The organism is Rhodococcus sp. NPDC059968 (assembly GCF_042738615.1).
In the GTDB taxonomy this organism is placed as follows: Bacteria; Actinomycetota; Actinomycetes; order Mycobacteriales; family Mycobacteriaceae; genus Rhodococcus_F.
Genome location: NZ_JBHWUE010000037.1, coordinates 56,427 through 97,401 on the forward strand (window position 1 = coordinate 56,427; position 40,975 = coordinate 97,401).

Genomic DNA, 40,975 nt, shown 5'->3' on the forward strand with positions numbered 1-40,975 from the left:
GACGGTGGTGCGCGAGCCGGTCGGCGTCTGCGCCTTCATCACCCCATGGAACTGGCCGCTCAACCAGATCGTCGCCAAGGTGGCGCCCGCCCTCGCAGCCGGATGCACGATGGTGCTCAAACCGTCGGAGATCGCGCCCCTCAACGCGATCATCTTCGCCGAGATCCTCGACGAAGCCGGGGTTCCCGCAGGCGTCTTCAACCTCGTCAACGGTGACGGCCTGACCGTGGGAACGGCACTGTCCGCGCACCCCGAAGTCGACATGGTCTCGTTCACCGGGTCGACGCGGGCCGGCGTCGAGGTCGCCAAGAACGCGGCACCGACGGTCAAGCGCGTCGCCCAGGAACTCGGCGGCAAGTCGGCGAACATCGTGCTCGACGACGCCGACTTCGACGACGTCATCACCCGCGACGTCACCGGCATGGTGGTGAACTCGGGCCAGTCCTGCAACGCCGGATCCCGCATCCTCATCCCCGCGGATCGCATGGACGAGGCTGTGGAGATCGCAAAGAAGGCCGCGGCCACCATCGTCGTCGGAGCGCCGGATGCGGAGGGCACGACCGTCGGTCCCGTGGTGTCGCAGGCACAGTTCGACAAGATCCAGGGACTCATCCAGAAGGGCATCGACGAGGGCGGCACGCTCGTTGTCGGTGGTACCGGCCGCCCGGACGGGCTGCAGGAGGGTTACTTCGTCAAGCCCACCGTCTTCGCCGACGTCACCAATGACATGACGATCGCGCAGGAGGAGATCTTCGGGCCGGTGATGATGTTCATCGGCTACGAAGACGAGGACGACGCGGTGCGCATCGCCAACGACACCCAATACGGGCTCGCCGGCATGGTGTCTTCCGGCAACCCCGAACGTGCACGCAAGGTCGCACGGCGGATGCGGACCGGAATGGTGCACCTCAACGGTGCCCCGCTGGCCGCCAATGCACCGTTCGGTGGATACAAGCAGTCCGGCAACGGCCGTGAATTCGGCAAGTTCGGTTTGGAGGACTTCCTCGAGGTGAAGGCCATCTTCGGGGACAACCAGAACTGACACACCCACGGGAGGTCGAGCACTCGTGCCCACGGGGCTCGGCCTCCCACACCGGTTGTGCTCTGTCGATTCGGAAAGGCTCCACGCTATGCAGATCGGGCTTATCGGGCTGGGAAAGATGGGCTTCAACATGCGCGAACGGCTCCGCCGTTCGGGCACCGAAGTCCTCGGTTACGACCCACACGTCAACAGCTCCGACGTGTCGTCCATCGACGCGCTCGTCGAAGCACTCCCCTCACCGCGCATCGTCTGGGTGATGGTGCCGGCGGGTGTGCCGACGCAGGAGACGATCACGCACCTGTCACGGGCGCTTTCTCCGGGCGACCTCGTCATCGAAGGAGGCAACTCCCGCTTCAGCGACGACATCCACCACGCGAAAGCCCTCGACGCGCGAGGGGTCGGGTACCTCGACTGCGGTGTGTCCGGCGGAATCTGGGGTCTCGAGAACGGCTACGCATTGATGGTGGGCGGATCCGAGGAGCACGTCGACAGGGCGATGCCGCTCTTCGACGCCCTCCGCCCCGAAGGCCCGCGCAGTGAAGGCTTCGTACACGCGGGACCCGTTGGAGCAGGACATTATTCAAAGATGGTGCACAACGGGATCGAGTACGGCCTGATGCAGGCGTACGCGGAGGGCTTCGAGCTGCTCGAGGCCACGGAACTCGTCGAGAACGTCCCGGCAGTGATCGAAGCCTGGAGCCGTGGCACCGTGGTGCGATCATGGCTCCTCGACCTCCTCGTGCGCGCCCTCAAAGACGATCCCGAGCTGTCCGGGATCTCCGGCTGGACCCAAGACTCCGGAGAAGGCCGGTGGACCGTCGAAGAGGCCATCCGCAATGCCGTTCCGGTACCGGTCATCTCGGCTGCACTCTTCGCCCGGTTCGCCAGCAGGCAGGAAACCTCACCGTCGATGAAGGCGGTCTCCGCCCTGCGGAAACAATTCGGTGGACACTCCACGAGCAGCGAAGACGCTGCACTCGATCAGGTGAAGGTAGCGGCCCGATGACCGTGAGCCGCCGGGAGAAGCCGGACCGCAATCTCGCCCTCGAACTGGTCCGCGTGACGGAAGCAGCCGCGATGGCGGCCGGACGCTGGGTGGGACGGGGCGACAAGATCGGCGGCGACGGCGCCGCAGTCGACGCAATTCGGCAGCTCATCAATTCCGTGACCATGCGCGGAGTCGTCGTGATCGGCGAAGGCGAGAAAGACAACGCCCCCATGCTCTACAACGGCGAGTGCGTCGGCACCGGCGACGGTCCCGAGTGCGATGTCGCGGTCGACCCGGTGGACGGCACGACGATGATGTCCAAGGGAATGTCCAATGCCATCGCCGTGCTCGCGGTGTCCGAGCGCGGAACGATGTTCGATCCGTCTGCGGTGTTCTACATGGAGAAGATCGCGGTCGGTCCCGATGCCGCCGACGTCATCGACATCACCGCGCCGGTCCACGAGAACATCCGACGGGTGGCACGAGCGAAGAAGTCGTCGGTCTCGGACGTGACAGTGGCCGTACTCGACCGGCTCCGCCACGGCGACCTCATCAATACCGTGCGAGACGCCGGAGCCAGGGTCCAACTGCTGGCGGACGGCGATGTCGCCGGCACCATCGCAGCCGCGGATCCACGTTCGGCACCGGACATGCTGCTGGGGATCGGCGGCACACCCGAGGGCGTGATCGCAGCAGCGGCCCTGCGATGCATGGGAGGCGCGATCCAGGGCCGGCTCGCACCCACCAACGATGCCGAACGCCGGCGAGCGATCGACGCGGGCCACGACCTCGACCGGGTGCTTCATACCGAGGATCTCGTTTCCGGAGACAACGTGTTCTTCTGCGCGACGGGTGTCACCGACGGTGACCTGCTCCGCGGGGTGCGATACGCCGCCGGCGGAGCCTCCACCCAGTCGATCGTCATGCGATCCAAGTCCGGCACGGTCCGGATGATCGACGGACGACACAGTCTGAACAAACTCCGTGAGTACTCCGCGGTGAACTTCCACGGCTGACGACCCACTTCGTACACACACAGAAAAGCAGGAAACGCACATGACCGCAGAACTCAAGCTCGGGTACAAGGCGTCGGCGGAACAGTTCGGCCCACGTGAACTGGTCGAACTCTCAGTGCTCGCCGAAAGTCATGGACTCGACAGCGCCATGGTGAGCGACCACTTCCAGCCGTGGCGGCACAAGGGTGGCCACGCCCCGTTCTCCCTGGCGTGGATGACAGCAGTCGGTGAGCGCACCACAAGGATCCAGCTCGGCACCTCGGTTCTGACACCGACATTCCGGTACAACCCCGCCGTCATCGCGCAGGCATTCGCCACGATGGGACTGCTCTACCCCGGACGGGTGATGCTCGGGGTCGGCACCGGTGAAGCACTCAACGAAATCGCGACCGGGTTCGAAGGCGATTGGCCCGACTTCAAGGAACGCTTTGCCCGCCTGCGCGAATCCGTGCAACTCATGCGCGAACTATGGAAGGGCGGCCGGGTCGACTTCGAAGGTCAGTACTACCGCACCACCGGCGCCTCGATCTATGACGCACCCATAGAGGGCATTCCGGTGTACATCGCGGCAGGCGGTCCGGTCGTCGCCCGCTACGCCGGCCGTGCGGGTGACGGATTCATCTGCACCTCCGGTAAAGGCATGGAGCTCTACAACGACAAGTTGATGCCAGCCGTCGCCGAGGGTGCGCAGAAAGCCGAACGGAAGGTCGAGGACATCGATCGTCTGATCGAGATCAAGATTTCCTACGACACCGATCCCGCACAGGCACTGGAGAATACCCGATTCTGGGCGCCGCTGTCCCTGACACCCGAGCAGAAACATGACATCACCGACCCGATCGAGATGGAGGCCGCCGCGGATGCGCTCCCCATCGAGCAGGTCGCGAAGCGGTGGATCGTGGGCGCCGACCCGGACGAAGTGGTCGAGGCGATCAAGCCCTACATCGACGCAGGGCTGAACCACCTGGTTTTCCACGCTCCCGGTCACGATCAGAAGCGCTTCCTCGAGTTGTTCGAACGTGACCTGGCACCCCGGCTGCGGGGGCTCGGCTAACTCACCCCAGCCCGTCACCGCACCGTCCAGCCAGACACCGCGGTGACCGTCACCGCACCCGTCCAGCCATGGACAGTGCGATGACCGTCGGCGGCGCACCAGGTGTTCGGCCCTACAGAGTGGTTGGAATTTGCTTCCCAACCACTCACCCGGGCCGTACGTCGCCAAGGCCTGGTGCGCCGCTGTACGACTTTTTCACCGACACCCATACCTATGCGCCAGAGCCGATCCAGTCGCTCGACCAGCCTGAAGACCAGGGAGATCACGTGAAGAGAGTCGGCGTCATCGGCGGCGGGACAATGGGCGCAGGGATGGCGGAAGTAGTCGCACGAGCCGGTGATTCAGTGACCATCCTCGAACGCGACATCACCTCGGCCACGGCCGCAACGGACCGTATCCAGTCCTCCCTCGCCCGTGCCGTCAAGTCGGGACGACTCGACAACAACGCCTCGGCGGACATCTTCGCGAGAATCAACGTCACACTCGGTATCGAAGACTTCGCGGACCGCAACCTCGTGATCGAAGCCGCTCCCGAGATCGAAGCCGTGAAGCTCGACCTCTGCCGCACGCTCGACGACCGTCAGTCCATCGGCAATTCTGGCAACAAATACCTCCGCCATTCCGGTCATCCGGCTCGCAAACGCCACCCGAAACCCCGGGCGGGTGATCGGCGTCCACTTCTTCAACCCAGTGCCCGTCCTGCCGCTCGTCGAGATCGTCGTCAGTCTCACCACCGCAGAATACGTGGTCGACCACGTCACTACCTACGTACAAGAGCGGCTGGGGAAAAGGACCATCCGCGCGGGGGACCGGGCAGGTTTCGTCGTCAACGCCTTGCTGATTCCGTACCTGGTCAATGCGATCAGGATGCTCGAATCCGGATTCGCCAGCCGGGAAGATATCGACGAAGGCATGACCAGTGGCTGTGCCCATCCTCTCGGACCTCTGACACTGTGCGACAGAATCGTCCTCGATGTCGTCCTCGCGATCACCGAATCGCTGCACGCTGAATTCCGGGAGCAACAGCACAGCCCGCCGCCGTTGTTACAGCGCATGGTCGATGCCGGTCGTCTCGGTAAGAAGACGGGCCAGGGGTTCTACTCCTACCCATAGTCCAGACCGCCCGTCGAGAAATGGGCGGCCAGAATCAGTCCCGGCACCGGCAGCAATCGAGTGCCCATATTCCCCACCCCGCAATAGGAGACTTCTGCCCGTGTCGATCACAGACGACATCCACGTTCTCACGCAACCGGTTCACCCCGCCGACTGGACCGAACTGGACACCAAGGCCGTCGACACCATCCGGGTGCTCGCCGCGGACGCGGTGCAGAAGGTGGGTAACGGCCACCCCGGCACGGCCATGAGCCTCGCCCCCCTCGCCTACACCCTCTTCCAGCGCGTCATGCGGCACGATCCCACCGACGCCGACTGGATCGGTCGCGACCGGTTCGTCCTGTCCTGCGGGCACTCCAGTCTCACCCTCTACATCCAGTTGTACCTTGCCGGCTACGGGCTCGAACTCGAAGACCTTGAAGCGCTGCGCACCTGGGGCTCGAAGACCCCCGGCCACCCCGAGCACGGCCACACCCGCGGTGTCGAGATCACCACCGGGCCGCTCGGGCAGGGCCTCGCCTCCGCCGTCGGCATGGCCATGGCCGCCCGCCGCGAACGCGGCCTCTTCGACCCCGAGCCCGCGCTCGGCGACAGCCCGTTCGACCATCACATCTACGTGATCGCCTCCGACGGGGACATCGAGGAGGGCGTCACCTCCGAAGCCTCCTCCATCGCCGGCGTCCAGCAGCTCGGCAACCTGACGCTGATCTACGACGACAACGAGATCTCCATCGAGGACGACACCGCCATCGCGCTGTCCGAGGACACCGCCGCCCGCTACGAGGCGTACGGCTGGCATGTGCAGATCGTCGAGGGTGGCGAGAACGTCGTCGCCATCGAAGAGGCACTGAACAAGGCCCGCGAGGTCACCGACAAGCCGTCGCTGATCCTGCTCCGCACGATCATCGGCTTCCCCGCACCGACCAAGATGAACACGGGCGCGGCGCACGGCGCCGCCCTCGGTGCCGACGAGGTCGCGGCCGTGAAGAAGGCTCTCGGCTTCGATCCGGACCAGACGTTCGAGGTCGCCGACGAGGTCATCGCCCACACCCGCAAGGTCGGCGAGCGCGGCGCGCAAGCACACAAGGAATGGCAGGCCCAATACGACGAGTGGACGCAGCGCGCCCCGGAGGGTAAGAAGCTGCTCGACCGTCTGATCGGCCGCGACCTTCCCGCCGGCTGGGCCGACGTCCTCCCCACCTGGGAGCCGGATCCCAAGGGCGTCGCGACCCGCAAGGCGTCCGCCGCCGTCCTCAACGCCGTCGGACCGGTGCTCCCCGAACTGTGGGGCGGCTCCGCCGACCTCGCCGAGAGCAACAACACCACGATCAAGGGCGCCGACTCCTTCGGTCCCGAAACCATCTCCACCCGGATGTGGACGGCCCAGCCGTACGGCCGCACCCTGCACTTCGGGGTCCGCGAGCACGCCATGGGCTCGATCCTCAACGGCATTGCGCTGCACGGACCGACCCGCCCGTACGGCGGCACCTTCCTCGTCTTCAGCGACTACATGCGTCCCGCCGTGCGGCTCGCCGCGATCATGAAGACCCCAGTCACCTACGTGTGGACGCACGACTCCATCGGACTCGGCGAGGACGGGCCCACCCACCAGCCGATCGAGCACCTCGCCGCGCTGCGCGCGATCCCCGGCCTGTACGTCGTGCGGCCCGGTGACGCCAACGAGACCGCCCACGCCTGGCGCGCCGTCCTCGAGAAGGGCGCCGACGAGGCCACCCGCGCTCCCGCCGGCCTCGCCCTGACCCGCCAGGACCTGCCCGTCCTCGAGGGCACCAGCTACGAGGGTGTCTCCCGCGGCGGCTACGTCCTCGCCGACGCCTCCACCGGGGCACCGGAGGTCGTGCTCATCGGCACCGGATCCGAGCTGCAGCTCGCCGTCGCCGCCCGCGAGACCCTCGAGGCCGACGGCATCCCCACCCGGGTCGTGTCCATGCCCTGCGTCGAATGGTTCGACGCCCAGGACCAGGCCTACCGTGACAGCGTCCTCCCCCCGACGGTCAAGGCGCGGGTCTCCGTCGAGGCCGGCATCTCGATGCCCTGGTACCGCTTCGTCGGCGACGCAGGCGAAATCGTCTCCATCGAGCACTTCGGCGCGTCCGCCGACTACAAGACCCTGTTCCGCGAGTTCGGCTTCACCGCCGAAGCCGTCACCGCCGCCGCACAGCGCTCACTCGCACACGCCAAGCGCTCTCTGCACGCTCCGCCTCCGCCCACGAGCAGGTTCACCGCAGTTGCCAGAGCGAACTGACTACGCACACAATGCCTGGCCATACACGAACCGGCAATCCGTATGCCCGCGAACAATTGCGGCGGACTGGCACCTTCACGCACGGGTGCGATGGCCTCGGCGTAATAGCTCTCCGGCACCTCCCGCTCACTACGCTCGATCAGCTCGCAGAAATCCCACTTCCGCAGCAACTTGCCGTCACGGAACACCGGCTGCAGGATGTTCTCCTCCGGCGAGATCGACTCCCGCGGCACCGTCTGATACTCACCCTGCGACAGTCGCAACCCGAGACGGCCACGCTTGGACGCCTTCATCGCATCCCCGGTCGGCGCCTTCGCAATGCCCCGCCACTCACCATTGACACACACCGCCGACGCCTTCTGCCCGAAGTTCATCGTGTCCCGGTTGCAGTGCTGCAACAGCCCGCCACCCATCCCGAAGATCGCGTTCTCCGCCGACAAACCGCGGCGCTCGAGCTCGGCATACACAAGCTCGAGCAGCAGTTGCGCCGCTTTGGGGCCATTGTCGACGAGCGGCCGCCGGACGGTCGTCAGGCCGGCGGCTCGCGGGCGTCGAGGGCGAGCAGGTCGGATACCGCGACGACCGCCATCATCGGAACTCATTGGCTGGATGTGAGGGCCGCCGGACCCTGCGCCCGACGATTTCCGCGAGATCCGCTGTTGGTCGACCTGTCCGCCGTTCACGCGCGTGATCAGGACAGTGTGAATGCCTTGTACCCGGCCGCGACGTTTTCCTCCCAGTGGTCGAAGTAGGAAGGAAGGCCGCCAGAGTAGTTGAACATCTGGCTCGGCTTACCGGGAATGTTTGCCCCGTGATACCAAGACTTGGCCCGCGGAAAGAGCGACATGTGGAAGACTTCCTCCACGTGCGCCGTCCGTGATTGCTCTGCGTCCTCGCTGGTCTCGAACCGCTGGTATCCGCCGTCGCGAACGTGAGTCAGGAAGTCGACCACGATCTCTCCTTGCACCTCCGCGCAAGTGGGCCCGTTGCAGAATCCGGCAGGGCTCTGCGGGCCGTACACGAACATCAGGTTGGGGAATCCTGCAGTGGCGAGTCTGATGAAGGTATCGAGCCGCTCGGACCACTTGTGGCTCAGGAGTTGATCATTGGTGCCTCGGATATCGATCGACGTGATGCCACCGCGGTTCGCGTCGAAACCTGTGGCGAACACCAGGATGTCGAACTCGCGTGGACCGGACTTGGTATGGACACCCGTCGGGGTGATCCGCTCGATCGGATCCTTGTTGACGTCGAGGATGTCGACGTTTTCCTGGTTCACCACATCATAGAAGTTCTGCTCCAGCGAGGGTCGCTTCGTCCCGAACGGATGGGGCGGATCCTTCGGGGCAAGCTTCTCGGCCTTGACCGGATCGGTGACGCGCTGATGGACCTTGTTGCGCCAGAAGTCGTACATGGTGCGGTTCGCGTGTTCATCGAGCAAGACATCTTGATAGTTGGCGAGCCATAGCTCGAAACCGCCGGTAGCCCACATCTGTTCGTAGGTGTCAGCTCGCTCCTCGTCCGAGACTTCGAACACGCTCTTCTGGATGAAGTCCATATCGAATCCGGCAAACGACCTCCGGCGCTGGGCAAATCGCTCGGGAAGGTTTTCCTTCAGCTTCTCCTTGAGCTGGCCTGTCAACTGTTGCTGCCGCATCGGTAGCGCAAGGGTTGGGCGTCCGCTGGAAGATGGTGATCTGTTCGGCGTCTGCGGCGGCCTCTTGGGTGACCTGAACGCCGCTCGACCCGGTGCCGATGATCCCCACACGTTTGCCGGCCTCCCGGTTCTGGCTGCCCGATCGCTTCGTGAGAGTCGATGACCAAGACTGCGGTGGGCAAGATCGACAAAGCCGACATCAGACGACAACATCGGGAAAACACAGGTCGGCCCACCTCGGCAGACCCGGCGAGCACAGTCTCCGATGGTGGCGAGCGCAGCGTTGCAGTCATCCCCACCGGGTCCGGGACAGTGGGCGGGCTGTAGCAAAACGGGACACTGCCACAGATGTGAGCCAGGTTACATTGCAAGGGGGATCGCTCAGAAGATCCCCTGACCAGTTATGTAAGGTGGCTATGAGTATCGACAAGGCAGGCCGCGAGCCAGGGAACGAACGTGAACGATTCTGGACATCAGCGCCATCACGAGAGAGCCAGGAGTTGAGCACTCTCCGACCCGAGATCGAGGCGTCGTGGCGGCGGTGTGAAGTTATCGGCGTCTCGTCCGGCGATGGCGACCTTCCCTACACGCCGGACGTGGATCGCGACAGCCGGTTGAGGAGAGCCGCCGATCCCGTGATCGACAACCTCGTCCTGCACCTGCAGGACGCCCCCGCGACCATCCTGCTGGCCGATTCCGCCGCTCAGATCGTCGACCGCAGGGCGGGCGACGCAGGGTTGCGAGCGCGTTTGGACCGCGCCTACGTGGCACCCGGTTTCCGCTATGCCGAGGAGGACACCGGCACCAACGGGATCGGCACCGCGTTGGAGGAGCGACGACCGTTCCAAGTCAGCGGTGGTGAGCACTTCCGTGAGGCGCTGCAGAGCCTGGCGTGCGTCGGTGTCCCTATCATCCATCCGATCACCCGCACCGTGGAGGGGATCCTCGACATCACCTCCAACCTGTCGGACTCCAACGCGCTGATGGGCGCCTTGGCGCAATCAGCCGTTCGCGAGATTCAGTCGCGCCTCTACGCCGAGTCCTCCGATCGCGAGCAACTGCTTCTCCAGTCCTTCCTGCAGGCCTCTCGACGCGGCTCCTCTGCAGTGGTGTCCTTGAATCAGGATGTCATCATGACCACTCCGATGGCCGCGCAGATCATCGACACGTCCGACCAGGCGCTCTTGTGGGATTGGGCATGCCGAATGCTGGCCGGCCGCGACGAATACATCGGGGAAGTCAGGCTCGCCGACAACGTCACGGTTTCCGCAACTGCACGTAGAGTCGGAGACTCCCGAACGCCGGCGGGCATCGTCATCGAGATGCGGCAGCATCCCCGCGATACGAAGAAGTCGCCCGCCCGTCAATTGGCGTCGGCCTCCTCCGTCGAAAGACGCACGGAGACTGTCAAGATCCCCGGCCGCAGTTTGTCGACGAAACGACTGCAGACCGAACTCGAGCGGCTCGCCGCGATCGACGCACCTGTGCTCGTCACCGGAGAACCCGGCGCCGGCAAGTTCTTCGCCGCGAGCGCCCTCCACCGGATGCAGGATGCCGACGGCCATTTCACCGTGTTCGATGCTGGTACCGCCTCCGTCGACCCCGACGCGTGGATTGCCGGACTGGTCAATTGGAACAAGGTCGACGGAGCCCTCATCATCCGGCATCTCGATCTCCTGCCGGAACAACTGGTCTCCAACGTCTGCGCGATCCTCAGCGACGCCGTCGACAACCGCGCTCATATCATTGCCACCGCCGGCGAAGGGATCCGCCAAGGCCCCGCCGGACGACTGTGCGATCACTTCATGCGCCGCATCGAGATCGATCCACTGCGACATCGGTCCGAAGATATCGCCGACATCAGTGTCGCCCTACTACGTAAGCACGCCCCGGACCGCAACGGCCTGCGACTGCAACCCACTGCGTTGCAACTGCTGGTCGCGCGGGACTGGCCGGGAAATGTCAGAGAGCTCGAATCGGTTCTGGCGTCCTCGCTCCTGCGGTCGATGGGCTCCGACATCGGAGTGCAGCATCTGCCCGACGGATACCGCGACGGTGATCTACGCCGCCGAAATGCCTCGACCTCACTCGAATTGGCGGAGCGTGACGCGTTGCTCAGGGCACTCGTCGAGACCGACGGCAACAAACTACTGGCTGCGCAACGCCTGGGGGTAGCTCGCTCCACCCTCTACCGCAAAATGCGCGCCCTGGGAATCGACGGAAGCCGGTTCCTTCCGCAGTAGTGCCAGTCGATGACGCGACCGTGCCGATCGAGACAGAGCGTCAATCACCGGCTCGCGCCCAGGCCTCGAGCATGCGCCTGGCAATCGAGACTGCGCCGGGCAACAACACGTGCGCAGCCGCCGAGCTCGTCCAATCCCCGGCAGCGAGAGCCTCCCGTACCTCCGCGCGGGTGCACCAGAGAGCTTCGCCGATCTCGCCGTCCCTGAAGACGAGCTCGTCGCGAGGATCGGCGGTGGCATGGAATCCGAGCATGAGGGAGCGTGGGAAGGGCCAGGGCTGACTTCCGACGTAGACCACGTCGGAGACGACGAGACCGACCTCCTCCGCAACTTCCCGTGCCACGCAGCTTTCCAGAGACTCACCCGCCTCGACGAAGCCCGCCAGCGTCGAGAAGTTCCGTGCCGGCCAGTTCGCCTGACGCGCCAGCAGTACTCGGTCTGCCCCGTCGTGCACCAGACAAATGATCGCGGGATCGGTACGAGGATATTCCTCCCGGCCGCACGCCGTGCACACGCGCATCCAACCACCCGAGGTGATCGTTGTCGGCGCCCCATCCCGCGCGCAGAAATGGGCGTCGTCCTGCCACGTCAGCAATGCCAACGCTGTGACATACCGGTCGGCGTCAGCAGCATCGAGGAATGCTCCGTGTGAGCGCAGGTCACCGACCTCGACCTCGGTTCCCGCAGAGGAATTGTCAGCGAGGAACTCGTCCCGCACCGCCCACTCGTGAACCGTGCCACAGACGCCGAGCAGCACGGCGCGCGCGGGAGGCTCGGAGTAGAGGTCGGCGGCCGGTTCCAGCATCAGTTGTCTGTCGACAAGCCGGACCTGACCGCGACCGTTCACGCGAAGTATTCGGGCATCCGGCCACGCCTCCACCCACCCAGCCGCGTCGTCACGCACCGAGACGGGACGGCTCAGGGCACCACGTGACGGCGCATGCCCGGTGTGTTCGACACTCACCACTGGATCACAACTTTCGGAAACGAGCGACACTGTCGACCGGACCGTCGTTCGACGAACGACGGTCCGGTCGCGCCTATCGCGAGGCGAATTCGATCTGAACGGACGAATACGATTCGGCCATCACCGAAATGAATTCCTGGACGAGGCGCACATGATCGGGATGTGCCAGGTATGCGCGAAAGTCGGGAACGTCTTCGAAGGTCGCGGAGATTGCGTAGTCACCGCTGCCGGGCTTGAGGGCCAGATCCCTTCCGTAACGGTATTCCACGACCTCCGGAATCTTCTCCGAGACTGCGCTCAGAGCTTCATGAAAGGACTGAATGTGCTCGTCACTGATGTCTTGCTTCCATTTGAACGTCACAACGTGATTCAACATGGTGAGAATCCTCCCTGGATTCGTGATTCGAACGCGGCATGGTCGGAACCCGGATTGCGTTCCCGGTCAAATCAGTACAGAGATTGCTCCGACAACGCCACCGTCTGCGGAGCGTTCTCCACCATGGGGTAGTGCCCGGTTTTGCCCTGAACGGTCTTCAGGTTCCCGTTCTTCAAGGCCGCCAACGTGTCCCCGAGGTACTCGGCGGTGACGAACGGGTCGCTCTCACCCACGATCAGGGTGGTAGGCCCTTCGTAGATGCCCATCCGGTCGAGGAAGTCGGGACTGGTCCAGTTCTTCAGGTAGGACTCCCAGGTTGCCTGGTCCATCGTCGAGCGGTTGCGGTCGACGAGGTTCTTCAGATCTGTCTCGTCGATGTGTGGTGCCAGCGCGCCACGGATGGCTGCACCCGGGTCGGCCCAGGCCCCGACGAAGGAACCGTACGTCGCTTCGTCGAGAGGGGTACCTGCCGGGGAGACGGGCGTCAGTGCGACGACCGAGGTCACGCGTTCAGGTGCGAGGGTCGCCACCCGAAGCGCTGTGGTGCCCCCCATCGAATGTCCGAGAACGGAAAAGGTCGACCATCCGAGCTGATCGGCGGCGTCGAGGGCGACCGCGGCCATCCCGTCGATTCCGTCGGCCGGTGCTTCGGGACGGTTGACCCCGTATCCCGGAAAGTCGAGGTACGCGTAGGTGAAGCGGGACTGATCCGTCCGGGCGCGGGCGGTGAGCCATACGCTGCTGTCCAGCGCCCAGCCGTGCAACACCAGGATCCGATGGTCACCGCTTCCTTCGATCGCTGCAATCGCGCTCACTGCCGTTCCTCTCTGTCGGCGACGCTGAAATTCCAGCCGTCTGTTATCTCTCCGAATGAAACTAGAACCGCGGTAGGGCGTCGGTGTGTCCGATTGTGAAACACACGCCTGTGATACCGGGGGCGCGGATGTGTGTGTGATTTTCGGACACTCCCCGCGCCGAACGCACCCATAGTGTGGCTCCACCTGCCGGCTGAACAGACTTGCTCATGACATGAAGGAGAACACCATGGCACTCGATCCTGCGGTCAAGAATTTGATAGACACTCTGTACGAGCAGGGACTGAAGTCGTTCGAGCAGATGAGCATTGCTGAAGTCCGTGAGGTCGTCGAGTCCTTCGGCGACCTTCAGGCACCGAAGGCGGACGTCGCTCGTGTCGTCGACACGGTCTACCCCGGCCCCGGTGGCGACCAGGCAGTGCGTCTCTACATCCCGGAGTCCGAAACACCTCTGCCGATCGTGGTGTACATCCACGGCGGTGGCTGGGTCGCCGGCAGCCTCGACGTCACCGAGCAGCCATGTCGCGCGCTGGCCGCCGACGCGAAGGTCATCGTGGCTGCACTGAGTTACCGGCTGGCTCCCGAGCACAAGTTTCCTGCCGCACCCGACGATGCGTTCGCCGCACTGAACTGGGTGGTCGAGCACGCAGCCGACTTCGGTGGCGACGGCACGCGCGTAGCCGTCATGGGTGACAGCGCCGGAGGCAACCTGGCCGCGGTCACAGCCCTCCGGGCACGCGACACCGGCGCCCCGGCACTGCGCGCTCAGGTATTGATCTATCCGGTCATCGACGGCACGGCACGATTCCCGTCGCGCGAGGAGAACGCCGAGGGGTACCTGGTCACCACGGCAGCCATCGACTGGTTCTGGGAGCAGTACCTGGCCACCCCGGAAGACGCCGAGAATCCATACGCCTCCCCGGCCAAGGCCGCGGATCTGGCGGGGCTTCCCTCCACCCTGCTGCTGCTCAACGAATACGAGGTCACTCGGGACGAGGGCGTGGACTACGGCCGGAGGCTGGCCGACCAGGGCGTCCCCGTGCAGGTCGAACTGTATGAAGGCCTTGTCCATGCCGTGTACTGGATGACCGGTGCCATTCCGCGCAGCGCTGAACTGCACGGTGCCGTCGTCGAATTCCTCGGCAAGCAGTTCGCCGACTGACCACGGTGTCCCGGGTCGACAGCATTACAGTCGTACGCTGCGATCGGACCAACTACGGGCACCTTGCTCCAAGAGGGCGACCAGCCTGTCGCGCTCCTTCGTGATCACGGTATGTGGTGCGATGACACCGACGGCGGCGACGGTCTTGCCGTTCTCGCGAACCGCGACCGAGACACCGTCGCCGTCGGTCGACTCGTTGGGGGAGGCGCAGATTCCGGTCTGTTCGATCTCCGGTAGGGCAGCGAAGAACCGCTCGACAGTGTCGCGATCCTCGTCGGGCAGAGTCTGGATGTACGCCCAGAGGTCACGCTTCTCCATCCCGGCAAGCAGTATCCAGCCGCCGGAGGTACGGATGAGCGATCGCCTCACGTAGTTCTCGGCGAGGTACGCGAACCGTGGGTCGGAAGAGCAGTAGTCGACGTAGAAGATGTTCGGACCGACGGCGATCGACAGCACGGTCGTCAAGCCGGAACTCGCGTGGACGTCTTCGAGGTCGGCGTGCGTGACCGTCGAGACGGGCTGCCGCCCAGCGAGGCGGTTGAGTAGATACGGGGCACTGCCGAGCGAGTACCGTCGCTCGTGCTCCTCGAGATAACCCGTCGCAACGAGCCCGTTGACGAGACCTTGCGTCGAACTAATCGGCGCGTCAAGCTCTTTGGCCATCCCACTCAAGGTGAGTCCGGTGCGGGATCGGGCTACGAGCTCGAGAATCGCGGCAATGCGGTCCACGGTTCGATGGCGACTGCGGCCTCGAACATTGAGGGCGTCATCTGATTGCATCACGGCACATTCTCCCTACGGGCACTGCTCCATCCGAGCGGTCACCACCCACTCTATCTTACTTATATCTGCAATTAACTCCTTTATTGCGGAAAATTGCTCGGGCTGACATAGTCCTTGAAGTGCTTCCTGTCGCAGCGAAAGAGGTTTCAGTGGAACTCACACCCGGCGCTCTTCATGGTCTGCGCGTCATCGATCTGACGACCGTGATCATGGGTCCCTTCGCCACCGCAACCCTCGCCGACATGGGCGCAGACGTCATCAAGGTCGAGAGTCTCGACGGTGACATGAGCCGAGATGTAGGTGCCCGCCGCCATGAAGGCATGAGCGCTCTGACACTCAACCTCCAGCGCAACAAGCGCAGCATCGCGATCGACCTCGCCTCCGCAGAGGGCCGCGAGATCCTCGACGATCTGGTGCGCAACGCGGATGTGTTGGTGACGAATCTCCGGCCGCGCTCCCGGCAGAAGTTGGGCATCACCTATGAGCGGCTTTCGGAGAACAATCCGGGACTGATCCTCTGCACCGCACAGGCATACGGCTCCGAGACCGCCTTCCGGGACTACCCCGCCTACGACGACATCGTGCAAGCCGCGTCCGGCGCCGCGAAACTCACGGAACTCATCGACGGTGAACCTCGTTATGCCCCATACGTCATCGCCGACAAGGTCGTCGGTCTCTACATCGTCATCGCCGTCCTCGCCGCCGCGATGGAGAAGAACCGCACCGGCCTCGGCCAGGAGGTCGACGTGCCGATGGTCGACGCGATGATCGGCTTCAATCTCGTCGAGCACTTCGGTGGCCACACCTTCGCCCCGGCGGAAGGGAACTTCGGATGGGCGCGCGTGCTGACACCGGAACGAGTCCCGCACCAGACGGCCGACGGCTGGATCTGCATCATGCCGTACTCGGCGAAGAACTGGAACGACTTCTTCATCATCGCCGGCCGCGGCGACCTGGTGAACAACCCTCGCTACGCCTCAGTGAACGACCGCCACACCCACATGAATGAACTTCTCTCGGCGATCCGTGAGGCCGTCCCGAGCCGGACCACGCGGGAATGGTTGGACTTGTGTCAGACACAGGGAATTCCCGCGTCCGACCTACTCGATCTCGCCCACGCACACGAGAACGCCTACGTCCTGGACCAGGAATTGATCACCAAGCGTGTACACCCCACCGAAGGCGAGTATTACGCCACCCGCACTCCGTTCGCGATGTCGCGCACACCGATTTCGTTCAGCCGACACGCTCCCTTGCTCGGTGAGGACACCTTCACGATCCTCCAAGATCTCGGTTACTCCGCCGACCGCGTCCATGCGCTGGCCGATGCATCCGTCGTGACGGCGACGTCGCCTCAGGCCACCTCCTCCTGAATGGAAGAACCATCATGACCAACCTCAGATTGGTGCCCCCGGTCTCCAGCGACCCACACGCCATGGACGACTTGCGGACCGAGGTCCGTGAGTTTCTTGCCGAGCAACTCAGTGAAGGCAAGATCGGCCGACAGGTCGACTCCTGGTTGACCGGCTGGGACGAGGACTTCACACGTGCATTGGCCGCCCGCGGATGGCTCGGCATGACCGTGCCGGCCGAGTACGGCGGCCACGGTCGACGCCACCTCGAACGGTTCGTCGTCACCGAGGAGCTCCTCGCCGCTGGCGCGCCTGTCGCCGCCCACTGGATCGCCGACCGGCAGATCGTCCCGTCGCTGCTGAAGTACGGCACCGAGGTCCAGAAACACAAGTTCTTACCGGCCATCACGCGCGGGGAATGCTATTTCGGTATCGGTATGAGCGAGCCGGATTCCGGGTCCGACTTGGCCAGTGTGCGCACGAAGGCCACCCGAGTGGACGGAGGGTGGTCCATTACCGGAGCCAAGGTCTGGACCTCCGGCGCTCATCGCGCTGACGCGTTCATCTGCCTCGCCCGCACCGCCCCACTCGATCCGGCACATCGACACGATGGCCTCAGCCAGTTCATCGTCGATCTGCACGCCCCCGGAATCGACATCCGGCCGATCGTGTCGATGAACGGGCAGCACCACTTCAACGAGGTTCACCTGGACGAGGTTCACGTCGAGGACGAGATGGTCTTCGGCACCATCGACAACGGGTGGCAGCAGGTCACCTCGGAACTCAGCTTCGAACGCAGCGGCCCGGAGCGATTCCTGTCGACGTTCGTCCTGCTCGCGAAGACCGCCGAACAGATGAAGCAGGGAATCTTACCGCGGCATTCGAATCTGGGCCGGTATCTCGGACGGATCGCCGGTCTGCACCAGATGTCGACCGCAGTGGCGGGCGCACTCGAGCGCCACGAACCCGCCGACACCGCCGCCGCCGTGGTCAAGGTCCTCGGGACGTCCACCGAAGGCGACGTAGCCGACTTTGCCGACCTCCTCACCGATGAATCTTCGCCTACTCGGTACACCTCGATGCTCGAGGACGCCATCGTCCAACGCCCGGGATTTACTCTCCGGGGCGGCACCAACGAAGTTCTGCGCGGCGTGATCGCGCGGGGATTGGGGATGCGCTGATGCACGCACCAACCACGGTCGACACGGACCTCACCGACATGATGTCCGCGGTCTTTTCCGATCGCCGGGAACGGAACGGGCCCGAGTACGGTATGGCCACGTGCGATCCCTCGCTGTGGGCACAACTCGACGAACTGGGTCTTGTCCGGCTGACCGGCCGCGAAGAGACCGGCGGCAGCGACGCAGGCTGGTACGAGGCCGCGGAACTCGTGCGCGCCGCGGCATCGCACGGGGTCCGGGTTCCTCTCGCCGAACACGACCTGCTCGCCGGTTGGCTCCTCGAAGAGGCCGGCCTACCGATGGATAATGCGCGCCGCACCGCATGCGTACTCGACGAGAAAGGCGTCGCCCGCGGCGTGCCGTGGGCGTCCCAGGCAGACAAGATCGTCACGGTCTGGCGGAACAACGACACGTACGTCGTCGCCGACCTCGAGACAACACTTTTCGACATCACCTCCGGGTCCAACCTCGCCGACGAACCCCGCGACGTCGTTTCCGCCGACACGATCGCATTGTCGGGCACCGCAGTGTCGGACGCGGTGATCCGACAACTTTTTCTGCGGGGCGCCCTCATCCGAGCGCTGCAGGTGTGTGCCGCCCTCGACCGCATCCTCGATCTCTCCGTCGCCCACACCACCGAGCGAGTGCAATTCGGACGCCCACTGGCCAGGTTTCAAGGCGTGCAGAACCTGGTGGCTGACATGGCAGCAGAAGCTTCCCTCGCCCGAACAGCGACCGAAGCAGCACTGACGGAGGCGGTCCGCACGCGGTGGTCGAGTGAGAACCTCGAACTCCTCATTGCCGTCGCCCGGTCGTGTGCCGGACACGCGGCATCGGTCGTCGTCCGTAACGCACACCAGGTGCACGGTGCGATCGGCACCACCCGCGAACACAGGCTGCACGAATTCACCAAACCCGCCCTGGCGTGGCGCTCGGAATTCGGATCCGTCCATTACTGGGACGACACCTTGACTACCGCCGCTCTCGAAGCAGGTTGCGACAATCTCTGGGGCCTTATCACCCGCTGATGCGCCCCAGGCGCCACCAGAAGAGGCACCAGTTTCGCGAGCAGACCTGAAAAGAAGAACTCCGTGGAGGCATCCAATTCGCATCCACGGAGTTCTTCGGTTCTCGGGCACGTCACTCACCGGTGAAGGTGGCGGTTCTCTTCTCCATGAAGGCGTTGACTGCCTCCGTGTGATCGGTCGTCTGCTGAACCAGCGCCTGCATGGCAGCGGATAATTCGAGGAGACTGTCGAGGCTTTGGTGCTGTCCCTCGCGGAGGAGCCTCTTGGCCATCCGTACCGAGTGTGGCGGATTGGCGGCCACCCGGCCGGCGAGCGTGCGAGCTTCGTCGAGCAGCTTCTCCGGCGCAACGACACTGGAGACCAATCCCCACTCGAGTGCCTTGACCGCGTCGACACGGTCGCCCGTCAAGATCATCTCTGCCGCCCGCGCCATCCCGATGGCCTTGGGTAGCAGCCACGCGCCACCGTCACCCGGGATTATTCCGAGCTTGACGAAGCTCTCTGCAAAGAATGCGTTTCCGCTGGCAATGCGGAGGTCGCACATGAGGGCGAGGTCGCATCCGGCACCGATTGCGGGGCCGTTCACTGCTGCGATGAGAGGCACGTCGCAGTTGTACATGATCCGCGGAATCCGTTGTATCCCTGCTCTGTAGCCATTCCGTTGTTCGTGAGGCTTCCCCCCGAACAATCCGCGACGATTCGCCATGTCCTTGACGTTGCCGCCGGCGGAAAACGTCGATCCGGCACCGGTGACGATGACAGCTCGCACACCGTAGTCGGCGTTGACGGCCTCGACGCAGGCGACCAATGCGTCGACTACCTCCATCCCGGAAATAGGATTGCTCTGCGCGGGTCGATTAATCGTCCATGTCTCGATGAACCCGTCGCGTTGGACGAGGACTGGACTATCCATGGGTGTATCTCCCCTATCTTCACTGCGGATCGGTCGTTCGACTGGTGCCCGACCGGCACGCGAACGAACTCGGCGGCGGCGGGCCAGATCCGTGTAGACCGCCGCCGACGAGCACGTTCACCTCGTGCCGCCGAGAGCCTTCGCGTTCATACGCACGCGGCGCGGGCGGAGTTCAGGCGAGGCCCAACTTGGGTCGCAGCCACTGGGCAATCCGGCTCAACGCTTGATCCGCTTCGGGTGCCCGTCCCGCGTTGAAGTGAAATACATGCTGTTGCTCATCGGCCACGTCGAGCACGACCTCGCCGCTCGCCTTCTCGATCAATTCGGCCAGCCGACGTGAGTCGTCCAGCAGCGTCTCATAGCCTCCGACCGATACGTACACCGGAGGGAAGTCGGTGTAGTCGTTGAGCAGTGGGTTCGCGCGCGGGTCCGTTGCGTCTGCGGGTTCGGAGAGGAACATCTCCCGCATCATTTCCAGAACCGCCCTCTTGGCCAATACGTCGACCGCGTCGTTCGATTCGACCGTCAACCCCTTGATCTCCATATCGAGCCAAGGCGAAAGCGTGACGACGGCAGCAGGAGTGGGTAGTTCCAGGCTCGCGAGTTCGAACGCTGTCGAGATCGCGAGATTGGCGCCCGCCGAGTCGCCGACTGTCGCCGTGTACTCCGCCTTGTAACCCTGCGTGCGGAGCCACTTGTGGACGGCCATGCAGTCTTCGAGTTGGGCCGGGTGCTTGTGCTCCGGCGCGAGCCGGTAGTCCACGATCAGGGCGTGAACTCCCGCCAGTTTGGCGAGGTGTGCTGCGAGCTTGCGGTGTGAAAACCGTGAACCTGTCACGAACCCGCCACCGTGGGTGAAGACGATCACGCGGTCCTCGGCGGCCCCCGAAGGCTTGGCCCATGTTGCCGGCACACCGTTGGCTGTCACTTCCTCATAGGTGACGTCGATGGGTTCGATGGTCGGAAGATGCCACTCTTCGAACATATCTCGCTGACTGGCGAGGTCCATTCCTTCGGACCGGGTGAGCCACGAAGCGTACAGGTCGTTGAGGAACAGGGATTCTTTGCTCACGGACATGTGTTGCTCACTTTCATCACTACTCGAGGGAGGAAAATTGACTGCTCAGGAAAGCGTGAAGCCCTTGTATCCCGCACACACGGTCTCGTCCCACTTGGCCAGGTAGAGGGGAAGACCACCGGGGTAGTTCAGCAACTGCCGCGGCTTACCCGGGACGTTGGCACCCATGTACCAGGAGTCGGCTTTGTCATAGAGCGCCTCGGCCGTCAGCTCGGCCACGTGATCGGACCAGGCAGCATCCGCGTCCGCCTCGGACTCGATACGGTTCAACCCGTTGTCCCGCATGTAGTCGATGGTGTTGACGATGAGGTCACCTTGGATCTCGGCGCAGCTGGGCCCGTTGCAGAAGCCCGACGGACTCAGTGGTCCGTAGAGGAACAGCAGGTTGGGGAATCCTGCCGTTGCGACCCCGAGGTTTGCCCGCACACCATTCGACCACTTGTCCCGGAGCAATGTACCGTCGGTGCCGCGAATGTCGATGGCGGTCAGGCCACCGGTGACGGCGTCGAAGCCCGTTGCATAGACGATGATGTCGAACTCGTGCTCTTCCGATGTGGTCTTCAGCCCGGTGGGCGTGATCGTCTCGATCGGGTCCTCGTGCAGATCGACCAGACGCACGTTGTCCTGGTTGAAGATGTCGTAGTACGTCTGCTCCAGCGAGGGGCGCTTCACGCCGAAGGGGTACGCCTTCTTCATCGGCGCCAGCTTCTCGGCGATGACCGGGTCCTTGATCCGGGCACGCGTCCGGTCACGCCAGAACTCGTAGGCTGTGTCGTTTGCGTTATCGTCGACGAAGACGTCGTGGTACGTTCCGAGCCAGAACTCGAAACCACACTCCCACAGTCGCTCATAAGTGGTGGTTCGCTCCTCGTCGCTCACCGCGAGGGCTGACTTGGGGATGAAGTCGAAGTCGAAGCCGGAGAATGACGCCGCACGACGACGGAATCTGTCCGCCAGATCGGACTTGATCTTCGTGTTGTCCTCGTCGGTGAGCTGGCGCTGTCGCATCGGGAGCGCCTGAACGGGGGTGCGCTGGAAGATGGTCAGCTGTGCGGCTTCCTGCGACGCCTCCTGAGCGACCTGCACACCGCTGGCCCCGGTACCGATGATGGCGATTCGCTTTCCTGCGAAATCGATTCCGCCTTCCGGCCACAGACCGGTGTGGTGGTCGATCCCTGCGAAGCTGTCCATTCCCGGGAGCTTCGGGAAGATCGGCTTTGCCGCGAATCCGGTGCACAAAACGAAGTACTTGCAGACGAAAATGCTTCCGCTCTCCGCGGTCACGGTCCAGGTGTTCGCCGCATCGTCGAACTCCGCGGAAGCAACCCGGGTGTTGTAGTAGATGTCCTTGCTCAGATCGAGCTTCGCGTCGACGTACTTGAAGTAGCGGCGCAGTTCATCACCTCCGGGGTAGAGCTCGGAGAACGCGAAGTCATCCCACAGGTCGGGGCGCGTGAACTGGTAGATGGGACCTTCGCTGTCCACTCGGGCACCCGGATAGCGGTTCCAGTGCCAGATTCCGCCCAGGTCCTCACCCGCCTCGACTACTTTCACCGAGTACCCTCGACTCCGCAGATGTTCGAGCTGGTACAGCCCGGCGAATCCGGCTCCTACAACGAGAACGTCGAGTACTTCGGGCACAGCTGGTGCGGCAGTGCTCATGTTGGTCTCCTCTTGATGCCAAGGGTTACTTGGGGGGTTTGTCTTGATTACGCGAAGGCCGTCCGGCGTGGCTTCTAGGTCCAGCGGACATACGCAGTCTTGGTGGTTGTGAAGAAAGTACGTGCGGCCTTGCCCTGTTCTCTGCTCATGCTGCTCGAGCCTTTGAGCCCGCCGAACGGCACATGTGGCTCGACACTGCTCGTCTCGCGATTGACGTGCACCAACCCCGATTGTGTGTGCCGGATGAAGGTCATCGCGGTCGCGATGTCTCTGGTGAACACTCCAGAGGACAGGCCGTACTCCGTGTCGTTCGCGGCCTTCAGCGCACCGTCGAATCCGTCGACTTCCTGCACGGTCACGACTGGTCCGAAGATCTCTTCCCGGACGAGCCTGCTCTTCTCCGACACTCCGGTCAGGATGGTGGGTGCGATATAGCAAGTGCTGGAATCGAACTCCCTGCCGGTAAGGAACTCGGCGTTCTCGTCGCGGGCGAGTTGCAGGTATCCGGCCACCGTGTCACGTTGCTCCACCGAGGCTAGTGGGCCGATGTCGGTGGCGTCGTCGTACGGATCACCGACGACGAGCGCGTCAGCGTGCTTCACCAGCAGTTCTCGCAGCCTGGAAGCGACGGTGCGGTCGACGTAGACCCGGCTCGTCGCTGTGCAGCGCTGTCCGGTGTGAAGCATCGCGCTCTTCACGATCTGTAGCGCTGCATCCTCGACATCGGCGTCGGCCAGCACAATGGATGGGTTCTTGCCGCCCAGCTCGAGCTGGACCTTGACGTTGCGATCGGCGACGGCCTGTCGGAGTCGCGACCCGACCGCACCCGAACCCGTGAAGGTCAAGGCTGCGAGTCGCGCGTTCCCGGTGAGTGCCGCCGAAAGTTTTCTACCGCTGCCTGTCACCAGATTGAGGACCCCCGCGGGCAACCCGGCTTCTGCGAGGATCCGCGTCAGGAACACCGCGGATCCGCAGGCCGGTTCGGCGGGCTTCCACACAACTGCGTTCCCGAAACCTATTGCCGCCGCGATCTTCCATGCCGGAAGCGCGAAGGGGAAGTTCCACGGTGTGATTGCACAGACGACGCCGAGCGGCTGCTCTACCGTCATCAGCATCGTGTGCGAATCAGCACTGGGGTACGTCTCTCCACTGGGCTGCAGGATCTCACCGGCGTAGTAGCGGAGAATGGCGACACTTCGCAGGACCTCGGCGCGTGCGTCGCGGATCGCCTTCCCCATGTCCGCGGTGATCGTCTGCGCAGCTTCGTGAACGCGGCTTTCCAAAAGGTCAGCGGCAGAACGAAGGAAGTCCGACCGCTGAATCGCTGTCGTCTCGGACCACGCTGGTTGAGCACCGGCGGCGGCCGCATACCCAGCCTCGACATCGCCGGCTGTCGCCGAAGCGTAGATTCCCGTCACACGGCGGAGATCGGAGGGATCTACACGCTTGAAAGTGTCGGTGGCGGTGCTCCATCGACCTGCGATGTACAACGTGCTCCCGTCAGTGATCGACGACGTCAACGTTGGGTGGTCCAAGTTCATGGACATCTTTGTTCCCCGATCTGTGTAGGCGCCGAAATGGTGGGAAGTTCACCGCTCGGCGCCGAGATGAACTGTCTAATCCCCGGTCCGCGCAACGCGGCAGGTGTGCCGGTACGAAAATCTTCTCGGCTGTTCTGTGGTCCGTACTTCCACCGCGGGCGGGCCGATGTCGGACTTTCCGCGCTCAGTGCAGGAGAGCGACCGCAGGCGAAGCAGCTGGAACAGATCACTCTCCTGTCCCAAAAACGTGCAATCAGCACTCTTTGAAGCCTCCCAGGCATCAGACTCGCTGCTGCCTGGCGCCTTCGGCCGACACCCGGACTGGCGTCGTCCGTCCAGCGCCTCGGCCTCGTCGACACCCGCTCTCCGTTCGCAAATCTACTGCGGCGCAAAGAGTTATCGAATCGATGCGAGGGCGATAGCTAGTGGGCCGTCCAACGCCCCGGCCACCTGACAACCCGATTCAGCAATGACTGCCCCAAGTGACCTGGAACACCTTGCAGGGCAAGCATGACACCCAAACTCAGAAAACACAATAGGAGATAAATTTACGTATATAAGCAATCTGCGCTTGCGTCGAGGGGGAAGGTGCGACAAACCTGGCGGGATCGAGGAGGTAGCGGCACAGATGGTCGATCTCGCCGCCCGATCCTGGAGTCGATAGCAAGCGGGCACCGAATATCCCTGTCCAACACTAGGACTAACTCAAGCAATCGCTGAGTCGTCATTTGTTGAGCGAGAAGGGTACGGGGTTGGCAGCTGTGACTGTGGCTGGTACTACAGCACAAGTCCGAGAGCGTTGGTAGAATCACATCTTTCGCGCCGCACAGATGCGCTGCGAACAAGGCTGTGACAGTGAGAATCCCCTTCGTGGGGAAAGACGGAACTTTACTGGCTTGAACTCACTGTTCAAGGTTTTCCACCGATCCGGAACTGGGTGCTCGACATCGTCGGCCTGTACTGGCATCCACCGACAACGCAATCGTGCTGTGCGTGTACGAAGAAGTCGCAGATTCGGGCCCTGGGCCGGACCGCGCCAATGCTGTCGATGCGGATCGGCTCGCCCGAGCAGCGCACCCAAGACTACGCCCGACACGGCACCTCCACCCTGGGGGGTACCTCGCTGGACGTAGCCGTTGGGGGGTCGCCGCCCTGGACATCGCCACCGGCAGGGTCACCGGGCTGCGCAAACCGCGACATCGCCGTCAGGAGTTCCTTCTCTTCCTCAAACACCTCGCCCGCGCCTGCCCGGAGCGGGAGCTGTATCGGGTGAGGGACAACTACGCCACCCACAAGAAGGCCGAAATCTGGTGTGGCTGGCCGAAAATCTTCATATCAGGTGCATTTCGCGCCCACCTCGGCATCATGAATGAACCTGGTGGAGATGTGGTCGGAATAATCGAACGGCAGGCCATCCACCTCGGACCTGCGGCTCCGTCAAGGAGCTGACCACCAAGTCCGCGCCTTCATCAACGGTTGGAACACCCGCCGCGCGCCGTTCGTCCGGACCAAGACCGCCGAGCAAGTACTGACCAAGGCAAACCCTGAAAGTACTTCAACCACGATCCACCAGGGACTGGGCGTGCCGCATTGTCGTTAGTTTAGACGCCGACGAGAGGGCCTATGACTGGATTCCATTGGTAAATATGCTGCTCTACGACCACACCCTGCTTGACGTAAGGATCCTCCGCAAGCAGAGAACGCAAGGAGTCTTCGCTGACCGCTTGGAATACAAGTAGGGCTCCGGCGCCGTCGGCCCAGGCGCCGGCCTCCTGCAGCACGCCTCGGGCAGCGGCATCCTTGACGAAGGTCAGGTGTTCGGCATGCGCAGCCTCTTTGATCGAGGCATCGGTGGTATACGACCAGATAACAGCAAACAAGGCCATCGTTACTCCTCAAGCGGGGAATGGGACACCAAACGGCTCCGAATATTCACATTGGAGTCCGCACCTGAGAACGCTAGAAGAACGTATGAGGTGACTCGTGTCCTATTTCGCAACACTGGTTGCTCCATGAAGATGGTGTACGAAACGGAATCGGATGTCAGTCTTCGCTCCGGCCCAGGGGAACTCTCAGCAGGAGTGCAGTACCTGGCTCATCGCGTCCTTCTCCGCTTGGGTCACCCACAGGCGGTAGAGGGCTTTCACGTCGATCTGCCGTGAGACGTAGGTGCACCGGTAACTTTTGTTCGGCGGCAACCAGGATGCGGCGTCGGAATCGGACTTCTGCGAATTGGTGGGCCCGTCGACCGCCTGCAGGTTCCGCGGGTCGTTGGCCAGGTCGCGGCGTTGCTCCGGACTGAGTTGCTGGGCACCCTTCTGCCATCCGTCGGATAGTGCGACGACGTGATCGATTTGCACCGCGGTGGAGGTGTCCTGGCCGCGGACGAAGGCGATGGTCGTGTTGGTGTAGGTGTCGTGCAGGGTGCCGGTCGCCACGACACAGTCTCGGGTACTGGATTTGTAGGTCAATTCCACCAGGTCGCGTCGGAGGATGTCGTTGCGGGTATCGCAGCCGTTGTGGCCGCCCTCGACCCCGTTGTCGTCGGACCACGACGGGCCGAACTGCTCCCGGGTGTAGCCGGTCTTCGGGGCGCGGCCCTTGACCGGGAGCGTCTCGAGATTCGTCAACGCCGGTGCCGGGTCGAAGCCCGGGGCGGGGACCGCCGGTGCACCTCCGAGCGAGCCGGTCCCCGGATCGGCATCAGCGATGGCCGAGCACCCGGTCAGGCCGAGCACGGTGACAGCACCGAGAGCGAGAAGTGCGGTCCGGGGGCAATGGCGCATGTGTCGATCTCCTGTTACCTGTGTGACTGATGTGCACACAAGTATTGCGTGCGACTCCGACACCCGTCGTCACACCCACCTTCATCGGATCGACAGCAGCGCATAGGCAGGGAGACGTTCGACGTGGAGCCAGTCGCGCTGGGTGGCCAGCCACGCGGTCATCGCCGCGGGATCGATGGGCCATGAGCCCGTCCCAGATCAGGATGAGCTTCTCACCGGCGAAGTGGTTGCGCAGCTCGGTGAGGAACTCGATGAGCTTGTCGGTGTTGTAAGCACCGTCGGTGATGGAGAACACGAACGCGCTGCCACTGCGGTCGGGTCGATAGGCCAGGACTCCGGCCATGGACATGCGTTTGAAAGGAGAAGCGGTGATGCAGAACCGGTGTCACGCCTTTCGGCGCCCAGGTTGCGCGGACCACCGGGAGCACCGATACGCCGCTTTCGTCCTGGAAGCAGATCCATGCACCTCGGCGTCGCGCTATTTTTTTATCCGCGGCCACTCATCTCTCGCGCCAGGCGACGATGGCGTCCTCGTCGCGTTCGACCGCGCGCCGTGCGGGACGTTGCCGGCTCCAGCCCAGCCTGGTCCGCAGGATCGTCCATGTCTGGGTGGGCCCGTAGGTCACGCCGGTGAGCCGCTCGATCACGATCGCAACCCGACCCAGCGTCCACACCCCGGTCGCGAAGTCGTGAGCCTGGGGTCCTTTGAGCAGCTCCTCTCGGATCACCTCGATCTGGGCGTTGTCGAGACGCGGCCGGCGTCCCGCACGACCTGCACCTTCCAACGCTTCGCTCCCCCCTTCGGTCCACTGCCGAAACCATCGGGACGCAGCCTGCTGGGACACCTCCAACTCGACCGCGACATCGATCTGCCGCCGTCCCGCAGCGAACATCTCCGCCGCCCGCATCCGCCGGTCACGCAGCACCTCGGGGTCACGGGAACCGCCGTGCTGCTTGACTTTCCGGGCGTCGGGCACCTCGCCGGAACCGGTCTTCGTCTCTGCCATTCGTCAATGATCTAGCAGCGCAGTGCGAATCACGTTCAACGGCACGCCATAATACCGAACCACCTTTAATAAGTTGGTTATTCGCATGTACTGCGAATAACACCTCCGGCGGTAAGGCTCCAATTTGAACAAGCACTCGCGCTACAAGGCCCGCGCAGGTGGAGTGGTCCGCCCCCACCGGGGCCGCAAATCCCACACCGGATTGCGGAAGGGCTGGCGATGATGCCAGCGGCGTCGTTTCGCAGTCCTCAGCTGCGGGCGGTGTCTGTCCTGAGATCGCCCGAGGTGTCGCGGATCTCTTCGAGCCTGGCGCGCTGTGCTGGATTTGGTGTTCAGGACGCAGGGCGTGCCGAATGGTCGCGCGCAGGTCCCGACGGACACCTTCCTCTTCTCGAAGTGCGCTAGGAAGGCACGCCGGGTCCCGCATGTCGTCGGCTACATCCCGAACCGGCCTGCCGACAAACTAGTGGAATTGGATCGCTTCCACGACATCGCCGAACTGTTCTTCGACATCGCCGAAGGTGAAGAACAGGACTGGATTTCCGAGCCCTGGACAACCTCCCTCGCCTCCGATGCGCATTACCTACTCGACGTGGACAAGGGCGGTCCTCTATCGTCGACTCGTGGTCGAGTCCGTCCGCGACGGCCGGCAGCTCGACTATCGTGTGGTCGCCTTCGGGGACAATCCCCAGAATCTTCCGGAGCGGACCGGTTCGGCATCGGTCCTACATCCGGCAGAGGCCGCGGCGATCCTCGTCGACCCGCCGCTCCCAACGCACTGTCGGGACGACGCCGCGTGAGCCACGGAGATGCACCGTGACCCACGCGCCCACACTTCGGTCAGTTCGTCTCGAAGGCGGCGTAGCCGTTGGTCTTGATCTCGTCCCACCGCGCGAAGTACTGGGGAACACCGCCCGAGTAGTTGAGCATCTGCGCAGGCTTACCGGGCACATTCGCGCCCCAGTACCACGAGCGGGCTTTCGTGAACATCGAGTTGACGAACAGTTCGTCGACGTGTGCACGCCACTGCTTCTCCGATTCTTCGGTGTTCTCGAATCGTGTGATGCCGTTGTCGCGCAGGTGCTGGAGGAACTCGACGACGATCTCACCTTGGTACTCGGCGGAGGTCGGGCCGTTGCAGAAGCCGGATGGACTCTGGGGGCCGTAGAGGAACATCATGTTCGGGAACCCGCGGGTGGACAGGCCCATGCAGGTGTCGACGCCGGACCTCCACTTGTCCTGGATACTCAATCCGTCGACGCCGGTGATGTCGATGGCCATGATGCCGCCGCTGTTGTTGTCGAAGCCCGTGGCCAGTACGAGCAAATCGCATTCGATGACGCCGTCGTCGGTCTCGATCCCGTGGGGCAGCACCCGGCGGATCGGGGTGAGGTTGGAGTCGATGACCTCGACGTTGCTCTGGTTGATGACGTCGAAGTAGTCCTGCTCGAGGGAGGGGCGCTTGACGCCGTAGGGGTGCGGCGGTGTCTCGGGCGCCACGATCGCGGCCTTCTTCGGATCGGTGACCCGCTCGAGGACCTTGTTGCGCCAGAAGTCGTAGAACGTGCGGTTGGCGTCCTCGTCGACGAGGATGTCCTGGAAGTTTCCGAGCCACATCTCGAAACCACCCTCCGCCCACATCTTCTCGTAGATCGCGTCGCGTTCCTCCCTGCTCAGGTCGGCGGCGTTCTGCGGCAGAAAGTCGAAGTCGAATCCGGCAAAGGCCTTGTAACGTGCCTCGAACCGCTCGGGCAGTCCCTTCCGGAACTGTTCGTTGTCGTCGTGCGTGAGTGCGCGTTGTTGCATAGGAATCGCCAGGTTCGGGGTGCGTTGGAACACCGTGACGTGTTCGGCGACGTGACCGGCTTCCTGGACGACCTGCACGCCACTGGACCCGGTGCCCATGACGACGACCTTGCGGCCCGTCATGTCGACGCCCTCCTGCGGCCAGCGAGCGGTGTGGTAGCAGTCGCCGGCGAACGAGTCGAGCCCCTCGAGGTTCGGATACAGCGGCTTGGCACCGAATCCGGTCGCGACGATCACCTGACGCGCCTTCTGCACCTTGCCGTCCGCGGACCGCGCGGTCCACTGCCGGGTCTCCTCGTCCCATGTGCAGGACTCGGCGAAGGTGTCGAACACGACGTCGCGGGTGAGATCCAGTTGTGAGTCGACATATTCGAAGTAATTTCGGACTCCGTCGTGCCCTGGATACAGTTCAGCGAAGTCGTATTTCTTCCACAGGTCTTTGTGCGAGAACTGGTAGATCTGCCCGGTGCTGTCGGTGCGTGCGCCGGGATAGCAGTTCCACCACCAGATTCCGCCGAGTCCGCCAGCGGCGTCCCAGACCTTGGCGGTGAAGCCGAGGTCGCGAATCCGGTCCAGCGCATACAGGCCGGAGAAGCCTCCACCGATGATCAGGACGTCGAGCACGTCGTTGTTCGAGTGTTTTCCGGTGCGGGTGGCCGTGTCGGCCTGGGATGCCGTCATGTCGTTCCTCCTCGAGATTTCCCGGGACGTGTATTCCCGCCCGGACACGTAAGACGTTAGAAGCGATCGTGTGATGTGAAGTGTCCGAAATCGAATCACCGACACACGCCAGGTTGCATCCACATATTCAGTGCCAGAACGTTATCCGGGTTCAGAATCCGAGATCGCGGCCGATCAGTTCTTTCATGATCTCGTTCGAACCGGCCCAGATCCTCGAGACGCGCGCATCCCGCCACGCCCGCGCCACCCGGTACTCGTTCATGTAGCCGTAGCCACCGTGCAGCTGCACGCAGTGGTCGATCACCCGGTTCTGCACGTCGGCGGTCCACCACTTCGCCTTCGCCGCATCGACGGAGGTGAGCTCACCGGCCACGTGCGCCGCGACGCACCGATCGACATACGCCTGCGTGACCTCGATCTGCGTCACCAGGTCAGCGATCAGGAACTTGTTGTGCTGGAAGGTTCCAATCGATTGGCCGAACGCCTTTCTCTCCCGGCAGTAGTCGACGGTCTCGACGAGGATCTGCGCAGCATGTGCGAGGTTGGAGACGGCACATCCCAATCGTTCCTGGGGTAGGAACGACATCATGTGAATGAACCCGCGATCGAGCTCACCGATCACGTGGGCGTCGGTGACCCGCACGTTGTCGAGGAACAATTCTGCGGTGTCCGCTTCGTCCTGGCCGACCTTGTCGAGTTTACGGCCACGCTCGAATCCGGGCAGGGACGTCTCGACGCCGAAGAGAGTGATGCCCTTGGCCTTCCTCTCCGGCGAGGTCCGCGCCGCGATCACCACCAGATCCGCCGAATACCCATTGGTGATGAACGTCTTCGCACCCGAGAGCAACCAGCCGTCGCCGTCGCGAACTGCAGTGGTCTTGAGCGCAGCCAGGTCCGAACCTCCGCCGGGCTCGGTCATGCCGATTGCAGTGAGCACCTCACCCGAGCACACTCCCGGCAGCCACCGAGCCTTCTGCTCGTCGGTGGTCAGCTGCACCAGATATGGCGCCACGACGTCACAGTGGATACTGACACTCGACGCCAGAGCTGCGTTGACCTTGGCCAACTCCTCGATGAGCACCGCGTTGAAGCGGTAGTCGCCCGCGGCGCCACCTGTGTACTCGGCCGGGACTTCGAGACCGAGCAGATCGTGTTTGCCGGCCTCGAGCCAGAAGTCCCGGGGCAGCGCTTTATCGGCCCGGACGTCCTCGGCGCGCGGTTCGAAATACCGCACCAGGAACTGACGGACGGAGTCCCGGTAGGCCTCGTGGTCGTCGCCGTAGACCGTGCGTTTCATCGTTGATCATCCCTTCGGGTCGGTCCGACGTCACCGCCTGATGGGGTGGCGCGAGGAGCCGGGTAACCGAGGGTCGCCCGTCCTGCGCCCATCGTGTCCGCTCCGAACCGGACGGGGATGTCCCGATATGCGACAGGGGCTTTCGGGAGGTCAGGATCCGAAACGTTCGTTCTCCAGGCCGAGCGCGCGGATCTTGCGGTACAGCGTCGACCGGGCGACCCCGAGCCGATCCGCGGCGAGGGACTTGTTGCCGTCGGCTTCGTCGAGGGCACGCACGATCGTTTCCCGCTCGCTGCGTTCGAGGGAGGTGAGCTGTCGACCCGACCCGAGTGCGCGATAGTCGTCAGGGAGGTGCTCGAGTCTGATGTCGAACCCCATCGACCTCGAGACAGCCGTCGACAGCACCGCATCGAGCTCGCGGACGTTGCCCGGCCAGTGGTGGGCGATCAGCGCTCGATGCGCGGCCGGCTGCAGTTGCGGCGTGGGACGCTCTGGGAGCTGGGCGGTGAGGAGCTCCCGCGCGAGGTCGTCGAGGTCCTCGATCCGCTGCCGCAATGGCAGCACGGACACGCTCCGGCGCACGTGGGTGTGGAGCTGGTGGCCACCGGCCGGTGCGGTCGCGGTCGCAGTCGCGACCAGCGGCGCGGCCATCTCGGCGGCGGCGTCCAACAGCCGGCGCGTGGGAGCGACCGCGTCGCCCGGTACCTCGTCCACGTGCTCGACGATCCACGGGGCATTGTTCGACAGGCGTGCGCGCAGGTCCGCGACAGCGGTCGGAGTCAACGTGGAACCGTCGATCACGAGGACCTCGCCACCGTGCCCCCACCGCTGCTGGATGTGCCGGGCGACATGCGACTTGCCGACCCCGGACTCGCCGGTCACCAGGACCGGACCCACCGTGCCCGCGATCTCGTCGATGCGGCTTTGCAGCCGGTACGTGGCCAGACTACGGCCGACGATCCGCCCCACGGGCTCGACGGAAGGACCCCGATGCGACGCGGGAGCTACGGCCGTCCGAGGTCGGGAGCGCGCGGAGGAAGCCATCGGACGCAGTTCGAGGATCGCACTGAGCGAATCTCCCGATTCGCTGACCCGACGGGCATGAACCCGCACGTCGATGCCGTCAGCGAAGCGCAGTGGGCCCTCCCATTCCTGCCTGGTGCCCAGGTGGCTGCTGATCCAGTCCCAGATCATCATCTGGTCGGTCGAGTCCATCAGCCGCGACGCCGTCGGCGTCGCGATCACCGTGTCGCGGCTCATCGCCACCACCGCGGCGTTGCCGCGGCGCTTGCTGCGCATGTATTCGCGCAGCAGAACCTGCTCGCTTCTCGCGGACTGAGCGAAGAGCCGCTCTTCGACGTCCCGGACAGCGGAGAGGATCAGCGGGGCCATCAGGTCGCTGACCTGGTCGATGTTGCACGTGATGTCGAGGATGCCCGTCACCGTGCGTGAGACCGGGTCGACGATCGGCGAGCCGACGCACGCCAGCGACTGCAGGGACTCGAGCATGTGCTCGCCGCCGCGCACCCGGAAGGCTTTGCGTTCCTCGAGCGCGGTGCCGATGCCGTTGGTACCCGCGTACTGTTCGGAGAACATGAAACCCGGCGCGACCTGGGCGCGGTCGAGACGCCCGAGCAGGGACCTCACCCCCGTGCGCCGGTCGACGATGATGGCGTCCTGATCGGCCAACAGAATCGTCACCGGCACATCCGCGAGCTGCTCGGCCAACCGATCCACCACGGGGCGGGCAGCACGGACGAGCTTCGAGTCGGTGCGAGTGTCGTCGACGAACCGCAACCGCGAGCCATCCGCCGCCGCCCCGATCGCACGGCACCGGCGCCACGACTGCTCGATCTCCGGCCGCAACCCCAATGGAGCACCCTCGTGCGCGTCGATGTCACGATCATCCACCCGCGCGCGGATCCAGTCGCTCACCACACATCACCACCTCGGAACATCTCGCAGCCAGTACACCCATTATGTAACCGAGGTCACATCGGCTGTGAGTGTCCCAGAACGCTACACCGCGACGCCCGCGCGCCACCGCTGCCGCATCCGCGTCTTGTCGAGCTTGCCCACCGACGTCTTGGGGACCTCGTCCACCCGCACGAACGTGTCCGGAAGCCAGAATTTCGGCAGGGTCGCCGCCAGATGCGCCCGCAGTCCGTCGTCGGAGACGTCGTCGGTCAGCCGGACCCACGCGACGGGGCGTTCCTGCCACGTCTCGTGCGGCACCGCGATGACAGCGGCCTCGAGCACGGCCGGGTGCAGCAGCAGCGTGTTCTCCAACTCGACGGAGGAGATCCACTCCCCGCCGCTCTTGATGAGGTCCTTGACCCGATCGCGGATCTCGACCTGACCGTCGGGGTGGATCACCGCGACGTCGCCGGTCCGCAACCAACCGTCGTCGAACGCGTCGCCGGTACGGTCGTCGTCGAGGTACGTGCCGGTCACCCACGGTGAGCGAGCTTCGAGCTCACCGGTGGTGAACCCGTTCCACGGTAGACTTCGCCCCTCCTCGTCGACGATGCGCACCTGGAACAGCGGCAGGGGCTGCCCCTGGCTCGCCGGGACGTGACTGAAGGTCCCCATCGGCGAGGTCTCGGTCATACCCCACCCGTTGACGGTCGAGACTCCGTGCGCGGCCCACCAGTTCACCAGCCCCGACGGCGGTACCTGACCGCCCAGCCACAGGGTGTGCACGCTCCCGAGGTCGTAGCGGGCGGGATCGGCGTCGAACCGCTCGCGCATGAGCGCGGCAACGGCCGGTGCGCCGACGACCACGTCCGGGGTCTGCTCCGTCGTGATCCGCAGCAGCTCGGCCGGCGAGGGGTGCGGCCCGGGAAGGACGAGGCGGGCGCCCTGCAGGACCCCCGCGTGTGGAACACCCCAGCTGTGGACGTGGGACATCTGCGTGGCCAGCAGATACGAGCGTGACCCGTCGATCGCGACACCACCGGACGCACTGATCGCCAGGGCATGCAGCACGGTGCTGCGGTGGCTGTACACCACCCCCTTGGGCAACCCGGTGGTACCGGAGGTGAAGCAGATCGACGCCGCGGTGGTCTCGTCGAACTCCGGAAACTCCTTGATCGGTACGGCATCGTGCAGGAGCCGATCGAACGACCACCACGTCACCGTCGCAGACACTGCGCGATCGAGGCCGTCGAGAGTGCCGAAGACGACCACGTGCCGGATGCGCGGCAGGCGCGGGAGGACTTCGGTGAGCACGGGCAGCAGGTCGGCGTCGATCAGAACCACCTCGTCCTCGGCCTTGTCCATCGTGTAGGCGATGTGGTCGGGCGACACCCGGTGGTTGACGGTGTGCAGGATCGCCCCGGACGCCGGAACGGCATAGTAGGCAACGAGGTGTTCGAAGGTGTTCCACGCCAGCGTGGCAACTCTCGTTCCGAACCGGATTCCCAGGTCGTCGAAGGCACCGGCGAACCGGCGGCTGGCCGCGCCGAGATCGCGGTAGGTGAACTCCCGGTCGCCGCGGCCGGCGTCGCATGAAACCCCGACCCGGTCGGCGAAGACGTTCTCGGCGTGCCACAGCAACGAGCTGATCAGCAGTGGACGATCCATCATCGTGGTGAGCATGGCGGTATTCCTCCGGATCCGGTGGGTGAGCGTGCGACCAGCGTCCATGCCGAACCGGCTCGCAGACCGTCCGAATTCGCGACAGCACCCCGATCCACACGCCGCTCTGCAACGCACTGTTGCGTTGTGGGACACCCGCACCACAGCGCACGTCGCGACACTGGGCTCACACCACCCGTACGGGTCGATCGACCTTCTGCGGAGGGCACGAGAACCCAGGAAAGAGGTACCGACATGTCCGATCGTCAGCTCACCGAGATCGCGGCGGGCTTCACCTACACCGAGGGACCCCGCTGGCATGAGGGCCGGCTGTGGTTCGTGGACTTCTACACCCACTCGGTCAACGTCGTGGATGCCGACGGGTCCGTCGAACAGGTCTGCACTGTCGAGCACCAGCCCTCCGGTCTCGGCTGGCTTCCCGACGGACGCATGCTCGTCGTCTCGATGAAGGACCGCAAGATCCTCCGCAGAGAACCCGACGGCTCGCTCGTCGAGCACGCCGACATCTCCGAGCACTGCCGCGGATACGCCAACGACATGGTGGTCGCCGCGAACGGGCAGGCATACGTCGGCGAATTCGGGTTCGACCTCATGGGCGGCGCCGACCACGAGCACGGCGTCGTCGTCCTCGTCGACACCGACGGCGCCTCCCGCGTGGTCGCCGACGGGCTGTCCTTCCCGAACGGCATGTGCATCTCCCCGGACGGAAAGACCCTGTACGTCAACGAACTGTTCGGCAACCGAGTCTCCCAATTCGGCATTGCGAGCGACGGAACACTGGGCGCCCGAGGGGATTTCGCCTCGTTCGGGGACCTCGGTGACGAACCGAACGTGGAGAAGCGGCTCGCGGCATGCACGATCGCCCCCGACGGTCAGGCCCTCGACGCCGAAGGCGCGGTGTGGATCGCCGACTGCGTCAACCAACGTGCCGTCCGATTGGGTGAGGGCGGGGCCGTCCTCGACGAGGTGAGCACCGCACCGCTCGGCGTGTTCGCGGTCGCCCTCGGCGGAGACGACGGGCGCACCCTGTTCCTGTCGGTCGCACCGGATTTCGACGAGGCGAAGCGCAGCGCCGCACGGGAGGCCAAGGTTCTCTCGACGACGGTCGACGTTCCTCATGCCGGGAGGCCGTGACGATGCTGAATACACGTTTCACCGAGATTTTCGGTGTCGAGCATCCGGTGGTGTGCGGCGGCATGACCGGCGTGGGCACCGCGGAGCTGATCTCCGCCGTCGCCGAGGCCGGCGGGCTGGGCTTTCTCACCGCGCTCACTCAGCCCACCCCCGACGCGCTCGCAGCCGAGATCGCCCGATGTCGGGAGAGGACCGACAAACCGTTCGGCGTCAACCTCACCATTCTCCCGACGGTCACTCCCGTCCCGTACGACGAATACCGTGCCGCGATCATCGACAGCGGCATCACCATCGTGGAGACCGCCGGCAGCAATCCCCGCGAGCATGTCTCCGCGTTCAAGGCCGCGGGGATCAAGGTCATCCACAAGGCCGTAGCCGTCCGACACGCCGTGAAAGCGCAGTCGATCGGCGTCGACGCGGTGAGCATCGACGGGTTCGAGTGCGCCGGCCACCCCGGCAACGAGGACATCCCCGGCCTCATCCTCATCCCCGCCGCGGCCCGCGTACTCGACATCCCGATCATCGCCAGCGGCGGATTCGCCACCGGAGACGGGCTGGCAGCAGCACTCGCCCTCGGGGCATCCGCGATCAACATGGGCACCCGATTCGTCGCGAGCGACGAAGCCCCGGTGCATCCGAACGTCAAGGCCCAGATCGTCGCCAACGACGAACGCCAGACCATCCTGGTGTTCCGGGAGTTCCGCAACACCGCTCGTGTGGCCCGGAACGCGATCTCCGAGGAGATCGCAGCCCTCTCGGCCCGGCCAGGCGCAGAATTCGCCGATGTCGCACACCTCGCATCCGGGGCACGCGGCCGCACCGAGGTACTGCAGAAGGGCGACATGGACGCCGGAATGTGGTGGGCGGGCCAGTCCCAGGGCCTCATCGACGCCGTCCTGCCCTGCAAGACCATCATCTCGGACATCGTGAGCGATGCGGAAACCGCCATCCGCAAGATCGCCGCCGACCTCACCTGACATGCAGGCAGGAGCAGCCATGAAATACACGACCATCCGCCACGAGATCGAGGACGGTATCCTCACCGTCGTCCTCGATCGTCCCGACAATCTCAACGCGTTCACCGTCGAGATGGCCGACGAACTCGAGCACACCTTCGTGTCGGTGAACGACGACGATGCGGTTCGGGCCGTGATCGTCACCGGTGAGGGACGCGCGTTCTGCGCCGGCATGGACCTGTCGAGCGAAGGAAACGTGTTCGGCCTCGACGAATCGAAGACGCCGTCCCTCGCCGACATGCACGATCTCGACGATCCGGGGCTGCGCCGGATCCGCGATACCGGTGGCCGTGTCACCCTTGCGATCCACGCCTGCCGGAAACCGGTGATCGCCGCGATCAACGGCGCGGCCGTCGGGATCGGCGCGACCATGACGTTGGCGATGGACGCGCGTCTGTTGTCGAACAGGGCGCGGTTCGGGCTGGTGTTCGGCAAGCTCGGGATCGTGCCGGAAGCGTGCTCGACCTGGTTCCTGCCCCGGCTCATCGGCCTGCCCGCAGCACTGGATCTGGTGTACCGGGCAGAGATCCTCGATGCCGACTCCGCCCACGACGCCGGGCTGGCACAGGCCATCCACGAGCCCGATACATTGCTCGGTGAAGCACGGGCCCTGGCGGACGCATGGACACGCGACCGGTCCCCGGTATCGGTCGCACTCATGCGCCAGATGCTCCTGCGCAATTCCGCAGCGCCGCACCCTGTAGAAGCTCATCGCGTCGATTCCCTGGCCATGTTCTACACCAGCATCGCCGACGGAGCCGACGGCGTGCGCGCCTTCCTCGACAAGCGCCCACCCAGCTTCCGCGGAAAGGCATCCGAGATGCCGCCGTTCTACCGGGAGTGGGTCGATACCCCAGTCCCATGAACACCCCACACTGGCCAGCCGGACGGTGTGGATGATGCGGTCGTAACGTTATGGATGCACGCGGGCATCGCAACATCGGATGTCCTCTGTTGCCACGGCGAAGGCACTGTCACGTTAATAGAAGAGTAAAGCGGCGCAGTTGGTTTGGAGCAGGATGTTACGGGGACACCGCCGGGCCGTTCACTCTCAGGCGGCGGAGTCGATCGCGGTGACTTCCTGCCAGACCGCGAAGCGGTCGGTCATCTCGGCACGCCATTCGGTCGCCGAGAGTCTGTGCCTACGGGGTCGGAAATGCGGTGAAATGCCCGAGAAAGCGGACAGGAATCGTTGCGCGTGCCCGGGCGATGTGAAGCGCTTCATCGCATGTTCCCGCTGCCTTGTAGGTTGATGCGAGTTTCGGATCGATTGTTCAAATGCTTCGACCGGCGATGCTCCACCGAGGCCAGCATCTCGCGGTGCGCCGCCTGGTAGCTGGCGAGCTTGTCGGTGATGATCACCCGCGGCACGTATCGAAGGCCCTTGAGCAACTTGCGGAAGAACCGCTTGGCCGCCTGTCCGAACTTGGCGCACCACCGCCGGATCGTCTCGTAGCTGACCACGACACCGCGTTCGAGCATCATCTCCTCGACTCACGAAAGCTGAGCGGGAACCGCAAGTACAACCACACGCAGTGGTTGATGATCTCGACCGGGTAGCGGTGGCCTTTGTACGACGGCATTGGGGTGGTCACGCCACATTCTCCCAGCTCCCAGTTTGCCGCGTTCAGTAAGGTGACGACATCGACACGGTCTTTCGCAGCACGGACGCCGTCTACGCCATGAGCAAGAATGGGTGGAAATCGAGTAGCCGATTACCCTATCCGACCCTGCAGCACCCGACAGACAATAAGTTGCCCCGGCACCGTCGTCGCCGGGCCGCGAAGAAAGGCCGGCCAGTGCCCGCATCCCAACCATCGGCTGCCACCGAGGAGGACGGCGCGGTCGAAAGCTGCGACGTCTGCATCGTCGGAGCCGGTATCACCGGACTCAACGCCCTCTTCGTCGCCAGCCGATACCTGGAACGCGATCAGAAGGTCATCCTGGTCGACCGTCGGCAACGAGTAGGGGGCATGTGGGTCGACACCTATCCCTACGTGCGACTGCACCAACCCCACGGACTGTTCACCGCCGGGAACATCAAGTGGACGCTCGGGCAGGATCGGTCCTACCTGGCGACAAAGGATGAGGTTCTCGGTCACTTCGACCACTGCCTCGACATCATCAAACAGCGGGTGCGGGTCGAGGAGCGCTTCGGCTGGGCGCTCGAATCCGACGACGAATCCGACGCGATGGTGCGGATCACCTGCAAGTCTTCCGACGGCCGGCGTCTGGTCGTGCACGCGAAACAACTGATCAAGGCTTACGGCCTACGCATCGTGGCAAACGACCCGCTGGAGATCTCGAGCACGCGTGTCCGATCGGTGTCCCCCGACCTCTGCGACATGCGCGGCGACGACATGCGAGCCAGCGACGCCCCCGTGTGGATCATCGGCGGCGGTAAGACCGCCATGGACACCGCGCACACGCTCGTCACCGAATACCCCGGCCGTGAAGTTAATCTGGTGGCGGGTTCCGGCACGTACTTCAACTCCCGCGATCGTCTTTTCCCCGCCGGAGCCCGGCGATGGTGGGGCGGAACGCCCGTGAGCGGTCTCGCGCAGGAAGCGACCCGGCGTTTCGACGGGACCAACGAGACCGACGTCGGGGACTGGTTCCGCGCCGGCTACGGCACGTGGTTGACCCCCACCACCGGCAACTACCTGTTCGGCAACCTGTCCGAAGCGGAGAACACGACGATCGCTGCCGGCCTGAACGACATAATCATGGATCACCTCGTCGATGTCGTCGACCGCGACGGCGTAACCGATTTGGTACTCCGCAGCGGGTCCACCAAGGCCGTCCGACCGGGCAGCTGGATCGTCAACTGCACGGGATACGTCCTGCACAACGACCACCCCTACGAACCCTATGCCTCGGACAAGGGTGCCGTGCTCTCCATCCAACCCCGGTCCGCCACAATGCACCTGACATCGCTTACGGGCTACTTCCTTCCGCACCTGCTGTTCCTGGACAAGATCAGGAACGTCCCGTTGTACGAGCTCGATCTCCAGGAACTGCGGAAGAAATCGAAAACGGTTCTTCCATACGCGATGTTGTCACTCGTCGAGCACAACCTCAGCCTCATCGCCGACAGCGTCCCGACCAAGGTATTCCTCGATTGCGGACTCGACCTGGATCGTTGGTATCCCCTGCCACGCCGCATGGTCAGCACTGCACGGTTCATGCTCACCCACCGCCGCGAACGCGAACACCACCGCCACACCCTCGACACCTTGCGCGAACGCTTCAATATACGGTGTGGTCCGCTGACAAAAGCAGGCTGCTAGCCTCTGCTCGCTTCGTTCTCACAGCAGTAAGGGCTTGTGATAAATTAATCTAGCTCGGTTCGGGCGTGTCGTCCGGTGCGGGGTGGAGTGTGTAGTTCCACTCGCCGTGGAACTCGTGGCG

Annotated in this window: 31 protein-coding genes and 3 pseudogenes (1 of these 34 running past the window's edge); 16 read left to right on the forward strand and 18 right to left on the reverse strand. The window is 64.1% G+C overall.

Features of this window, described 5'->3' with window-relative positions; all coding sequences use genetic code 11:
• The 6 genes and pseudogenes from ACFWAY_RS26790 to tkt all read left to right on the forward strand — a co-directional run.
• On the forward strand, positions 1 to 1,042 hold the 3' portion of the coding sequence (locus ACFWAY_RS26790) for an aldehyde dehydrogenase family protein (protein ID WP_378512801.1). Its footprint begins 389 nt before the window's first position; 1,042 of the gene's 1,431 nt are visible here — the last part of the coding sequence; the start codon falls outside the window, past its left edge; the stop codon is at positions 1,040 to 1,042.
• A 55-nt stretch (positions 1,043 to 1,097) separates the two neighbouring features.
• Complete coding sequence (gene gnd, locus ACFWAY_RS26795) at positions 1,098 to 2,048, forward strand: phosphogluconate dehydrogenase (NAD(+)-dependent, decarboxylating) (RefSeq protein WP_378512830.1); 951 nt, start codon at positions 1,098 to 1,100, stop codon at positions 2,046 to 2,048.
• The gene (glpX, locus tag ACFWAY_RS26800) at positions 2,045 to 3,046 is read left to right on the forward strand and encodes a class II fructose-bisphosphatase (RefSeq protein ID WP_378512802.1); all 1,002 of its coding nucleotides are present in this window, start codon (positions 2,045 to 2,047) and stop codon (positions 3,044 to 3,046) included. Before gnd ends, glpX begins: the two co-directional genes overlap by 4 nt.
• A gap of 40 nt (positions 3,047 to 3,086) precedes the next feature.
• Positions 3,087 to 4,100: a glucose-6-phosphate dehydrogenase (coenzyme-F420) gene (gene fgd, locus ACFWAY_RS26805; protein WP_378512803.1), complete on the forward strand. Its 1,014-nt coding sequence runs from the start codon at positions 3,087 to 3,089 to the stop codon at positions 4,098 to 4,100.
• Positions 4,101 to 4,366: 266 nt separating this feature from the next.
• Positions 4,367 to 5,213: pseudogene (locus ACFWAY_RS26810) on the forward strand (3-hydroxybutyryl-CoA dehydrogenase).
• Between the two features lie 100 nt (positions 5,214 to 5,313).
• Positions 5,314 to 7,479, forward strand: coding sequence for a transketolase (gene tkt / locus ACFWAY_RS26815; RefSeq protein WP_378512804.1), 2,166 nt, complete (start codon positions 5,314 to 5,316; stop codon positions 7,477 to 7,479).
• 269 nt (positions 7,480 to 7,748) lie between these two features.
• Here the strand turns inward: tkt and ACFWAY_RS26820 are convergent.
• Positions 7,749 to 8,081, reverse strand: a pseudogene (locus ACFWAY_RS26820) (hypothetical protein); the annotation flags it as partial.
• An 89-nt stretch (positions 8,082 to 8,170) separates the two neighbouring features.
• Positions 8,171 to 9,349, reverse strand: coding sequence for a hypothetical protein (locus ACFWAY_RS26825; RefSeq protein WP_378512805.1), 1,179 nt, complete (start codon positions 9,347 to 9,349; stop codon positions 8,171 to 8,173).
• A gap of 287 nt (positions 9,350 to 9,636) precedes the next feature.
• Between ACFWAY_RS26825 and ACFWAY_RS26830 the strand changes: the two genes are divergently transcribed.
• Positions 9,637 to 11,379 (forward strand): sigma-54-dependent Fis family transcriptional regulator, encoded by a 1,743-nt coding sequence (locus tag ACFWAY_RS26830; RefSeq protein ID WP_378512806.1) that lies wholly within the window; start codon positions 9,637 to 9,639, stop codon positions 11,377 to 11,379.
• Between the two features lie 40 nt (positions 11,380 to 11,419).
• Here the strand turns inward: ACFWAY_RS26830 and nudC are convergent, their stop codons facing one another.
• The 3 genes from nudC to ACFWAY_RS26845 all read right to left on the reverse strand — a co-directional run bounded on the left by nudC (position 11,420) and on the right by ACFWAY_RS26845 (position 13,537).
• Positions 11,420 to 12,346, reverse strand: a complete 927-nt coding sequence (gene nudC, locus ACFWAY_RS26835; RefSeq protein WP_378512807.1) for an NAD(+) diphosphatase — start codon at positions 12,344 to 12,346, stop codon at positions 11,420 to 11,422.
• Between the two features lie 73 nt (positions 12,347 to 12,419).
• Positions 12,420 to 12,722, reverse strand: coding sequence for a Dabb family protein (locus ACFWAY_RS26840; RefSeq protein ID WP_378512808.1), 303 nt, complete (start codon positions 12,720 to 12,722; stop codon positions 12,420 to 12,422).
• Positions 12,723 to 12,793: 71 nt separating this feature from the next.
• The gene (locus ACFWAY_RS26845; protein WP_378512809.1) at positions 12,794 to 13,537 is read right to left on the reverse strand and encodes an alpha/beta fold hydrolase; all 744 of its coding nucleotides are present in this window, start codon (positions 13,535 to 13,537) and stop codon (positions 12,794 to 12,796) included.
• Positions 13,538 to 13,766: 229 nt separating this feature from the next.
• On the opposite strand from ACFWAY_RS26845, the gene ACFWAY_RS26850 reads away from it, so the two are divergent.
• The gene (locus tag ACFWAY_RS26850; RefSeq protein WP_378512810.1) at positions 13,767 to 14,699 is read left to right on the forward strand and encodes an alpha/beta hydrolase; all 933 of its coding nucleotides are present in this window, start codon (positions 13,767 to 13,769) and stop codon (positions 14,697 to 14,699) included.
• A gap of 24 nt (positions 14,700 to 14,723) precedes the next feature.
• Here ACFWAY_RS26850 and ACFWAY_RS26855 read toward each other — a convergent pair whose 3' ends face one another.
• A complete protein-coding gene (locus ACFWAY_RS26855; protein ID WP_378512831.1) occupies positions 14,724 to 15,479 on the reverse strand; it encodes an IclR family transcriptional regulator in 756 nt (251 codons plus the stop codon).
• A 152-nt stretch (positions 15,480 to 15,631) separates the two neighbouring features.
• Between ACFWAY_RS26855 and ACFWAY_RS26860 the strand changes: the two genes are divergently transcribed.
• Genes ACFWAY_RS26860 through ACFWAY_RS26870 form a run of 3 tightly spaced genes read left to right on the forward strand, consistent with a single transcriptional unit; the run spans position 15,632 to position 19,043 of the window.
• Positions 15,632 to 16,855 carry a CaiB/BaiF CoA transferase family protein gene (locus tag ACFWAY_RS26860; protein WP_378512811.1) on the forward strand — a complete coding sequence of 408 codons (1,224 nt, stop codon included), beginning with the start codon at positions 15,632 to 15,634 and terminating at the stop codon, positions 16,853 to 16,855.
• A 14-nt stretch (positions 16,856 to 16,869) separates the two neighbouring features.
• Positions 16,870 to 18,015 (forward strand): acyl-CoA dehydrogenase family protein, encoded by a 1,146-nt coding sequence (locus ACFWAY_RS26865; protein WP_378512812.1) that lies wholly within the window; start codon positions 16,870 to 16,872, stop codon positions 18,013 to 18,015.
• Positions 18,015 to 19,043 (forward strand): acyl-CoA dehydrogenase family protein, encoded by a 1,029-nt coding sequence (locus ACFWAY_RS26870; protein WP_378512813.1) that lies wholly within the window; start codon positions 18,015 to 18,017, stop codon positions 19,041 to 19,043. The genes ACFWAY_RS26865 and ACFWAY_RS26870 overlap by 1 nt, the downstream gene beginning before the upstream one ends.
• A gap of 112 nt (positions 19,044 to 19,155) precedes the next feature.
• Here ACFWAY_RS26870 and ACFWAY_RS26875 read toward each other — a convergent pair whose 3' ends face one another.
• From ACFWAY_RS26875 to ACFWAY_RS26905, 7 genes are all read right to left on the reverse strand, one after another.
• Positions 19,156 to 19,956 (reverse strand): crotonase/enoyl-CoA hydratase family protein, encoded by an 801-nt coding sequence (locus ACFWAY_RS26875; protein ID WP_378512814.1) that lies wholly within the window; start codon positions 19,954 to 19,956, stop codon positions 19,156 to 19,158.
• Between the two features lie 172 nt (positions 19,957 to 20,128).
• Positions 20,129 to 21,034 carry an alpha/beta hydrolase gene (locus ACFWAY_RS26880; protein ID WP_378512815.1) on the reverse strand — a complete coding sequence of 302 codons (906 nt, stop codon included), beginning with the start codon at positions 21,032 to 21,034 and terminating at the stop codon, positions 20,129 to 20,131.
• Between the two features lie 45 nt (positions 21,035 to 21,079).
• A complete protein-coding gene (locus tag ACFWAY_RS26885) occupies positions 21,080 to 22,696 on the reverse strand; it encodes a flavin-containing monooxygenase (protein ID WP_378512816.1) in 1,617 nt (538 codons plus the stop codon).
• A gap of 74 nt (positions 22,697 to 22,770) precedes the next feature.
• Positions 22,771 to 24,243 (reverse strand): aldehyde dehydrogenase family protein, encoded by a 1,473-nt coding sequence (locus tag ACFWAY_RS26890; RefSeq protein WP_378512817.1) that lies wholly within the window; start codon positions 24,241 to 24,243, stop codon positions 22,771 to 22,773.
• Between the two features lie 1,595 nt (positions 24,244 to 25,838).
• Positions 25,839 to 26,123: a YciI family protein gene (locus ACFWAY_RS26895; protein ID WP_269614710.1), complete on the reverse strand. Its 285-nt coding sequence runs from the start codon at positions 26,121 to 26,123 to the stop codon at positions 25,839 to 25,841.
• Positions 26,124 to 26,309: 186 nt separating this feature from the next.
• Positions 26,310 to 27,023: an HNH endonuclease family protein gene (locus ACFWAY_RS26900; protein ID WP_378512818.1), complete on the reverse strand. Its 714-nt coding sequence runs from the start codon at positions 27,021 to 27,023 to the stop codon at positions 26,310 to 26,312.
• A gap of 500 nt (positions 27,024 to 27,523) precedes the next feature.
• Positions 27,524 to 28,030 (reverse strand): winged helix-turn-helix domain-containing protein, encoded by a 507-nt coding sequence (locus ACFWAY_RS26905; RefSeq protein WP_378512819.1) that lies wholly within the window; start codon positions 28,028 to 28,030, stop codon positions 27,524 to 27,526.
• 623 nt (positions 28,031 to 28,653) lie between these two features.
• Here ACFWAY_RS26905 and ACFWAY_RS26910 point away from each other — a divergent pair.
• On the forward strand, positions 28,654 to 28,830 hold the full coding sequence (locus ACFWAY_RS26910; protein ID WP_378512820.1) for a hypothetical protein: 177 nt from the start codon (positions 28,654 to 28,656) through the stop codon (positions 28,828 to 28,830).
• 40 nt (positions 28,831 to 28,870) lie between these two features.
• On the opposite strand, the gene ACFWAY_RS26915 is transcribed toward ACFWAY_RS26910, so the two are convergent.
• The 4 genes from ACFWAY_RS26915 to ACFWAY_RS26930 form a co-directional block, all read right to left on the reverse strand.
• Positions 28,871 to 30,517: a flavin-containing monooxygenase gene (locus tag ACFWAY_RS26915; RefSeq protein WP_378512821.1), complete on the reverse strand. Its 1,647-nt coding sequence runs from the start codon at positions 30,515 to 30,517 to the stop codon at positions 28,871 to 28,873.
• Positions 30,518 to 30,668: 151 nt separating this feature from the next.
• Positions 30,669 to 31,814 (reverse strand): acyl-CoA dehydrogenase family protein, encoded by a 1,146-nt coding sequence (locus ACFWAY_RS26920; protein ID WP_378512822.1) that lies wholly within the window; start codon positions 31,812 to 31,814, stop codon positions 30,669 to 30,671.
• A gap of 150 nt (positions 31,815 to 31,964) precedes the next feature.
• Positions 31,965 to 33,749: a sigma-54-dependent Fis family transcriptional regulator gene (locus ACFWAY_RS26925; RefSeq protein WP_378512823.1), complete on the reverse strand. Its 1,785-nt coding sequence runs from the start codon at positions 33,747 to 33,749 to the stop codon at positions 31,965 to 31,967.
• A gap of 84 nt (positions 33,750 to 33,833) precedes the next feature.
• Complete coding sequence (locus ACFWAY_RS26930; protein WP_378512824.1) at positions 33,834 to 35,414, reverse strand: long-chain fatty acid--CoA ligase; 1,581 nt, start codon at positions 35,412 to 35,414, stop codon at positions 33,834 to 33,836.
• 234 nt (positions 35,415 to 35,648) lie between these two features.
• Between ACFWAY_RS26930 and ACFWAY_RS26935 the strand changes: the two genes are divergently transcribed.
• The 3 genes from ACFWAY_RS26935 to ACFWAY_RS26945 are packed head-to-tail and all read left to right on the forward strand — an operon-like array spanning position 35,649 to position 38,429.
• Positions 35,649 to 36,548, forward strand: coding sequence for an SMP-30/gluconolactonase/LRE family protein (locus ACFWAY_RS26935; protein ID WP_276142461.1), 900 nt, complete (start codon positions 35,649 to 35,651; stop codon positions 36,546 to 36,548).
• Positions 36,549 to 36,550: 2 nt separating this feature from the next.
• Positions 36,551 to 37,525 (forward strand): NAD(P)H-dependent flavin oxidoreductase, encoded by a 975-nt coding sequence (locus ACFWAY_RS26940; RefSeq protein ID WP_378512825.1) that lies wholly within the window; start codon positions 36,551 to 36,553, stop codon positions 37,523 to 37,525.
• A 19-nt stretch (positions 37,526 to 37,544) separates the two neighbouring features.
• Positions 37,545 to 38,429, forward strand: a complete 885-nt coding sequence (locus ACFWAY_RS26945; protein ID WP_378512826.1) for a crotonase/enoyl-CoA hydratase family protein — start codon at positions 37,545 to 37,547, stop codon at positions 38,427 to 38,429.
• Between the two features lie 186 nt (positions 38,430 to 38,615).
• Here the strand turns inward: ACFWAY_RS26945 and ACFWAY_RS26950 are convergent.
• Positions 38,616 to 39,147, reverse strand: a pseudogene (locus ACFWAY_RS26950) (transposase).
• Positions 39,148 to 39,363: 216 nt separating this feature from the next.
• Between ACFWAY_RS26950 and ACFWAY_RS26955 the strand changes: the two are divergent.
• Positions 39,364 to 40,854, forward strand: a complete 1,491-nt coding sequence (locus tag ACFWAY_RS26955; RefSeq protein ID WP_378512827.1) for an NAD(P)-binding protein — start codon at positions 39,364 to 39,366, stop codon at positions 40,852 to 40,854.
• The last annotated feature ends 121 nt before the right edge of the window (positions 40,855 to 40,975 follow it).

Bases quoted from the DNA above. Each gene is read 5' to 3' on its own strand.
- glpX (WP_378512802.1), top strand. From the start codon at position 2,045: ATGACCGTGAGCCGCCGGGAGAAGCCGGACCGCAATCTCGCCCTCGAA.
- fgd (WP_378512803.1), top strand. From the start codon at position 3,087: ATGACCGCAGAACTCAAGCTCGGGTACAAGGCGTCGGCGGAACAGTTC.
- ACFWAY_RS26825 (WP_378512805.1), bottom strand. From the start codon at position 9,349: ATGTTGTCGTCTGATGTCGGCTTTGTCGATCTTGCCCACCGCAGTCTT.
- ACFWAY_RS26840 (WP_378512808.1), bottom strand. From the start codon at position 12,722: ATGTTGAATCACGTTGTGACGTTCAAATGGAAGCAAGACATCAGTGAC.
- ACFWAY_RS26850 (WP_378512810.1), top strand. From the start codon at position 13,767: ATGGCACTCGATCCTGCGGTCAAGAATTTGATAGACACTCTGTACGAG.
- ACFWAY_RS26855 (WP_378512831.1), bottom strand. From the start codon at position 15,479: ATGCAATCAGATGACGCCCTCAATGTTCGAGGCCGCAGTCGCCATCGA.
- ACFWAY_RS26865 (WP_378512812.1), top strand. From the start codon at position 16,870: ATGACCAACCTCAGATTGGTGCCCCCGGTCTCCAGCGACCCACACGCC.
- ACFWAY_RS26870 (WP_378512813.1), top strand. From the start codon at position 18,015: ATGCACGCACCAACCACGGTCGACACGGACCTCACCGACATGATGTCC.
- ACFWAY_RS26875 (WP_378512814.1), bottom strand. From the start codon at position 19,956: ATGGATAGTCCAGTCCTCGTCCAACGCGACGGGTTCATCGAGACATGG.
- ACFWAY_RS26880 (WP_378512815.1), bottom strand. From the start codon at position 21,034: ATGTCCGTGAGCAAAGAATCCCTGTTCCTCAACGACCTGTACGCTTCG.
- ACFWAY_RS26885 (WP_378512816.1), bottom strand. From the start codon at position 22,696: ATGAGCACTGCCGCACCAGCTGTGCCCGAAGTACTCGACGTTCTCGTT.
- ACFWAY_RS26890 (WP_378512817.1), bottom strand. From the start codon at position 24,243: ATGTCCATGAACTTGGACCACCCAACGTTGACGTCGTCGATCACTGAC.
- ACFWAY_RS26895 (WP_269614710.1), bottom strand. From the start codon at position 26,123: ATGGCCTTGTTTGCTGTTATCTGGTCGTATACCACCGATGCCTCGATC.
- ACFWAY_RS26900 (WP_378512818.1), bottom strand. From the start codon at position 27,023: ATGCGCCATTGCCCCCGGACCGCACTTCTCGCTCTCGGTGCTGTCACC.
- ACFWAY_RS26905 (WP_378512819.1), bottom strand. From the start codon at position 28,030: ATGGCAGAGACGAAGACCGGTTCCGGCGAGGTGCCCGACGCCCGGAAA.
- ACFWAY_RS26915 (WP_378512821.1), bottom strand. From the start codon at position 30,517: ATGACGGCATCCCAGGCCGACACGGCCACCCGCACCGGAAAACACTCG.
- ACFWAY_RS26920 (WP_378512822.1), bottom strand. From the start codon at position 31,814: ATGAAACGCACGGTCTACGGCGACGACCACGAGGCCTACCGGGACTCC.
- ACFWAY_RS26930 (WP_378512824.1), bottom strand. From the start codon at position 35,414: ATGCTCACCACGATGATGGATCGTCCACTGCTGATCAGCTCGTTGCTG.
- ACFWAY_RS26935 (WP_276142461.1), top strand. From the start codon at position 35,649: ATGTCCGATCGTCAGCTCACCGAGATCGCGGCGGGCTTCACCTACACC.
- ACFWAY_RS26940 (WP_378512825.1), top strand. From the start codon at position 36,551: ATGCTGAATACACGTTTCACCGAGATTTTCGGTGTCGAGCATCCGGTG.
- ACFWAY_RS26945 (WP_378512826.1), top strand. From the start codon at position 37,545: ATGAAATACACGACCATCCGCCACGAGATCGAGGACGGTATCCTCACC.